General features: G+C 57.1%; 48 protein-coding genes. 16 read left to right on the plus strand and 32 right to left on the minus strand.

Annotated features, from left to right (window positions below; genetic code table 11):
• The first annotated feature begins 805 nt into the window (after window positions 1–805).
• The 4 genes from HC757_RS16240 (at window position 806) to hemN (ending at window position 4170) form a co-directional block, all read left to right on the plus strand.
• Window positions 806–1471: a class I SAM-dependent methyltransferase gene (locus HC757_RS16240; RefSeq protein WP_169565439.1), complete on the plus strand. Its 666-nt coding sequence runs from the start codon at window positions 806–808 to the stop codon at window positions 1469–1471.
• Between the two features lie 64 nt (window positions 1472–1535).
• Window positions 1536–2081 carry a Der GTPase-activating protein YihI gene (yihI, locus tag HC757_RS16245; RefSeq protein ID WP_169565440.1) on the plus strand — a complete coding sequence of 182 codons (546 nt, stop codon included), beginning with the start codon at window positions 1536–1538 and terminating at the stop codon, window positions 2079–2081.
• Between the two features lie 80 nt (window positions 2082–2161).
• Window positions 2162–2629 carry a DUF2489 domain-containing protein gene (locus tag HC757_RS16250; protein ID WP_169565441.1) on the plus strand — a complete coding sequence of 156 codons (468 nt, stop codon included), beginning with the start codon at window positions 2162–2164 and terminating at the stop codon, window positions 2627–2629.
• Between the two features lie 164 nt (window positions 2630–2793).
• On the plus strand, window positions 2794–4170 hold the full coding sequence (hemN, locus tag HC757_RS16255; RefSeq protein WP_280520987.1) for an oxygen-independent coproporphyrinogen III oxidase: 1377 nt from the start codon (window positions 2794–2796) through the stop codon (window positions 4168–4170).
• 63 nt (window positions 4171–4233) lie between these two features.
• Here hemN and add read toward each other — a convergent pair whose 3' ends face one another.
• The gene (gene add / locus HC757_RS16260; RefSeq protein ID WP_169565442.1) at window positions 4234–5229 is read right to left on the minus strand and encodes an adenosine deaminase; all 996 of its coding nucleotides are present in this window, start codon (window positions 5227–5229) and stop codon (window positions 4234–4236) included.
• A 232-nt stretch (window positions 5230–5461) separates the two neighbouring features.
• Here add and HC757_RS16265 point away from each other — a divergent pair, with 232 nt between their 5' ends.
• The gene (locus HC757_RS16265) at window positions 5462–7246 is read left to right on the plus strand and encodes a DUF885 domain-containing protein (protein ID WP_169565443.1); all 1785 of its coding nucleotides are present in this window, start codon (window positions 5462–5464) and stop codon (window positions 7244–7246) included.
• A gap of 48 nt (window positions 7247–7294) precedes the next feature.
• Here HC757_RS16265 and HC757_RS16270 read toward each other — a convergent pair whose 3' ends face one another.
• The 23 genes from HC757_RS16270 to HC757_RS16380 form a co-directional block, all read right to left on the minus strand.
• The gene (locus tag HC757_RS16270; RefSeq protein ID WP_169565444.1) at window positions 7295–7582 is read right to left on the minus strand and encodes a hypothetical protein; all 288 of its coding nucleotides are present in this window, start codon (window positions 7580–7582) and stop codon (window positions 7295–7297) included.
• A gap of 10 nt (window positions 7583–7592) precedes the next feature.
• On the minus strand, window positions 7593–8033 hold the full coding sequence (locus HC757_RS16275; RefSeq protein WP_169565445.1) for a pilus assembly protein PilZ: 441 nt from the start codon (window positions 8031–8033) through the stop codon (window positions 7593–7595).
• Window positions 8034–8041: 8 nt separating this feature from the next.
• Window positions 8042–9043, minus strand: coding sequence for a flagellar motor protein MotB (locus HC757_RS16280; protein WP_169565446.1), 1002 nt, complete (start codon window positions 9041–9043; stop codon window positions 8042–8044).
• Complete coding sequence (gene motA / locus HC757_RS16285) at window positions 9033–9899, minus strand: flagellar motor stator protein MotA (RefSeq protein WP_169565447.1); 867 nt, start codon at window positions 9897–9899, stop codon at window positions 9033–9035. Before motA ends, HC757_RS16280 begins: the two co-directional genes overlap by 11 nt.
• A 25-nt stretch (window positions 9900–9924) precedes the next feature.
• On the minus strand, window positions 9925–10641 hold the full coding sequence (locus HC757_RS16290) for an RNA polymerase sigma factor FliA (protein WP_169565448.1): 717 nt from the start codon (window positions 10639–10641) through the stop codon (window positions 9925–9927).
• Window positions 10642–10651: 10 nt separating this feature from the next.
• Window positions 10652–11110, minus strand: coding sequence for a flagellar basal body-associated FliL family protein (locus HC757_RS16295; RefSeq protein WP_169565449.1), 459 nt, complete (start codon window positions 11108–11110; stop codon window positions 10652–10654).
• A gap of 15 nt (window positions 11111–11125) precedes the next feature.
• On the minus strand, window positions 11126–12319 hold the full coding sequence (locus HC757_RS16300; RefSeq protein ID WP_169565450.1) for a flagellar hook-length control protein FliK: 1194 nt from the start codon (window positions 12317–12319) through the stop codon (window positions 11126–11128).
• Window positions 12309–12635, minus strand: coding sequence for a flagellar protein FliT (gene fliT, locus HC757_RS16305; protein WP_169565451.1), 327 nt, complete (start codon window positions 12633–12635; stop codon window positions 12309–12311). Before fliT ends, HC757_RS16300 begins: the two co-directional genes overlap by 11 nt.
• A complete protein-coding gene (gene fliS, locus HC757_RS16310) occupies window positions 12604–12984 on the minus strand; it encodes a flagellar export chaperone FliS (protein ID WP_169565452.1) in 381 nt (126 codons plus the stop codon). The genes fliT and fliS overlap by 32 nt, the downstream gene beginning before the upstream one ends.
• Window positions 12985–12997: 13 nt before the next feature.
• On the minus strand, window positions 12998–14350 hold the full coding sequence (fliD, locus tag HC757_RS16315; protein WP_169565453.1) for a flagellar filament capping protein FliD: 1353 nt from the start codon (window positions 14348–14350) through the stop codon (window positions 12998–13000).
• 296 nt (window positions 14351–14646) lie between these two features.
• Entirely contained in the window at window positions 14647–15444 is a 798-nt protein-coding gene (locus HC757_RS16320) for a flagellin N-terminal helical domain-containing protein (RefSeq protein ID WP_169565454.1), read from the minus strand.
• Between the two features lie 207 nt (window positions 15445–15651).
• Entirely contained in the window at window positions 15652–16665 is a 1014-nt protein-coding gene (locus HC757_RS16325) for a hypothetical protein (protein ID WP_169565455.1), read from the minus strand.
• Between the two features lie 11 nt (window positions 16666–16676).
• The gene (gene flgL / locus HC757_RS16330; RefSeq protein ID WP_169565456.1) at window positions 16677–17594 is read right to left on the minus strand and encodes a flagellar hook-associated protein FlgL; all 918 of its coding nucleotides are present in this window, start codon (window positions 17592–17594) and stop codon (window positions 16677–16679) included.
• 11 nt (window positions 17595–17605) lie between these two features.
• Entirely contained in the window at window positions 17606–18979 is a 1374-nt protein-coding gene (flgK, locus tag HC757_RS16335; RefSeq protein WP_169565457.1) for a flagellar hook-associated protein FlgK, read from the minus strand.
• Window positions 18976–19380: a rod-binding protein gene (locus tag HC757_RS16340; RefSeq protein ID WP_169565458.1), complete on the minus strand. Its 405-nt coding sequence runs from the start codon at window positions 19378–19380 to the stop codon at window positions 18976–18978. The genes flgK and HC757_RS16340 overlap by 4 nt, the downstream gene beginning before the upstream one ends.
• On the minus strand, window positions 19380–20495 hold the full coding sequence (locus HC757_RS16345; protein WP_169565459.1) for a flagellar basal body P-ring protein FlgI: 1116 nt from the start codon (window positions 20493–20495) through the stop codon (window positions 19380–19382). Before HC757_RS16345 ends, HC757_RS16340 begins: the two co-directional genes overlap by 1 nt.
• A 14-nt stretch (window positions 20496–20509) precedes the next feature.
• Complete coding sequence (gene flgH, locus HC757_RS16350; RefSeq protein WP_169565460.1) at window positions 20510–21175, minus strand: flagellar basal body L-ring protein FlgH; 666 nt, start codon at window positions 21173–21175, stop codon at window positions 20510–20512.
• A 10-nt stretch (window positions 21176–21185) separates the two neighbouring features.
• On the minus strand, window positions 21186–21971 hold the full coding sequence (gene flgG / locus HC757_RS16355) for a flagellar basal-body rod protein FlgG (RefSeq protein WP_169565461.1): 786 nt from the start codon (window positions 21969–21971) through the stop codon (window positions 21186–21188).
• Between the two features lie 11 nt (window positions 21972–21982).
• Window positions 21983–22717 (minus strand): flagellar basal body rod protein FlgF, encoded by a 735-nt coding sequence (locus HC757_RS16360; protein ID WP_169565462.1) that lies wholly within the window; start codon window positions 22715–22717, stop codon window positions 21983–21985.
• 11 nt (window positions 22718–22728) lie between these two features.
• Window positions 22729–23937: a flagellar hook protein FlgE gene (gene flgE / locus HC757_RS16365; RefSeq protein WP_169565463.1), complete on the minus strand. Its 1209-nt coding sequence runs from the start codon at window positions 23935–23937 to the stop codon at window positions 22729–22731.
• A 22-nt stretch (window positions 23938–23959) separates the two neighbouring features.
• Window positions 23960–24616, minus strand: coding sequence for a flagellar hook assembly protein FlgD (locus HC757_RS16370; RefSeq protein ID WP_169565464.1), 657 nt, complete (start codon window positions 24614–24616; stop codon window positions 23960–23962).
• Window positions 24617–25036: a flagellar basal body rod protein FlgC gene (gene flgC, locus HC757_RS16375; protein ID WP_169565465.1), complete on the minus strand. Its 420-nt coding sequence runs from the start codon at window positions 25034–25036 to the stop codon at window positions 24617–24619.
• 8 nt (window positions 25037–25044) lie between these two features.
• Window positions 25045–25395, minus strand: a complete 351-nt coding sequence (locus HC757_RS16380; protein WP_169565466.1) for a flagellar basal body rod protein FlgB — start codon at window positions 25393–25395, stop codon at window positions 25045–25047.
• 95 nt (window positions 25396–25490) lie between these two features.
• Between HC757_RS16380 and flgA the strand changes: the two genes are divergently transcribed.
• The 3 genes from flgA to HC757_RS16395 all read left to right on the plus strand — a co-directional run bounded on the left by flgA (window position 25491) and on the right by HC757_RS16395 (window position 27068).
• Entirely contained in the window at window positions 25491–26228 is a 738-nt protein-coding gene (gene flgA / locus HC757_RS16385) for a flagellar basal body P-ring formation chaperone FlgA (protein ID WP_169565467.1), read from the plus strand.
• 110 nt (window positions 26229–26338) lie between these two features.
• Window positions 26339–26611, plus strand: a complete 273-nt coding sequence (gene flgM / locus HC757_RS16390; protein WP_169565468.1) for a flagellar biosynthesis anti-sigma factor FlgM — start codon at window positions 26339–26341, stop codon at window positions 26609–26611.
• A complete protein-coding gene (locus HC757_RS16395; RefSeq protein WP_169565469.1) occupies window positions 26604–27068 on the plus strand; it encodes a flagellar protein FlgN in 465 nt (154 codons plus the stop codon). Before flgM ends, HC757_RS16395 begins: the two co-directional genes overlap by 8 nt.
• 11 nt (window positions 27069–27079) lie before the next feature.
• On the opposite strand, the gene HC757_RS16400 is transcribed toward HC757_RS16395, so the two are convergent.
• Genes HC757_RS16400 through HC757_RS16435 form a run of 8 tightly spaced genes read right to left on the minus strand, consistent with a single transcriptional unit; the run spans window position 27080 to window position 34711 of the window.
• On the minus strand, window positions 27080–27499 hold the full coding sequence (locus HC757_RS16400) for a flagellar FliJ family protein (RefSeq protein ID WP_169565470.1): 420 nt from the start codon (window positions 27497–27499) through the stop codon (window positions 27080–27082).
• Complete coding sequence (locus HC757_RS16405; protein WP_169565471.1) at window positions 27480–28814, minus strand: FliI/YscN family ATPase; 1335 nt, start codon at window positions 28812–28814, stop codon at window positions 27480–27482. Before HC757_RS16405 ends, HC757_RS16400 begins: the two co-directional genes overlap by 20 nt.
• Entirely contained in the window at window positions 28804–29514 is a 711-nt protein-coding gene (gene fliH, locus HC757_RS16410; protein ID WP_169565472.1) for a flagellar assembly protein FliH, read from the minus strand. Before fliH ends, HC757_RS16405 begins: the two co-directional genes overlap by 11 nt.
• Window positions 29514–30500 carry a flagellar motor switch protein FliG gene (locus HC757_RS16415; RefSeq protein ID WP_211164462.1) on the minus strand — a complete coding sequence of 329 codons (987 nt, stop codon included), beginning with the start codon at window positions 30498–30500 and terminating at the stop codon, window positions 29514–29516. The genes fliH and HC757_RS16415 overlap by 1 nt, the downstream gene beginning before the upstream one ends.
• 19 nt (window positions 30501–30519) lie before the next feature.
• Window positions 30520–32205, minus strand: coding sequence for a flagellar basal-body MS-ring/collar protein FliF (gene fliF / locus HC757_RS16420; RefSeq protein ID WP_169565474.1), 1686 nt, complete (start codon window positions 32203–32205; stop codon window positions 30520–30522).
• 12 nt (window positions 32206–32217) lie between these two features.
• Entirely contained in the window at window positions 32218–32556 is a 339-nt protein-coding gene (gene fliE, locus HC757_RS16425; RefSeq protein ID WP_169565475.1) for a flagellar hook-basal body complex protein FliE, read from the minus strand.
• Window positions 32557–32582: 26 nt separating this feature from the next.
• Window positions 32583–33893, minus strand: a complete 1311-nt coding sequence (locus HC757_RS16430; protein ID WP_169565476.1) for a sigma-54 dependent transcriptional regulator — start codon at window positions 33891–33893, stop codon at window positions 32583–32585.
• Between the two features lie 14 nt (window positions 33894–33907).
• A complete protein-coding gene (locus HC757_RS16435) occupies window positions 33908–34711 on the minus strand; it encodes a MotY family protein (RefSeq protein ID WP_169565477.1) in 804 nt (267 codons plus the stop codon).
• Between the two features lie 725 nt (window positions 34712–35436).
• Between HC757_RS16435 and HC757_RS16440 the strand changes: the two genes are divergently transcribed.
• From HC757_RS16440 to HC757_RS16475, 8 genes are all read left to right on the plus strand, one after another.
• Window positions 35437–36318, plus strand: coding sequence for a FliM/FliN family flagellar motor switch protein (locus tag HC757_RS16440; RefSeq protein WP_169565478.1), 882 nt, complete (start codon window positions 35437–35439; stop codon window positions 36316–36318).
• Complete coding sequence (gene fliN / locus HC757_RS16445) at window positions 36311–36667, plus strand: flagellar motor switch protein FliN (protein WP_169565479.1); 357 nt, start codon at window positions 36311–36313, stop codon at window positions 36665–36667. Before HC757_RS16440 ends, fliN begins: the two co-directional genes overlap by 8 nt.
• Before the next feature lie 2 nt (window positions 36668–36669).
• A complete protein-coding gene (fliP, locus tag HC757_RS16450) occupies window positions 36670–37398 on the plus strand; it encodes a flagellar type III secretion system pore protein FliP (protein WP_169565480.1) in 729 nt (242 codons plus the stop codon).
• A 3-nt stretch (window positions 37399–37401) separates the two neighbouring features.
• Window positions 37402–37671, plus strand: coding sequence for a flagellar biosynthetic protein FliQ (locus HC757_RS16455; protein ID WP_169565481.1), 270 nt, complete (start codon window positions 37402–37404; stop codon window positions 37669–37671).
• Window position 37672: 1 nt separating this feature from the next.
• Window positions 37673–38452 (plus strand): flagellar biosynthetic protein FliR, encoded by a 780-nt coding sequence (gene fliR, locus HC757_RS16460; protein WP_169565482.1) that lies wholly within the window; start codon window positions 37673–37675, stop codon window positions 38450–38452.
• A complete protein-coding gene (gene flhB / locus HC757_RS16465) occupies window positions 38449–39579 on the plus strand; it encodes a flagellar biosynthesis protein FlhB (RefSeq protein ID WP_169565483.1) in 1131 nt (376 codons plus the stop codon). Before fliR ends, flhB begins: the two co-directional genes overlap by 4 nt.
• A gap of 15 nt (window positions 39580–39594) precedes the next feature.
• Window positions 39595–41676 carry a flagellar biosynthesis protein FlhA gene (gene flhA, locus HC757_RS16470; protein WP_169565484.1) on the plus strand — a complete coding sequence of 694 codons (2082 nt, stop codon included), beginning with the start codon at window positions 39595–39597 and terminating at the stop codon, window positions 41674–41676.
• Window positions 41677–41819: 143 nt separating this feature from the next.
• Window positions 41820–42830 (plus strand): alpha/beta fold hydrolase, encoded by a 1011-nt coding sequence (locus HC757_RS16475; protein ID WP_169565485.1) that lies wholly within the window; start codon window positions 41820–41822, stop codon window positions 42828–42830.
• Window positions 42831–43377: the final 547 nt, after the last annotated feature.

The raw sequence follows: 43377 nt of genomic DNA on the forward strand, positions 1-43377 counted from the left end.
GGGATCCACCCTTTTTTACCCCAAAAAAGCTTACGTTTACGTCAACTTACCACATTCTTGCTTGACATAGATCACAGATTTAGGTCTAATAGCGCCGTACCGGGATAAACCCATCTGTATGTATAAAAATAAGCATTCCAACATGCAGTTTTCGGTATGTTTACATTTAAGATATAAGAATAAAGTCAAACAATAACAATAATATACTTAAGACCACTCACCAATAATAACAATGAGTCGTGATTTCAATTTGAAATCCAGGTCAGAACAACTTGTAAGGATTAGGCCGATAACGCCAACTGCTGATTAGCACTGCCTTACATTTCAGGGAAACTCGCTCCATCAGGATGCAATTTGAATGATTCAAATTGTGGCATAGGAAGCTAACGCTTTGGATGCACTGGCCGGACGCTGGTTATCACTGGAGATACTTAGCTCTGACATGGATTGTTCACTAAAGGTCACAGATGACGCCGATATATGATGAGTCGCAAGACCATCTACGGAAGCTGTTGTCAGGATGGCGACGGAATACTAATAAAGTGTCGGGACGACCACGAACTAAAGCGGCGCACGGAAAGCAGCAAAAAAAAGATGGATAATGACCGGGAAAGTCGCATAGCAAGTACGGATACTTGAACTCAGAATAAGGTGCATTAAGCACTGTTTATGAGGCGGCAGTCATACTGCCGCCTTTTTTCTACCCGCTATTCTAAGATAACGCCTGTAAGATCAACACGCTTCCTTATGCTCAGCCGCTTGTGCTGGTATACTCAACTATCCCATAGCAGCTCCGAACCATTCAATGCGTCGATGCCCCCTCTGTCACAGCCAAGATGCCGCTTTCTTCCACCAAGACAAGAAACGTGCCTTCTATGCCTGTGAACATTGCGGATTGATCTTTGCCGATGCAGCTTCCCACTTGCCACCTGCGGCCGAAAAGCACAGATATGGACGCGCCAGGGCAAGCGCCAAGCAGCGGCAACTGGCACAGTTTATCTTACCTTTGCTATCACAACTGGCGCAGCAACAGGCGGGACGGCTCAGGGGTCTGAACTTTGGCAGGGTATTGGATGATGCCAGCCTGAGTAACCTGGAGGCCGCCGGACATACGCTCAAGCAGTACGATCCCTTCTTCGCACCGGATCATGAGGCGCTGCGCCAGCGCTATGACTTCGTCTGCAGCTACCGGGTCTTCGAGCATTTCCAAGATCCCCTCAAGGAATGGTCACTGATCTCACGCCTGCTCAATCCCGGCGGCTGGCTGGCCATAGGTACCCCCTTGCTGACGGACTTAGCCGGCTTCGCCAAGTGGCATTACAAGAACAATCTGACCCATGTCAGCTTCTACCAGAGACGCACCTTCGAATTTCTGGCACAGAAAGGCGATTTTGCGCTATTATTTGCCGCAAAAGACCTCATTTTGATGCAAAAAACATCTGAGTCTGGTATAAATCGCGACCCTATTTAGTACCAGAGAGAGTGACTCACACTCAAGCTTTCTGGCCACACCTTGTAAACCAATTGAGAAAACCATGTCTCGTAGCAAGAAAACGCGCAAGGGCGGCGAGAACAGCCCTAAGTTGCAGCCCAGAACAAAGAAGCAAGACCGTACCAGCGTAACGACCAAGCGCAAGGAGTCAGGCAACAAGTCCGGCAGTCGTCATAACGAGAGTCTGATCCAACAACAGGCTCCCCAGAGCGACCTTGCCAAGAAAAAGGATCCCCGTCATGGCAGCAAGAAAGCCGTGGTCCTGGAATTGCCGGTCAGCAAGGTCGAAGCAGCCAAACCCAAGGCGAAACAGCCTAAGCTGAGCGACGAGCAGAGACTGCTCCAACTCGAAGACGATCCAAGACTGAACAGCTTGCTGGATATGCTCGAAGAAGGCCGGGATCTCAAGGATAGCGACCAAAAGTGGCTGGATCAGCAACTCAACAAGATCGAGGCCCTGATGCATAAGCTGGGGATCACCGATGGGGATGAACCCCAAGCCAAGCCCAAGAGCCTCTCGGATGACGACTTGCTGGAAAAATTTGAATCCGGCGCCGATTTGCTCAAGGCTTACCAAGACAAAGACTAGTTCAGCGTTTGGAGCCGATGCCGGCCATGACAGCGGCATCGGAACCCTGCGTATATACGTCATCCCAGAAGGAGTCTCCTGTGTCCACGGCACTCATCATACTCGGCCTCATAGTCATAGTCGCACTGAGTGGTTACGCCACCTCACTCTTGCTCAGACTCAGACGACAGAGCCACAGCCAGCGGGAGGCGGCCCTCCTCCGCAAGGCCGAAGCCGATGCCAAACGGGCCGGAGTACTGGACGACATCCGCTACATAGCCACCGCCATGGTGGAAGAGCGCTGTGAGATCTCAGAGGGTGTGGTGCGCATCGTCAAACTGTTCGAGGCCATCTCCTTGAGCGAAAGGGTCAGCCCGGATTATCCGACCTTATTCATGCACTTCGACCGCATCAAGGCGCACCCTATAATGGAAGCCCGTCAGGCGCTGCCTAAGCAGGAAAGGATGAAGCTGGATCTGGCCAGAATGAAGTCCGAGGCCGAGCTCGAGGAAGGCATTCTCCATGATGCCCGCAAGCTGATGGATTACCGCCCCAAGGCCATGCACTAGTCCGTCTCGCTCGCCGCTCCCCATCAGCTGCGCCTCCCGGATCGCATTGCGGCCCACTCGGCACCCAAGGTGCGTTTTGCACCCTTTTGCCTGTCTAGATCAAAGTAATTAGTGGCTGCAAGCCCCATACTGACGTCGTTATCACTAGACTCGGGAGAAACGCCTTGCAGCAGCCAACACAAGATCATTGGGATAGTGCCATGATAGAGAAGTATAATTACAGCGGCCCCCGCTATACTTCCTACCCGACGGCGTTGGAATTCGACACGGGTTTCACCGAGCCCGACTTGCTGGCGGCGATCGAAAACAGTGAGACCAACAGACTCTCGCTCTATCTCCATATCCCCTTCTGTGCCAAGCTCTGCTACTACTGTGGTTGCAATAAGATCATCACCCGCCATGCCCATAAGGCGGAACAGTATCTAGCCTACCTGGCGACGGAAATCATCGCGCGCGCGCCCCTGTTCAAAGATTATACCGTGACCCAGATGCATTGGGGCGGCGGCACCCCGACCTTCTTGCAGCCGGAACAGATACTGCAACTGACCACTCTGCTTAAGACCCATTTCAACTTCGCCGAGCAGGGGGAGTTTTCCATCGAAGTGGATCCGAGGGAAATAGCACTCGAGATGCTCGACACCCTCAAGCAGGCCGGCTTTAACCGTATCTCGGTCGGCGTGCAGGATTTCAATAAGGAAGTACAAAAGGCGGTCAACCGCGAGCAGGACGAGCAGTTTATCTTCGATCTGATCGCCAGGGCCAAGGCGTTGGGATTCGTGTCGACCAATGTGGATCTCATCTATGGCCTGCCACTGCAGACCCCGGAGAGCTTCGCCAAGACCATAGCCCGTACCATAGAGCTGTCGCCGGACCGACTGTCGGTATTCAACTATGCGCATCTGCCGTCGCGTTTCGCCGCCCAGCGCAAGATCAAGGAGGATGACTTGCCCTCCGCCAGGGCCAAGCTCGCCATGTTGCAGCAGACGATCGACGCCTTAACCCAGGCCGGCTACCAATATATAGGCATGGATCACTTCGCCAAGCCGGAGGATGAGCTCGCAGTGCTGCAACGCGAAGGCAAGCTGCACCGTAACTTCCAGGGGTACACCACCCAGCCCGAATGTGACCTATTGGGACTCGGAGTCTCCTCCATCAGCCAGATTGGCACTTGTTATGCCCAGAACCAGAAAGACATACAGGCCTATTATCAGTCGATAGATGCCAGCCGCCAGGCATTATGGCAAGGCTGCAGCCTGAGCCGGGATGATGAAATCCGCCGTCAGGTCATCAAGCAGTTGATCTGCCATTTCGAGCTGGACATGGCCAAGGTAGACGACGCCTTAGGGATCGACTTCGAAGACTACTTCGCCGAAGATCTCAAACTGTTGCAGACCTTCCTCGACGATCGACTGGTCAGCATCCAGGACAGGAAGATAAGCATCAATCCCACCGGCCGCCTGTTGATCCGCAACATCTGCATGTGTTTCGATGTTTATTTCCGCCAGAAGGCGCGCCAGCAGCAATTTTCCCGGGTGATTTAATTTCTCGGCAACATAAAAAAACCGGCAATCATGCCGGTTTTTTTTGCAGACAGAATCAGGATATCAGGCCTTGGCGGCGTAGAGCGCCTTGCGTTCGCTGTCCGACAGGAAAGCCATCTCGACACCATTGCGCTGCAACTGTGCCAGCTCGCTGTCGCTGAAGCCCATCTCGGACTTGGCCACCTGATATTCATGGGCTATATCTATGTTGCTCACCCCGGGATCGTCTGTGTTGAGGCCGATCAGCACCCCGGCTTCCATGAAGGTGCGCAGCGGGTGAGTATCGTAGGAGGCCACGGTGGAAGTGTGCAGGTTGCTGGTCGGGCAGGACTCTATGCCAATCCTATGCTTCGCCAGATACTCCATCAACTTGGGATCATGCACGGCATTCACCCCATGACCTATACGGGTCGCCCCCAATTCCTGGATAGCCTGCCACATGCTCTGGGAGCCGGCAGCCTCACCCGCATGGGCCGTGATAGCCAAGCCGGCATCGCGCACCCGCTTGAAGTGATCATTGAATAACTCACCCGGGAAGCCCAGCTCGTCGCCGGCAAGATCCATGGCCACCAGATGATCTCTATGTGCCAGCAGACCATTCAGCTCCTGCATGCAGGCTTGCTGTCCGAAGGAGCGGGACAGTATGCCTATCAGCTTGACCTGGACCTTATGGTCCCGCAAACCGGCACGCACACCGTCGATCACTGCCTCGACCACGCCTTCAATGGGCAGTTTATGATTCATCGCCATGTAATAAGGGCTGAAACGCAGCTCGGTATAATCCAGTCCGGAAAGAGCGGCATCGGCCACGTTTTCGTAGGCGACCCGCTTCACGGCATCGAGATCGGCGAGCACGGCCACCATCCAGTCCAGCTTCTTCAAGAAAGCCACCAGACTCGATTCTTTACCCTGAATTTGTACGAAAGGCGCCAAGCCGGCCAAGCTGTCGGCGGGTAAGGCAATGCCATGTTGGTGTCCCAAATCCCAAATCGTCTCGACCCGGACATTGCCGTCCAGATGACGATGCAGATCCACCAACGGAATGGATGTATCAATCATAATTAACCCCTTGTGAACTACCCTGCCAATGCTGTTGTTATTTGGTCCTGGGTGGAAGGCTAGTTTAACACGCATTCGCCGCCACTTTTTGGCCTATGCCGATATTTATCTGAGGGTCGACGAGCCGGCCGAAATACATTTGGTCACATTTGGCCCGGCCCCCTGGGCTGCCCTCTCGGCTGACGATAGGGCATAATCGGCCAGACTAGAATGAATAATAAAGGAAAATTGCATGTACAAGCCTCTCATGCCCCTGCTGCTGGCCGCTTCCCTGTGCGCCTGCCAAACCCTGCCCCCTGCCGACACCGGCCAGGTCCCCAGCACTCAAACCCAACCACTGATAGCGCCTGGCTTGCAGGCGATCATCGACAGAGACTGGCAAATCCAGTTGCAGACCAGCCCCGACCTGGCCCACGGCCAAGGGGATGAGAGCGCCGCGGCTAAGCTGCCGGACTTGTCTCCCGGGGCCCTGGCCGGCACCCATGCAGCGCAGAAACGCTTGCTCGACGAGCTCAAGCAGTTGGATAAGACAGGCTTCAGCAAGACCGACAAGATCAACGCCAAGATACTCCAGGATCAGCTGCAAAATAGCGTCGACCTGTACCAGTATAAGGATCACTACCTGCCGATCACCGCCGAGAGTGGCTTCCATGCCGAGATTGCCAACATAGCCACAGCGCGCTTCGCCACCATGGCGGATTATCAACACTACCTGGCTAAATTGCGCGCCCTGCCAGACTACTTCGCCCAGCAGACCCATTGGCTGCGCCAGGGGCTGGCCGCCGGCATCACGCCTCCCAAGGTCACCTTGAAAGGTTTCGAAGACAGCATCAGCGCCTTCATGGTGCCTGTAGAGCAGAGCGGTTACTTCAAGCCCTTCACCCTGTATCCGAGTCACTTCAGCGCCACCGAAAAGGCCCGGCTGACGGCGGAAGGACGGCGGCTGGTGCAGACGCTCGTCTTGCCCTCATACCGGCAGTTTTACGACTTCATGACCCAGGAGTACATCCCCAACGCCCGCACCGACATAGCCGCGTCCAGCCTGCCCGAGGGTGAGGCGTTTTACGCGAACCGGGTCCGTTATTACACCACCCTGGATATGACCCCTGAGCAAGTCCATCAACTGGGGTTAGCCGAAGTGCAGCGCATCCGCGCCGAAATGGATAGGGTCATTGCCAAGGTGGGTTTCAAGGGCAGCTTCGTCGAGTTTTTGCATTTCCTGCGTACCGATCCGCAATTTTACCCCACAAGTGCCGAACAGCTGCTCAAGGAAGCCGCCTATATCGCCAAGAAGGCCGACGCCATGCTGCCCAGGTATTTCGGCCACCTGCCACGCATGCCCTATGGCATAGCGCCCGTGCCGGCGGAAATTGCCCCCAAATACACCACGGGGCGCTATTCGGGTTCCAACCGCGACGACGAGCCGGGGTATTACTGGGTCAACACCTATGCCCTGGATAAGCGGCCACTATACGAACTGGAGGCGCTGACACTGCACGAGGCGGTGCCGGGACACCATTTGCAGATCTCCCTCAATCAGGAGCTGGACGCCCTGCCGGATTTTCGCCGCTACGGCTATATCTCGGCCTTCGGCGAAGGTTGGGGCCTGTATTGCGAATATCTGGGGCTGGAGGCTGGCTTCTACCAGGACCCTTACAGCAACTTCGGCCGCCTGACCTATGAGATGTGGCGCGCCGCCCGCCTGGTGGTGGACACAGGCATGCATGCCAAGGGCTGGAGTCGGCAACAGGCGATAGACTTCATGGCCGGCAATACGGCACTGTCGATGCACAATGTCACCACGGAAATTGACCGCTACATCACCTGGCCGGGTCAGGCACTGTCCTACAAGATAGGCGAACTCACCATCAAGCGCCTGCGCCGACAGGCCGAAGCGGCCCTGGGGGAAAAGTTTGACCTGCGTAAGTTCCACGATGCGATTCTCGAGAATGGCTCTGTGCCCATGTCGATCCTCGAAGCCCAGATCTCAGACTTCATAGCGTCGCAGCGCAAGTAGGCAAACTGAAACGGCAAGCAGGAATATCGCCTGCTTGCCCTTGGTGTTTCAGATGAAGAAGAAAAAATAGGTGACCAGCAGGAAGGAGATCAGGGCGCCGGTCATGACAGGGTAGATCATATAGGCATCGTTGGCGCGCCGCGCCCGGATACGGCAGAGGTGAGTTAAAAACACGTTGTAGACCAGCAACATAACAGAAATCAGCGCGCCATAGCGAAAGCTCAGCGACTGCATTTCTATGGCTGTAATGAGCAGCAGCACCCAATCGAGCAATATGAGATACAGGAAAAACTTCTGTAATTTGTCTGCGCCCCTGCGATGGAAAGCAACAGTCATAGCAAACCTCCTAGTCGGCCAGTTGCGGTCTGACACTGTGGATCAAGGCCAACACCTTGGTCGTATCTGCATCCAACCAGCGTGCGCCAAAGAAATTGAGTCTTCCCTGCACCCTGTGAGTTCGGGTTACCTCGCACCAAAATTTACCCTGCTCGAACTCCAGACAGATATGCTGGCCGATCACCAAAGCCACGCTGCTCAGCAGACCGACACCACTGATACTCAGATCTTTCACACTGGCAGTGCCCAGTTGACTGACAAGAAACCAGTTCGTCTTCAATATCTTGACTCTTATACCATCACAGGCGAGCGCCAGCGGCACCCTGGGGTTGAGCCTGAGACTGAATCTCTGATGTTCACGTCTGTTGTCCTGCGGCTCAAGTTCCACCTCGGACACAGCCTGGCCGCCGCTACCCGCTTCAAAATGAACAAATTCTTCATGCTTGCTCATGGTATCATTCATTGCTGCTGATATCTCATTCTGGGTTGATTCGCTGTGGCCCGCTGTTTCGCATCCTGCACCTGCACCCCGGCTTCCAGCACTTCTGCCGGCACCCCGACCATGTCGCGGATCAATTGCTCGGTCGATGACGTCAAGATCAAGACTTCGATGCGACGGTTGGCGGCCGCGGCCGTATCTGCAGCCACATAGGGCACCTGGTCCGCCATGCCCGTCACCTGGATCACCTGCTGGCGTTTAACGCCGCCGTATTCCAGCACACGTCTGGCGAGCAGGGCACGTTTGCTGGACAGCTCCCAGTTGGTAAATAAGCTGCCGGCATAAGGTGCCGAGTCGGTATGACCGGAAATCACCATGCTGTTGTGTATCTTGCCAAGCACGGGCCCGAGGGCCAGCAGCAAGTCCTCGAAGTAGGGTTGCATCTGGGCACTGCCGCGGGTAAACATAAACTGGTCGACGTTGTCATGGATCAATATGCGTATCCCCTGGGGAACCAGGGTCACGGCTATGTTATCGGCCATGCTGGAACTCTGCACCACACGGTTCAGCTCGCGGGCCAGCACGGCCAGCTGCGCCTGAGTGTCGAACTGCCCGGGGATCATGGCATTGGACTCAGGCCCCAAGCCTGCGTTCGCTTCCGCCTCTCCCACTGGCACATTATTGTAGAGCGCCGGACCGGCGCGCTCGGCACCGCCGGCGGCGGCCGAGGGCAGCACGGCTTGCTGAATGGCCATGTTGCCTTCCAGGTCGATCAGGGAAGACGACTGGCTCAAGTCGAAGGGGTTCATGGCCCCTGTGGCATACATATCGCCACGCAAATATTGCACTATCCTGGTGCGCTCTTCCTGATCGGCAATCTGCATGATCCACAACACCATGAAGAGCGCCATCATGGCCAAGGTAAAGTCGGCAAACGCCACCTTCCAGGCCCCACCGTGGGACGTATTGCGCTTCTCCCGCCGGCGCCGCTTGATGATGACAGGCTCATTTCTATGGAGCATCGGCTTTTTGCTCCTCCATCCAACGCTCCAGTTCGATGAACGACGGTCGGTTCTCACTCTGGATCTGCTTGCGGCCGGCGTCTATGGCCATCATGGGCGGCTTGCCCTTGGCAAAGGCCGTGAGCATGGCGGCCACACACCTCAGCTGAGCGGATTTACGCTCGACCAGATGCTCCAACGCCTTGGACATGGGATCGAAGAAACAGTAACAGGCGAAGATACCGACGAAGGTCCCCACCAGTGCCGCAGCCACCTTGACCCCTATCATGGTGATGGGGCCGTCTATGTTGGACATGGTGATGATGATCCCCAGCACGGCGGCCAAGATACCGAATCCCGGCATGGCTTCGCCCACTTTACTGAATGCCTCCGAGGGTCTGAGTCTGTCTTCTTCTATGCGGTGGATCTCCTCTTCGAGCATATGCTCGAGATCATGGGGTGAGATCTTGCCTATGGACTGGATACGTAAGTTATCTATCAGAAACAACAGCACATTCGAATGCTTGAGCACCGCCGGATACATGAGAAACAGCGAACTGTCCTGGGGATTCTCTATGTGCTCATCGAGCACCTTCAGCCCCTGGACCTGGATCTTGGCCATCAACACGCCCATCAGGGCGAATAGCTGAGGGTACAATTCGGGATCTTCCTGTTCCCGGCTGAAGAGTTCCCTCACCTGGGTCAGCATCTCCAGCAGCACCGGCTTGGGGTTGGCTATGACGATAGCACCTATACCCGCGCCAAAAATAATCAAAATCTCGGCCGGTTGCCACATGGATGCCAAGGCGCCACCGGCCCAGACGTAACCCCCGAACACCGACATGAAAATAATTATCAAGCCTATTAGTTTGTTCATTGCGCTCCCGCCACTCCAAAACTTCTCACTGCTGCAGTATGCTTTTCAGCTGTACCACGGCCAATTTATGTAACTGACAAATCCGGGTCTCGGTTAACCCCAAGGTCATGGCAATTTCTTTTAAATTGAGTTCATGCTGGTAATAAAGCGACAGTATCAGCTGCTCTCTTTCATTTAATTGCGACATGGCCTTGATCAGGCTCTTCTTCAACATGAAATGTTCGACGCCGCCGGCCGCCGCCACGGGATCATTTCCCAGGCTCAGCATCTCATCCAGGCTCTTCATGGTTTCGGCCTGGGTCGCGTATAAGCGCTCCCGGTAAGCCTGCTGATCCAATCCCATGGCCTCGGCCACTTCGAGATCCCCAGGTTCGCGTCCCAGCTGACGGCTGAGCTGACGCACTGTATCGTTCAGTTCATGGGCCTGCTGCCTGACGGGTCTGGGACGCCAGTCCTGACGCCGCAACTCATCCAGGATGGCGCCACGTATCCTCTGCCCGGCGAAGGAAAGGAAGCCGTTGTCATACTCGCCAGGATAACGACGCGACGCCTCCAGCAGCGCCATCATGCCTATCTGCTCCATGTCTTCCAGTGCCAACATGGCACCACAATGACTGCGCAGCTGGGAAACGGCCCGTTTCACCAGCGGTAAATATTGGCGGATAAGCTGCTGTTCGGACAGGCGCCGCACCGGCGGCTCATCACATACTTGCTGATAGGCTAACTGACCGGCAGTATTCATCCTCAACCCCTCATTGCATCACCATGCGGGTAAAAAGCACTTCGTCGACATCTGAGGCAAAATCATTGTCAGACAAGACCTTGGCTATCAGCACCAAGGCCTCGGCCTGCAGGCTATCGAGCTGATCCGAATCGTTCAATTGCTCGAAACGCTTGCGGGAAAACATCTTCATCAGCGAATTGCGAATGACGGGGTCCGCCTCATCCAACACGCTTTGCAATGCTGGATTGCGGCTCTTGAGGGTCATCTCCAGCAGGAGATAGTGGGGGTACTTATCTCCCGGGATCGAGATGATGAACTTGTCCAACGGATAGTACTTGGCCACCTTGACCAGCTCTTCCTCGGAGGAAAAGTGACTCTCGACCCAAGCGGGTCCATGCAAGCCCAACCAGAGCACCGCGGCGGTCCATCCCAGGGCCACTCCCACTATCAGTATCCATCTGACCAAAGCCTTTCTCGCTATTGCCATGTCACTACTCCTGCATTAAGCCAGTAAATTCAATTGACGTTCATCATGGAACGCCTGTCGATGCGTCTGTGTCTCTTGGTCCTGTTCATTCACGCCGGCGGTGATGGAACCGCCCGTCTGTTGCCGGCCTTGCTGCTGCGCCTCTCCCTGCCCCGAGCCTATGTCCAGTTGGATTTGACCACCGTGATCCATGGCCAGCTCGGCCCGCAGCCGCTCCAGTCCGGTCGAGAGCGCATCGCGCACAGCAGGGTTCACCGCATGCATCTGCACGTGCAGACGATCACCATCCAGGCGGATATTGAGTTCGACCTTACCCAGCTCGGGCGGATCCAACCTCAATTCGGCATGCTTGATCTGCTGATCTATCTGGAATCTGAGTTGCTCCCGCAGCGGCGTCAGCATCTCCCGGGCCTGCTGGGTCACGGCGGCATTGGGGGAAACAGACACTGGCCCCCACTGGCTGACGCCTGTTTGCAATGCGGCCAATTGTTGCCCATTCGGTTGCTGCCCACTCAGTTGCTGATAGGACTGACTGTCGGCCAAGGGACTCGAAACAGGGTCTAACAGACCAGACGCAAGAGCTGCAGCTGGCGTAAAGCCTTTGACGCCCGCCGCCGGCAGGGATGCCAACAGCGCGGCGGCCGGGGAAGAAGATGCTGCAGGAGGAACTATGCCAAAGCCTGTGCTAGAGCCGACACCAAAGCCGGTGCCAAAGCCCGTGTCAGAGTTCATGGCGCCGGCAATGGCTGCCACCGGCACTCCGGTCGGCATGGCACTCGCAGCAGGGTACGAAGGCGCCGGCTGCGGCCTCTGTTCGGGGAGGAGATTGGCGGCATTCGCTGGTGTCGAAGGCACTTCGGGGGCGCCGCCCCTGACCAGGCCGGTCGTCACAGACATGGGTGCCAAGGCACTCGCAAGCGCCTGGCTCGAGGCCAATGTCGACTGCTGCCTTGTCTCCTGCTGAGCAACTGAGGTAAAGCTCGATGGCATGCCAGCCGCCGTATCCTGGGTGTAGAGGGGGAAGGTCGCCATGCCATAGGTTTGTTCGTCCCGGGCCTCGCCCCCTGAGTCCTGTCCCTGTGGGCGAGCAGGCCTTTCCCCGGAAGCCAGCGCAAACTGTTCCTCGGCGGGTGCGCCGGCGGCGGCTTGTATGCCACTGCCGGTCTGGGCTGCGCCGACCGGACGTGCCGTAATAAGATCAGATATCATCCACTGCCCCACTCATACGGGTTAATTGATAGGCCGCCAGGCCCTCTTGTTGGTCCTTGAAACGCTTCATCTCACGGGTCAGCTCGTCACGAGCCTGCATCAGCTCGGCCAGCACCTGGGCATGCAGGCGGCGCAATTCGGCCCTGGCCTGCTGCTGTGCCGGACTGGCCGGTGCACCGGCCCGATTCAGCGCCTGAATAAGCAGTTCATTGAGTCTCCCCAGGGCCTGCCAGTCTCCGGTATCGGCATGCTTGCGCATTGCCAGACCGAACTTTCGCCACTGCTCAATTGAGATTGGCCCATCCAGCTCTGACATCTGTGATCACCTGAGTTACCGGGAGGAGCGCCTGCACGCTGTTTTCGACGCTGGCACTGACGAGTTGGCGACTGCAATAGTCATAGAGACGATTGAGACTGCTGGCCACCTCACCGCCATTGTCCAGATCCAGCATGGAGTCCAGGCCATGGACTATGTTGAGGCACTTGTTGATGCTGACGCCCTTGGCCTCATAGCGTTGACGTTCCATGTGGCCGGCGGCGCGCTCCAACTCCTCCAGCAATCCCTCGAGCAACATGCGCACCATGTCGTGGGAGTTGGCGGCGGCGACCCTGGCGTCCAGCGACGCCTGTTGGTAAGCATTGAAGGGATCGTGCTCATTTAACATTTAGTGTGATTTCCTATTGAAACAAATCGCTGGCAGCGCTCAACTGGTTGATCGTCGCCTCCATGGCGGTAAATTGCGCCAGGTAGATCTGGTAACGCTGTTCCATCTGATGGTCGTGGCGCGCCATGTTGTCTTCGACCCTGTCTATCTGACTATCCAGGGTCTTCTCTTTCATATCCATGAAGCCATTGAACTCGGTAAAAGGCTTCATCACCTGCTCCAGACGATCGACATAGCTGCCGCCGTCGGTAAACATCGCCTGCACGGCACCGGGATCGTTCTTGAGGGCCTCGGTCAGCTTGGTCTCATCGACCTGTAGCTTGCCGTCGCGACCCATCTCTATGCCGATATCCGACAACCTCATGCCATTGGGAGCCGCGGCAAACACGCTGTCGCGCATCCTGGCCTGTAACATGCGGATCGAGGAGTCGCCCTTGAGCACCCCTATCTGCGATTCTTTCACCGAGGTCGAGATCTTGTCTTTGTCCTCGCCATCTTTGCTTTTTTCGCTGTCCAGCACCGTGGTGCCCATGGAGCGCGTCAGCTGATTGATCTGGGTCAGCATGCCATTGAAGGACTCGACGAAGTCCTTGACCGCCTCGCTGCTGGCGGCGGAATCGTCCTCGACCTTGATGGTGCTGCTCTCGCCCAGCACATGGGTCTTGGTCAGTTCCAGGGTCACGCCATCGACCACGTTTTCCAGGTAGTTACTGGCGCTGCTGATGTCTATGCCATTCAGCGTCAGCTGCGCATCCTGGGCCGCACGGCGCTCTGTCATGCCCCAGTCGACGCCATCGAGCTGCACGGTAAGGCTATTCGCGGCACCTGACTCGTTGGCCGACAACATGAATTCTATCTGGCCGCCGGTGCGCACCAGCGAGGCCTGCACCCCGGGGTTAGCGGCATCTTTATTGATCAAATCCCGCAGCTGGGCGACCGTGATGCTTGCGCCGCCGTTGACCGTGGCCAGGTCTATCTCGATGCGATCGGCAACATCTGCGCCCAGCTGAATGCTCAGCACGCCGGAGGCCGGCAACAGCTCGTCTTCGGTGGCATAGCTCTTGCTCAGCTGCTGCGCCTGTGCCAGCTGGTGTATGCTGAGGTCATAGATACCCTTGGGCGCATCTGTCTTGACAGTCACCAGCGCCTTGTCGTCGCTGATGCTGGCTGTCTTGCTCTTGAACGCCTCGGTGTCGAAGGATGTCAGCTTGGCTGTCAGCTTCTTCATGCTGCTCTCGAGCAGTTTGTAGGCATCCAGCTTGGTGTTATAGGTGTTGAGGCTATTCTTGAACAGCTGATCCTTACCCATGCGGTCGGCCGAAATTAATTGCTGGGCAAACTGCGCCGCATTCATACCAGAAATCATGACAATCCCTCCAGGTTGACAGGCTTACAGCAAGCCTAATGCCAATAATTTATCTACTTGTTTTAATATGGCTTTTTTAAATTCAGTCGATGAAAGCTGCGAAGCGTCTTCCGTTGCCGCAATGCAACTGGAAGCTAGGCTTCCGCCCTGGTTTGCCGGGGCGAGGCGCGAATCACTCGATACACTATGAAAAGGCGACCGGAACCGGGCAGAACTGAAATGAAAAGCACTGGGGTTGCGCCGAAACGAAAAAAATAAAAAAGGGGCCGTAGCCCCTGGTCTTGCAACAAAACGGATTAACGCAGCAGACCCATGACCAGGCCTGTGTTCTGGTTGGCTGAAGACAGGATAGTGGTACCTGCCTGAACCAGCATCTGGTTCTTGGTCATGTTGGCTGACTCGACGGCGAAATCGGCATCCATGATGCGGCCGGCGGCCGTCTTGGTGTTTTCCACCACACTGGTCAGGTTGGCGGCCGTGTGGCCCAAGCGGTTGATGTTGGCACCCAGTTTAGAGCGGGCAGCACCCACGTCATCAATGAAAGCATCTACGGCGGCGATGGCTGTTGCAGCATTGCCCGCCTTCACGTCGCCAGCCACGTTAGTAATGGTACCTACTTGTACGTTCAAGGTCTCGGTAGCGCCAGCACCAATCTGAAAATTTACACCAGTGTTCAACACGTCGAACAGATCGTTACCCGCATAGGTAGTTTCAGTCATGATACGATTAGATTCTTTTATCAGCTCTTGGAATTCGGCATCCAGAGCATCCAAGTCGGCGGCCGAGTTCACGCCGTTGGCGGCCTGGGTCGCCAGTTCTTTCTGACGGTTGGCTATTGTGGTCAGCTCATCCATGGCGCCATCGGCGGTCTGCAACATGGAAGTGGCATCTGAAATGTTACGGCCGGCCGCTTCCATGCCCTTGACGTTGGCATTCAGACGGTTGGCGATCTGCAGGCCGGCGGCATCGTCGGCGGCGCCGTTGATGCGCAAACCGGTAGACAGGCGCTGCATGGCGTCGGTCAACAGGCTGTTGCTCTTGGAAACCGCGTTTTGTGAAACCAGTGAAGCATAGTTAGTGTGAACTGAAAGCATAATTGTTACTCCGGGAAATTAAGTGTTTTTGTTATTACAAATAGATAAGACGACTGCTAAAAAGAAAACTGAAAATAAAAATATCAATTTATGAAAAAAAGTTTTCTTTACTGACCCTGATGCCTCGCCAACGCCGCCCCGGAAACACAAAACCGACCCAGAGGTCGGTTCTTTGTACAGTCACATACATACTGATACAGCAAAAAATCAACCGAGCAGGGCCGTCACCTGGTCCCTGTTGGTATTGCCTTGGGCCATCAAGGAGGTCATCTGGTAGGCGAAGGGCTGAGGTTGCATGAACTTATGCAGCTGCTGCAAATCCAGCTGCGGCTGAGCCGATGCCGTCGAGGCTTGCGCCTTGGCGAGCAGCACAGCATGTGACGCGAGTATTTCCTGGATTTGCGTGGTGACTTTTTGTCGCGTCTTGATGATCTTGGCCAGGCTCTGTTTCAATTCCGCCCCGGGTTGCAGCTGCCACTCGCGTGGATCCTGCCAGCCGTATCTCTCCTCGAGGCGGATATTGCGCAGCTCACCGGCCGGCAACCTCTGGCCTTCGCCCATCATCAGCACCCCTTCCTGCAGTCGGGCCCAGGCGGGTCCCAGGGCCTTGAATATCGCCTCACCGGAAGATGAATCGATACTCAGGCCAAGGCTCGCCAACGCCGGCGCCAAGGTGGCGTTCAGTGCTTGCCTGTCTTTGCCCGCAGGCAACAACAGCTGCAGCGACTGCTTGCCCAGCTGGATGAGGATGTTTTCATCCCTCTGTTTGGGCGAGGTTAAATCGACGGACTTGAAGCAGAACACATGGGGCGCGGCGGCCCTGGAGGGGCTCAATAGATTGAGCTGATGATCCAGCAGGGCCCTGCCCTGATACTCGGGCCGGATCCGGGTCAGCTGCCCGCGCAACTGCTCGGCCTGGGTCAGGCTGTCTTCTTGCGCTGCGCCATGGGTCGCGCTCAAGGCCGTCTGCAACTGCGCCTTTAACTGCCCAAGCAGAGTATCAGCCTGCTGCAGGGCTTGCAGCGCGACCTGAGAGGCGCTGATGCCATGTTGCTCCCGCGCCGTCCTGGCCCAGCGCCCATAGCTGGCCAATCTATGTCTGGAGATCGCCGGCTGGCGCTTCGGCGCCCCCTGGCTCGGCAACACTGGGCCTGCATTGCCCGCCGCCAAGGTTTGGCCCTGGCGCAGCACATTGAGCGAATCGCCTATCCCTTTGATCATCTAGTCCGACCCTAGAGGTTGTTGAAGAGCGTGAGCTGGCTTATCTGCACGAAGGTCTGTTGGGTCACCTTCAGGGAAGTCAGCTTGACGTTGAACTCTGCCGTGGCCTTGGCGTAATCCAGCTCCTGGGTCTCGCCTATCACCTGTTTGTTGAACAACACCATTTCCTCATGGGAGCCCTTGGCCAGCGACAGGCTGTTTTGCTTGCCGCCCATCTCTGTGATGGCGCTGTTGATGCTGTCCAGGGTATCGTTCAGCGCGGCCTGCATATCCACACTGGCCGCCTGAAAAGCGGGATCGCCCGGTGCCAGGCTGGGGTCCTTCAGCACGGCAACATAGTCGAGGGTCTGATTCAGCAGATCCTGACTGGCATTGGAGAAGAGGAAGGCTTCGGCTGTGACGTTGGCCGTCATCCAGGAAGAGGCCGAGGTCTGTACCTCCCGCTGTTTGCTGTCGCCTTGATAGACATAACGGCCGGCAGCATCCGTGCCTACAGTGACCTTATCGACACTGTTGCCGGAAAACAACGAGTTGCCCACATCGTCCTTGGCATTGACCATGTCTACCATGGATTTGAGCAACTCTTCCATCTCCAGGGCATAGGCGGCCCTGTCTTCCTCCGACAGGCTGGAATTATTGGTGGCGACGCTGAGCTCCCGCATCCTCTGTTGCAGGTCCACCATGCCCGACAGGTAGGTTTCGGCCCTATCCATGCTGGTGCTGAGGGAGTCGATATTCTTCACATACTGCTCGACCGAGGCCAGGTCCCGCTGACTGGCCATGACCCGCACAGTGCCTATGGGGTCGTCCGAAGGCCGCAATATGGACATGCCGGTGGAGAGCATCTGGTTCAACCGGGCAACGGCCGCCGTGGTATTTTGCATGCTGTGAACGTTATTTGTGTACAGATTCTGCATGGTGACGCGCATCGTCGGACTCCTTAAAAGCTGCTAAGCATGGTCTGGAACAATAGGTCGGCGGTGGAGATCACCTTGGCGTTGGCCTGGTAAGACTGCTGATAGATGATCAAATTGACCCCTTCTTCGTCGATATTCACCCCGCTGGTGCTGGCCCATTGGGACTGCGCCTCGGTTTGCAGATCCACGCAGGTCTTGGCGTTGACTATCGCCTGACGCGACGCCGAACCCAACTGGCCCACCATGCTGGCGTAGGATTCGGAAAAGCTCGTGCTGGCCCCCAGGCTGGTGAAGTTCAGATCTTTGTTGGCCAAGGCCACCAGCGACTTGAGGTTGGCGTTATCGCCCTGGGTACCATCCAGGCCAAATGCCAGCGCCTCGGGCGGGAATCCGGCGGTCACTGTCAGGCTGCCCGCCGGATTCCCCGGCTGATAGCTGAACAGCGGCTGGGTCGGCGCGGCGCCGGACAGATCCGTACCACCGGCCAGTGCCGTGTTGAACTCGGTCGCCAACTGCACCGCCAGCTCGTCGACATAGCTCTGGGAGTTGGCCAACTGGATATCACGATAATCCAGCAGGGCCCCCATGCTGCCACCCGCGGTGCGCTCCACTGTGAAGTGACTCTTGCCAAACTGGATATCGACCAGGCTGTCCTGGGGATTGGCGGGATCCGGCACCTGTGCCAGGGTCGCAACCGTATTGCCCGACAGCAGCGGTTCGCCCCGTGCCAGGGAGATGTTCACCATCCCCTGGGCATCCTCGACCACCCGGATATCCAGAATCGCGGCCAATTCATCCACTGCGGCATCGCGGCTGTCCTGCAGCGCGGCCGGCACTGTGCCCGTGGCACTGGCGGCCTGAATGTCCTGGTTGAACTTGGCTATGTTCCTCAGCTGAGCGTTCACTTCCTTGGCGGCGGCCCCCAACTGACCGTTGATCTGGCCACGCTGGGCCTCTATGCTCTGATTGAGTGAATTCACCCTCTGGGTCAAGGCCTTGGCTTCGTTCAGCACCCCCTGGCGGGTGGCGATGACATTAGGTTGCTCCATGGCGGCATTGAGGGAAGCAAACAGCTGATCCAACCCCTTGGCAATGTTATTGCCTTCCGAACCGAAGACCTGCTCCGCCTGTCCCAGGTAACTGCTCTGCACCTTGCCGAAACCGACGGCGCTGGTCGTTTGCCACAGCTGGGCCACTTCGTACTGATCCGAGATACGCCGCATGCCATCGACCGACACCCCGGCCCCGCCACCATAGGCGCCGCCACCGACTGAGCTGGTCATCACCTGTTGACGCGAATAGCCGGCAACCATGGCGTTGGCGACATTATTGGAGGTGGCATTGAGGGCCGCCGAACTGGCGAGCAGCCCCGACTTGCCTATGTTAAACATGTTCATTTAGCGTCCTTAGGGAGCGGCGGCACCCTGAGTGCGGGCTGCATCGCTGTCGTTGTCATCTGTTGAGGATCAAAGGCGACAGGATCTGCGCCTGACTTAAGGCTGGCACTCAATTGTCTGGTCATCACCTCGGACAAGCCCATGGTCTGTATCTGGCTCAGACGGCTGGCGAGCTCGGCATCGTGCAGATCCCGGTACAAACCGTCGTTCTTGGACGACAAGGGGCTATCCTCATCGGCCATGGCATCCGAGGCCGAACGCATCTGCTTGAGCACAGTCTGCAGGAACTGAGCTTCGAATTGCTGACTCACCAGCTTGAGCGCCCCCTGCTCACCGTTGGCCTTGATCAGATCGCCGGCGTTGAGTTGATTCAGGTAGCCTTGGTTATTTTCCAGTTTCATCAGATCACCACCAATTCAGCTTCCAAGGCCCCGGCCTCGTCGAGCGCCTCGAGGATCGCCATCAGATCCATGGGTGCAGCACCCAAACTATTCACGGCCTTGACGATTTCTTCTATCGCTATGCCTTCCGGCCAGACAAACATGTGATTGTTTCCTTGCTCTACCGAGACCTGGCTGTCGTTGGTGACCACAGTCTTGCCCTTGTTGTCACCGAAGTAACCGCCGTTGGGCTGACTGACATTCTGCTGCTCGACGATGGTGACTGTCAGGTTGCCATGGCTGACGGCGGCCTTACGCACCACGACGTCGCCGCCCATGACCACAGTGCCTGTGCGGCTGTTGAATACGATTCTGGGGCTGCGGCGCCCCTGGACTATCTGCAATTCTTCGAGCATGGACATGAAGGTCACCCTGTCACGGCTGGACTCGGGTGCATGTATCAACACCTTGGCATGACTCTGGGCGCGGGCCACATCCGGGCCGAAGAGCTCGTTCACCGAGCGTTCTATGTTGCGCGCCGTCTTGAAGCTGGGTTGTTTCAGATTGAGCACTATGTCGTCGTTATCGTTGAAGCTGCTGTGGATAGCGGCCTCGAGCAGGGCGCCGTTGGGAATGGTTCCCACGGTCGGCACATTGACTGTGACCGATGAGCCATTGCGGCCCGTTGCCGAGATGCCGCCGACCACCAGGTTGCCCTGGGCTATGGCGTAGATCTCGCCATCGACGGCCCGCAGCGGCGTCATCAGCAAGGTGCCGCCCTGCAGGCTCTTGGCATCTCCCAAAGAAGACACAGTCACATCCAGGGTCTGTCCCGGACTCGCCATGGGCGTCACAGTGGCATGCACTGCCACCGCGGCGACGTTCTTCAGCTTGGGATCCGTGCTGCCATCTATCTGCACCCCGAACTGCTTCAACATGTTGACCACGGACTGGCTGGTGAACTTGACCTGAGAGCGATCACCGCTGCCATTGAGGCCGACCACCAGACCATAGCCCACCAGCTGGTTATCACGTATCCCCTGGACGTCGACTATATCCATCAGATAACGCGTCTGATCCTGGGCTTGCAACAGGTTGCTCCACAGGAGCGCCAACAATAAACAAAAACGTAGCATGCAAAAATCCTTGGCTAGAGCGGGAACCATGGGCTGTTGAAATAACGCGACGCCCAGCCCATGGCATTGCTGTCGGCTATCGCCCCCTGGCCACCATAGATGATCCGCGCATCGGCAATCCGCTGGGAGGAGATGGTGTTGTCGTTGCCTATGTCATCGATACGGATCAGCCCGAGCAGGCGCAGGTACTCGTCGCCCTGATTCAGTCTGAGCCACTTCTCACCGCGGATCACCAGGGCGCCATTAGGCAACACCTTGGCCACAGTCACGGTAATGGAGCCGGACAACTGGTTTTGCTGGGTGCTGGAGCCAGTGCCATTGAAGCCGCGGCTCATGGAGGCATTGCCCTCGGCGCTGAAGTCTTCGCTGCCGGCCGCCCCACTCAGCCCCAGGGCCAGATCCTGACCCTTGCTGGTCTTGGTGTCGGCTTTCTTGCTCGAGTAGGTCTTCTCATCCAGGGCGACGGTAAGGATATCGCCTTCACGAAAGGCCCGCTTATCCTTGAACAGAGTCAACATATAACCTGGGCGATACAGACTGCCGTCTTTGGCATCGGGCAGGCTGTAGTCGATCTCGGGCGGCGCCCACTCGGCACCACCAGGCTGAGTCTGGGGCTCGGGAAAGGCCGAGATACAACCAGACAAGAGTAATACCCAGACCAGCAGAGATAAGCAACGCATAGGTTCTATCCTATAGTGACTGGTTGAGGAACTTGAGCATGTCATCCGAGGCCGACACCACCTTGGCGTTCATTTCATAGGCTCTCTGGGTCGAAATCATCTCCACCATCTCCTCGACCACATTCACGTTGGCTCCTTCCAGCGCTCCCTGACGCAGCCCACCCAGGGCCTGATCGCCTGGCACCCCTTCCACCGCCACGCCTGAGGCCGCGGTTTCACGGTAGAGGTTATCGCCCCTGGCCTGCAGGCCGGCGGGATTGGTGAAGTTGACCAGGGTGATCTGCCCCAGTTCCTGGGGATCTGCCTGACCCGCCATCTGCGCCGTCACCAAGCCATCTGTGGCGATGGTCACGGACAAGGCATCCTCTGGGATCACTATGTTAGGCACCAAAGGCAGGCCCTGGGAAGTCACCATCAGGCCCTCACTGCTGCGATAGAACTGGCCATCACGGCTATAGGCCTGCTCGCCGTTTGGCTCCTCGACTTGGAAGAAACCTTGGCCTTCGATGGCCAGATCCAGCTGTTGGTTGGTGGTTTGCATGTCGCCCGTGGTGAAAATCTTCTGGGTACCCACCACCCTGGTGCCCGTGCCCAACTGCAGACCGGAAGGCAGCTCGTTGAGCTCATCGACCTGACCGCCCGGCTGACGCTGCACCTGGTAGAAGAGGTCATTGAAGGCCACCCTGTCGCGTTTGAAGCCCGTGGTATTCACGTTCGCCAGGTTGTTGGCAATGGCGGTCATCTTGGTATCTTGGGCCGTCAGGCCTGTCTTACTCACCCATAGAGCTGATTGCATGCTAACTGTCCTTACACGTTACGCAGCAGACGATTGCCGGCATCGGCCAGCTTCTCTGCGCTTTTCATTAATTTCACCTGGATTTCAAACTGGCGGCTCAGATCCATGGAGGCTATGAGCTCGGTCACCGCCTGCACATTGCTGGCCTCGAGAAAGCCGCTGTCGACCCTGACCTCACCATCCTGCGCCAATGCCTGGCCGTCGCGACGATACAACAGACCGTCCTGCCCCTTCTGCATCTGCGCCAGATCCGAATTGACCAGCTTCAATCTGCCGACTTCTGTGATGACGCCGCCTTCCGACGGCAAGACGCTGATGGTGCCGTCTTCGCCTATGAAGAGATCTTTGTACTCGGGCAGCGCCAGCGGCCCATCGACCCCCAGCACGGGGCGGCCATCTATGGTCAACTGCCCCTCGGCATCGGCCACCAGGGCACCGGCGCGGGTATAGGCTTCAGCGCCATCGGCCATGACACTGAACATGCCCTGATCCCTGATGGCCAGATCCAACTTGCGCCCGGTGGGATTCATCACCCCGCTTTGCTGGCTGAAACCACTGCCCTGGGTCTGTGCCAGCACCCGGGTGTTGAAACTGCCGGCAGTGCCAGGCAAGGGCATGGCCTTGACCCGCTCGAGATCCGCCTTGAAGCCCGTGGTCTCGGCATTGGCCAGGTTATTCGCCCTGATGCTCTGGGCCTCCAGGATGCGCACGGCGCCGCTGGCCGCCGTATAGAGCATTTTTTCCATAGTTATGACCCTTAGATGGCGTTCAGCAAGGCTTGCTGCATGGTAGAGTTAACATCCAGCACCTTGGCATTGGATTGATAGTTGCGCTGTGCCGACATCAGGTTAACCATCTCGGCCGTGGTATCCACGTTGGAGCCTTCCAGGTAACCGCCCGTGATGGTGCCCATGGTGCCCGTGGCCGGAGAGCCTGTGATGGCCTGGCCGGCGGTGTTGGTGGCCACCCAGGCATTGTTGCTGACGGGCTCCAGGCCGTTGGGATTGCTGAAGTTGGCCAATACCACCTGGCCCTGCAATTGCTCCTGGCCATTGGTATAAGTACCGAACAGCAGGCCATTCTCATCCAGACGCACACCCTTGAGATCGCCCGAGGTATAACCGTCCTGACTCAGGCTGGAATTATTGTAAGTGGCGGCATATTGGGTGCTCTTGTCATAATTGACATCGAAGTTCAACGCCGAGGCACCGCCCAGGATAGCCGGATCATTGATGTTCAGCGTCAGGCTCTGGCCGCCGGTCAACACCCCGTTGGAATCGAAGTTCAGCTGATGGCCACCTGCAGGGGTGACGTCCACTCCGTCCATCATGTAGTGCACGCTCCAGTCGTTGGGCGCCGTCTTGACATAGTACTGGGTCAGGGCATGCTCGGTGCCCAGGGAGTCGTAGACACTGACGGTGCCCGAGGAATGGTAACTGTCCATCTTGGTCGCATCGAAGGGGGTCACCAGGGGATCTATCACATCCACCCTGGCATCCAGGTTGGATACCAGGCCGACATCCGTGGTGGCCTTGGCGGCCAGGGACGCGGTTTGCACCTGCAGATCCCCCGTGTTGCCCGTCTGCAAGCGGCCGGCGGCACCCACGGCATAGCCCTGCAAGCGATTGCCCACAGGATCGATCACATAACCTTTGGCATCCTGATGGAACATGCCGGCTCTGGCATACATGGCGCCGCCATCCAGGCCCTTGAGCACGAAGAAACCGTCGCCCTGGATCCCCATGTCCAACTGACGCCCCGTATAGGTCAGGCTGCCGCCCTTGGAGAAGTTCTGACTGGTCGACATCACGCTGACGCCACCCGCATGACCGCCGTTATAGATGGCGGCAAACTCACTGCGGCCACCACGGAAACCCACGGTGGACGCATTGGCTATGTTGTTGCTTATGGTGTTCAGATCTTGGGTCGTCGCCTGCAGGCCACTCAAAGCTATGTTATATGACATCTCTATATCCTATGAAATTGGTTTATGAAACTTCAGAAATATTCAGTACAGACACCACACCCAGGCCATGGCCCATCTCGGCCATCATCATTCCCGAGGCACTGGAGAAATGAATCTTTTCTATCTGTGCCTTGATGTAGGTAGGAGCAATCAGGGCCGAGTCTCCCAGGGTGGCGCTGGCCTTGAGCTCATACTTGCCTTCGGTCAGTCCCAACGCCTTGGGGTCGAGTGAAAAGCGGATATCTCCCGCCTGTTGCGCCCCCAATTTCACCGTCTTCACCACTGTGCCCTGCTGGTTGAGGATCTGGATATCCAGATCTTCGACCGCATTTTCCAGGAACACCTTGCCATCGACGGCCTCATCGCTCAGCTGCAGGCCGGAGGCCGGCACCATGGCGCTCTTGCCTACCAGCGAGGCCGACTGGACTATGCCCAGGTTTTCCATCATCACCATCTGGCTCGACTGGTTGTCGCGCATCTTCTCCAGGCTCTCCACCTGGGAAAATTGCGCCAGCTGCGACACATATTCGGCGCTGTTGATGGGCTTGGTCGGATCCTGATTCTTGATCTGGGCGATCATCAGGGTCATGAATTCATTTTTCAGCGAGGCCGCATCGTTGCCCGGCATCTTAAGGGCATCGGCCGGGTTCTGGAGCTGGCCTGTGTTGGTGATTTCCATCTACTTATTCCCCAATTGCAATAGGCCTTGCTGCATGGAGCGGGCGCGGTTCATCACTTCGACACTGGTTTCGAAGGAGCGGCTGGCCGCCATCATGTCGGCCATCTCCTCGACCGTGTTGACGTTGGAATAGGCCACGTAGCCCTGGGCATTGGCATAGGGATGGTTCGGCTCATAGCGCATATCCAGCGGCGCATCCGCCTGGACTATGCCGGCAACTTCGACACTGGCTCCCATGGCCTTGCCCTGCTGCAATTGGTTATAGACGGTGGCAAAGACGGGTTTCAGCGCCCGGTAGGCCTGCTCCGGGGTCTCGGCGGCGGCGCCTGCATTGGCCAGGTTACTGGCAACCGTATTCAGGCGTATGGTCTGGGCATTCATCCCGGCACCGGCTATCTGGTAGATCTCTCCAAATGACATAGGGGCTCCTAGCGTCCTTCGATGGCGGATTTGAGGCCGGCAATTTTCATATTCAGGAAGGTCAGGCTGGTCTGATAATCCATGGCATTCTGCGAATACCTGGCCTGCTCCTTACCCAACTCGACCGTGTTATCGTCGGCGGAATTCTGATAGGGCACACGGTAGCCTATGTCGTAATGGCCCTTGCCGACCATGCCGGCATCTATCCGCGCCATGACGGTGCTGAAGTCCAGATCTCTGGCCTTGTAGCCCGGGGTCTCGGCATTCACCAGATTGCCCGCCAGCACCTTGCTTCTCTCCACTCTGAAGTCCAGGGTCTGGGGGTGGATCCCCAGCGCCGCATCGAGGTTGATAGCCATCTCAACTCCTAGTAATGTATGCCCATTGATGTCGATAACCATGAGCATCCAATTAATATGCCAATAAATTTTTACAAACAAAAACATAGCGTTAAATGAAATTCGCTTCGGGTAACGGAACCTTTGCTTCCTACTTGCTGCTGGCGGCCCTGGTTTTACTTCCGCTTGATGCCAGCGCCGCAAGCCAACGCTCCGCGGCGGAACAGCTGACGGCGGAAATAACCGGGTCACTCACGGCCGAACTGAGCCGCTGGCAGAGCCAACAGGAGATTGCCAGGCTCAGTCATAAGATCTCGATTCAACTGCCCTCGGGCACAGACACCCTGGCGCCATGCAAACAGGCCTTGGTAGTGGAAGCCGGCCAGGGGCTGCCCTTCGGCCGCCTGCAGCGTAAACTCAGCTGTACCTCCCCGGATTGGTCCCTGTATGTCAGGGCCAAGGTCAGCGTCAGCGCCTATCTGCCGGTCGTCACCCATACCTTGCTCAGGGATGAGACAGTGACCGCGGCCGATATCGAGTGGAAGATGTTGCCATTGCGGCCGGTAGATCAGGATCTGCTCACCCGGGAAGCTTATATTCTGGGACGCCAGGTAGTGCGCAGGCTGCGCAAGAACAAACCCATACGCGCCGTCTATCTCAGCGCTCCTCAGCTGGTCAACCTGGGGGATCAGGTGATGATCGAGGCCGGCAGCCAGGGCTTTCATGCCAGGATGACGGGGGTAGCCCTGGATTCGGGCAAGGAGGGTGAACCCATCAGGGTCAAGAACGTCAGTTCGGGCAAGATCATCACTGCCTATCCCTTCGCCAAGGGCAGGGTGAAGACGCAGTTTTGAGTCACAAAGGGTTTGGAAGAAAAATACACAGCGAAAGCCAAAAAAAATTTCAGTCCCGGCTCCATAGCGTCGCCTATAGGAGGTATTGAGCAGTTTATTGAGTGAATATCATGGAAATACACAAGATCGGCAGTACCTTGAGTACTGAAATGACGACGGGCAAGAACAAGACGAGTGTGCCGCAGCAGGAGATAAGTCATCTGCCGCCCCAGCAAGTCATCAGCCAGGACTGGCAATTGCTGGAGCAATCACAGCGGGACTTGGGCCAGCTGGCGGATGTCGACAGCGCCAAGGTCGATGCCCTGCGCCAGGCACTGAAGGATGGCAGTTTCGACCTGGATTTAAGTGCCATAGCCGACAAGATGATCAGCCAGCATGGATAAGAGTCAGGTTAACAAACGCGAGCTGGTGCAGGGACTGATCCGCGATATTCGTCAGGATCTCGAAGGCTACAGCCAGCTGAAGAGCATGCTCAAGTATCAAAGAGAGCTGATGCAGCGCACAGACAATCAGGGACTCACGGCCCACAATGCCAGGCAAACTGCCCTGTGCAACAAGCTGGCCCTGAGAGCCAAACAGCGCAGCGATAGTCTGACAGCCTTGGGCTTCAAGGGGGATAACAGCGGCATGAAACGGCTGATTTCAGCCCTGCCGGATCACCTGAGGTCCCAGATAAAACTGCAATGGGATAATCTGCAGCTATCGGTGAAAGACTGTCAGCAAGCCAACGAGGTCAACGGCCGTTTGCTGGTCATGCAGCAGGAAACCCTCAATCATCTGCTCTACCCGGACAGCCAGCATCAGCAGATAGATTATGGCGCGTCACATCCTAATCGTTGACGACAGGCGCATCACACCTTAGTCCTGGCGTAGAAGCCCGCCATATCGTCCACCGCCGCCTGTTCCCGGCGCGCCAAACGCTCGAGCTCGGCCGCCAGGGTTTGGCCCTGCAACCATTTCAACCCCTGTTGCCGTCCCAATTGCTTGCGCCAGAGCCCCTCCATGCGCAGCTGCTCCTGTTGTAACAATGCCTGTTGTTGGTTCAGTTTGGCCTTCATGGGTTCCAGCGTCTGGGCCATCTGGCTGGCGTTTTGCCACAGCATGGCATTGCCACCAAATGACTGGCCTGTGTAATCGACGATAAGCTGGCTGAGGGCCTGGTGCTGCTGGCGGTTTTGTTGCAGACGCCGGGTGAACTCGTCACGCTGCCGCCCAAGTTGAGCCAGCTTCTTCTCTTCCTGCTGACATAGCCTAGACAGCTGTCGGCGCATAGCCCATCACTTCCATCAATTGTTGCAGCTGTTGCAGACTCTGTTCCCTGGTGATCTTATCCTGGGTGCCCTGACGCAAAAATTTGGCCATCTCGGGATAGGCCTGCACCGCCAAGTCCATCTCAGGGTCCTGCCCCGCCTGGTAACCGCCCAGGGGCAAGAGCTCCCTGACTTCGTTATAACGGCTCAGCAGATGCCTCAGTATCTGGCTCTGCTCCAACTGGCCGGCATCGGCTATCTGGGTCGCCAGCCGGCTCACAGAGGCATTGACGTCTATGGCGGGAAAATGCCCCCGCTCCGCCAGGCTGCGGCTCAGCACTATGTGGCCGTCCAGTATGGCCCTGGCCGAATCTGCGACGGGATCCTGTTGATCATCCCCCTCGGTCAATACGGTATAGAAGGCGGTCAGGGTGCCCAGAGGATGCCGGCCATTGCCGGCCATCTCCACCAGTCTTGGCAACTGGGCGAAGGCGGAGGGCGGATAGCCCTTGGTCGCCGGCGGCTCACCCAGGCTCAGGGCTATCTCACGTTGCGCCTGGGCGAAACGGGTCAGGGAGTCCACCAGCAGCAAGACCTGCTTGCCCTGATCCCTGAAGCCGCAGGCGATAGCATGACATAGACGCATGGCCCGCAGGCGCATCAAGGGTGTGGTGTCGGCGGGGGCTGCGATCACCACGGCCCGGCGCCGGCCTTCCTCACCCAGGGTCTCTTCGATAAATTCCCTGACCTCGCGGCCCCGCTCGCCTATCAGCCCCACCACCACCACATCTGCCTCGGTGAAGCGGGTCATCATGCCGAGCAAGACGCTCTTGCCGACCCCAGAACCGGCAAACAGCCCCAACCTCTGACCGCGGCCTATGGGCAGCAGGCCGTTGATCGCCCTGATGCCGACATCGAGCGCCTGTTTGATGGGTTGCCGCAGCAGGGGGTTATAACTGGTATCTGCCTGGGGCACGCTGGACACCCGGGTCAGCTCGCCCAAGTTATCCAATGGCTGCCCCAGACCATCGAGCACACGCCCGAGCAGACCATCGCCCAGGGTCAGTGTCTGTTGCTCAAGAATAGGCAAGACCCTGGCCCCTGGCATCAGTCCCTGGGTGGGCTCTATTGGCATGAGGCAGAGTACGTCTTTATGGAAGCCAACGACTTCGGCCTCGATGAGCCGGCCATTTCGTCCCTCTATCTGGCAACGGTCCCCCATGCCCAGCTGGCAGCCAACGGCCTCCAGCAGCAGGCCGTTGACCCGGGTCAGGCGGCCATAGACCCGGGCCACAGGGACCTTGGGCCAGTCGAACTGCGGCGCCTCAGGATTCAAGTTCCGCCTCGTTCAGCTTGGCTGCCACCTGCTGCATGCAGGCATCGAGCCGGGTTTCGACCGAAGCATCGGCATCGGACTTGTCGCTGACGATGCGGCAACTGCCGGCAGAAATGGCGGCATCGGCCACCAGGTTCCAGCCGCGTATCTTATCTTCCGCCAACTCCTTGAGCTTGAGCACTGCGGTCGGCTCCAGGTGGATCTTGATGTCCGCCTGATCGTCGGGCAAGGCGCTCAGGGTCTCTTCGACCAACTTGAGGATCTGCTGCGGCTGCAGGGTCAGCTCGCAACGTATGACCTGCTGCGACACCCGCCGCACCAGATCCAGGATCAGCGTCTGTTGTTCCTGTACCTGCCGACTATGTCCTTCTTCGAGCAACTCTTTGAGGGCCCCCAGCGGTACTATCATCTCGTTGAGCTGTGCATCTATGCTGCTCCTGCCCGCCTGCTGGCCTTCGAGTTTCCCTTGATGGAAGCCGGCGGCATGCCCGGCGGCCCTGCCCTCCTGGGCACCTGCCTCATAGCCGGCGCTCCGCCCCTCTTGCACTCCTTCGTCATATCCCTGATCGAAGGCCTGCTGGTAATCTTGCCAGCCGCTCTCGGCAGTCGAGCCGGGGGCGGCCTCGCTCTGCAGTGGTGGAAAACGGTAGCGACGGGCCAATTTGCCATCCAGACGCCAACGGGACGCTTTAGTATCCATCAGCTCACCACCTGCTCTTCAAACAGTTGCAACTCTATCTCACCTTCCTGCATCAACTGTTTCGCCAATTCCATTATGTCCTTGCGGGCCGTGTTGGCCCGGCTGACGGGCACGCTGCCCAAGGCATCGACCTGGGTCTCCACGGCCGAAGACATGCGTTTGGGCAAGGCATTGAGCAAGATGGCTTTCAGCTCGTAATCTATGCCCTTGAGTGCCAGCGCCAAGGTGTCCGACGGCACCTGACCAAACAGGCTCTGCAAGGTTTCAGACTTCTGGCGTCCGAGAATGATGAAATCGAACATATTGTCTGTCACGTCGCTGGCCAGCTGCTTGTCGTGCAGCTTGAGCATCTCCATCAGTTGTTCCCTATCGCCTTCGAAGCGATTGAGTATGTCCGCCACCTGCTTGACGCCTGCCACCTGGGTGTGGCTCTTTTCCATCGCCATCAGCATGCAGCGCTCCACCAGTTGACGCAATTCGTCGACCACATGGCGATCCAATTCCCCCAACTGGGCGATGCGCACCAGGACTTCATCCTGGCTGACGGCGGGAAGCATCTTGAGGATCCGCGCCGCGCTCTCCGGCGGCAGGAGACCGAGCAGGACGGCCTGCAACTGGCTGTGCTCATGGGTGATTTCTCTGGCCAATAGCTGAGGTTCGACCCATTCGAGACGCTTCACCAGGGTCTTGATCTCATCGCCATAGATATTGTCTATCAGGCTCTTGGAAATTCTGTCGCCCAGGGCAATATCCAGGGTTTTCTGCAGGTAGGAACGCGATGCCCTGGCGATACCCGACTGTTCCTGATATCGCAGGAAGAACCGGCTCAGCACGGCTTCGGCTTCCTGCTGGGTGATACTGGACAGGCGCGCCATCTTATGGCTCAGGTGCTGCACATCGTTGCGGTCCAGATGTGCCATCACCATGGCGGCGCCTTCTTCTCCCATGCTGAGCAGCAACATGGCGGCCTGGGCATAATTATCCATCTTGATCTCCGGGTCCTTGTTATTCACCGTCTCTGTCACCTATCCAATGGGCTATCACTTCGGCGACACGCGCCGGCTCTTTATTGGCCAACAGGCTCAAATGTTCCATCTTGACCGTCAGGGGGGAACCGGGTTCGGGCAAGCCCTGACTGCCGAGCCAGTCGGCATTGGGCAGCTGACGTTCGCTGTCCTGAGCCGGCTCTGCCGCGGCTGCGGCTGCGACGGCGGCATTTTCCACCGCCAGGGCCGCCGCAACATCGACACCGGCCGCATCCGCATGCTTTTGCGCCGTGCGGGTCAGGTGGGATACCAGGGGACGCAGCACGAAGAGGATCAATCCCAGCCCCAACAGGCCGCCTATGAGGTAGCGCAGGTAGGCCTGGTAATCTTCCGCCTGCCACCAGGGCATGGGACTGAACTCGGCCACAGTGACGGGGGCGAAATCGAAGGCGTTGATGCTGAAGCTGTCTCCCCTGGCCGCCGAGAAGCCGATCGCATCCTTCACCATGTTGCCCAGCTTAGTCAGCTGCGCCTCTTCGCCTGTCAGGCCGACGGCCGCTGTGCCGTTGACCAGCACAGACACGGACAGATTCTCCAGTTGCATCTGCTGATAGCGAATATGACGCACCGAGCGGCCGACGTCGTATTGACGGCTCTCTTCCTGACGCAAGTTACGGCCCTTCTCGTCCTGGCTCTTGTCGTTGGTTTGCGGCGGTTGATTACTCAGGGCGCCGGGAATGCCTATGGCCGAGCCATTGTCGTTATCATCCAGGCTGGTGCGCTCCTGGGTCATCACGCCCTCGGGATCCAAGGATTCCTTGGTTTCTTCGATCTGGTTGAAGTTGACCTTGGCCGTCACCCGCACCTGAAAATTGTCCTGCCCCAGAATGGGCTCCAACATGGCGGCGGCATTGGTCATCAGGCTATGTTCCAGCTCGCGGGTGTATTGCAGCTGACGATCCCTGGCCTGGGTGATGTCCTGGTTTTCCGAAATGGCGGCGCTGAGGAAATTCCCGTTCTGATCCACCACCTTGACGTTGGTTGGCGCCATGCCGGTCACACTGCCGGCAACCAGGTTGGCTATGGCCTCGACCTGGGATTCGGTCAGGCTCGAACCTGAATAGAGTTGCAGCATCACAGAGGCGGTCGGCAATTCGGGTTGTTGACGAATGAACAGGGTGCGCTTGGGGATAGCCAGATGCACCCGGGCGGCACGCACGGCTTTCAGGGTCATTATGGTGCGTGACAGTTCCCCTTCCAGGCTATGGCGATACTTGGCCTGTTCCATGAACTGGCTGGTGCCCAGCCCAGTGTTATCCAGCTCATCCATGCCCGAGGGGACCTTGGCCTTGACGCCCCGCGCCGCCAACAACATCCTCGCCTTACCCAGTTGATCTTCGACCACCAACACCAGTCCAGTGTTGGCCTCCAACTGATAGTTGATCCCTTCGCTTTCCAACACTTCTATGACCTGGGAAGTCTCGACATTTTCCTGGCTGCCGTACAAGGGGCGGTATCCCTGGCTCGCGGTCCAGAGCATGAGCACTATCACGCTCGCCACCACGGTTGCCAGCAGGGCCAGCACCATCACCTGGCGATCGCCGCGATTGAAGCGGCGCCATGTTTGCGCCGCACCGGACAGCAGCCCTGGGCCCGAGACAGTGCCGTCGAGTTCCTGACCTGATTGAATAAGAGTAGTAGACATTCAAACGCCTCCTTAAACGGGCATTTTCATTACATCGTCAAAGGCTTGCACCAGGCGATTACGAATTTGGATCATGGTCGAAAATGACAGACTGGCCTTCTGCGATGCCACCATGGCACCGACGAGATCGTCGCTCTTGCCGCTGTCGACGGCCCGCATCAGCATGGAGGAGTGGTTCTGATCTTGATTGATTTCGGCAATCTTATGCTTGATCAGCTCGGTAAAAGATCCCACCGCCATGCCGTTGTCGGCCGGATTGGTCGCTATGCTGATCGCCCCCTTGGCTATCTCGCGATGAATACTCAGGGTATCCATCAGGGCATTCGGACTGACGCTCGTCCCATTAACCATATCTATTCCTATTGTTTATCTATGCTTCAAGCCGCATGACCGGCACGCTGTAATAATTGATCTACGTCTATGCCGGCATCACGCATCTGCGCCAACTTGTATCTCAGCGCCCTGGTGGTCATCCCCAACGCGTCGGCGCTGTGGCTGCGATTACCGCTGCAACGTTTGAGTATGTCGACGATATATTGAAACTCAGCCTGACGCTTGGAGGCCTTGAGGCCCGAGGGGGCAGAGTCTGTCTCGGTCGCGACTGTATCCTTGTCGGCAGTCAGGCCCAGCTCGGCGGCCTGAATCGCCTGACCCCGGCGCAGCACCAGCGCCCGCTGGATGCAGTTTTCCAATTCCCTGACATTGCCTGGCCACTCGTGTGCCACCAGCAGTTGGCGAGCATGGTCGCTGAAATAGCTGGCATTGCCGGCATCCTGAGTGTCGTATAAGCGCAGGAAATGCTCCGCCAGCGGCAGTATGTCGGCCTTTCTCTCCCGCAAGGGGGAGATCTTCAGCGGCAGCACGTCCAGGCGATAGAAGAGATCTTCCCTGAAGCTGCCCTCGTCGACGGCTTGGCGCAGGTCCTTGTTGGTCGAGGCGATCACCCGGATATCCAGCGCTATGCTCTGGTGTCCACCCAGACGCTCCACCTCACGTTCCTGCAACACCCTGAGTAATTTGGCTTGCAGCAACAGCGGCATCTCCCCTATCTCATCCAGCAGCAGGGTGCCCCCATTGGCCTGTTCAAACTTGCCCGGCTTATCGCCTATGGCGCCGGTGAAGGCGCCTTTGACATGACCGAAGAGCACGGATTCCAGCATGCTTTCCGGGATGGCCGCGCAATTGATGGCGACGAAGGCCTTATCCGCACGGGAGGAGTGACGATGAATATAATGCGCCAGCGGCTCCTTGCCTGTGCCGCTCTCGCCGGATAACAACACGCTCGCCTCCGTGGCGGCGGCGCGGTGTGCCAGCATCAGGAGTTGCCGGCTGACGGCGGCGGCGACAACCAAACTGGTGTCGGGTTGCTCCAACCTATGCAGCCTGTGGATCAAGGCCAGCAACTGCTCGGCGGCCACGGGGATCAACAGATAGTCCTGCACCCCGGCCCGCATGGCGGCGGCGGCCAATTCACTCTGCTCAGGCGCCAACAGGGCCACCTGATTCTGTCCCGGATGCCGGGCCAGCCGCTCGGCGACATCGCTCGACCGGCAGTCAGACAGGGCGACCAGAGTCAACCAGGGCAACTCCAGGGACTCATCCCAAAACCTCATGCCTGACTGCAGCAGCTCATCTGCAACCCTGGCGGGTAAGTCCAAACCTACGACCCTGATGCTGAGATGACTCATTCCGCTTCGCCCCATCACTGCACTTCCTTAACCAAACGGACGCTCACCCTGCGGTTGGCCAGACGTCCTGACTCGGTGGCGTTGCTGGCCTTGGGATACCTGGCGCCATGGCTGCGCACCTGGATCTTGTCCCGGCTCACACCCAGCTCGATCAGGCGCGCCGCTATCTCATCGCTTCTCTGCTTGCTCAGCATGAGGTTAATCAGGTGATCGCCGCTGCTGTCGGTATGACCATCGACCAGCACCTGGCTCACCCCCTTATCGGCCAGCACATAGGCGCCTACGGCACGAATGTCCTTTAAGGCCTGCTCATCCAGCTCATCCGAGCCCTGGGGGAAACGAAACTCTCGTTGACGCACATAGGAGTAAGGCTGGGGCAGTAAGTTTCGCCGACACTGACGCAGGGCATTGGCCGCGGCCTGAGTCGCCAGCGGACTGGAATCAATTTGATATAGGGGGGTTTCGGCTTGGAAGACGATTAACTGCCAGGCGTTGCCGCGCTCCAAGGCTTCGAGAAACTGTTCCGCATGCTGCGACTCGGTGGCGATATAGGCCTGCGCCGACATGGAGGTCACCAGGCCGCTGCGGGAGTCATGCCAAGCGGGAGCGACTGTCCTGGCCGTGATCCTTTTGTCATCCAGTGGCAACCAATCTGCAACCAGCCGGAATGCCAGGGGCTGACCCGGCAGGGCCAGTAATTGCAGCTGGCCAAAACCCGCGACCCTATGGCTGACTTTACAACCGAAGGCATCACCACTAAAAAGCCATTCGGCAGCATCCAGGGGCGTTTTATAATGACTAACCTCTTGAGCCGCCATCGAAGTGTTGAGTTGAAGGACACAATAAAATAAAAACACAAAACGAACAACTACAGGCATAAACTTATAACCTCTGGCATTATTATTATGTAGAGAAAAGCCTTGGGCTTATCTTATTGCCAATATAGTGCAGATAGTGTTACCACAGAGTGACTTCCCTTCCGAAACAGGGAAAACCCCAAGCTACATAAAAAACTCCATTAAAAACAGTATAGATGACGGTATAGCATAAAAAACACCGGGCAACACGAGTGTTAGCCAATGGTTAACTTTAATGATACGCCAGATATTTTGTCAACAAAACAATATTTTAAAAATAGATGCATTTGCAAGTGTTTAAATCGTTGTAACATTTAGGCTTGACTGCTATGTTTGTCGGCCTTATTTCAGCAGGCACTCAAAAGGCTTGTCAAAATAAAAAATGACAGTCAAAAAAATAACTATCGTCATAAAAATGGCAAACGTTATTGCTCGACAAATATTTGACACTAGGGGCTGATCATAAAATAACCAAAAAAACTCGCATGTGTAAATTACAGTGGAAAATAAACATTAAAAATAGAATTATCTATTCCAAATCCAAATACATTCATGTGTTTTTTATATTTACAGCAAGGTGTAAAGGTCATTGAATAACTAACGACTATGACTTTAGTATTCATGTTTTTAAAACTAATACTGATTTTTTAAGCATGGCAGATCTTGCCTTTGATGCGGAGTAAAACATGAAGACTACGGCAACGGCCAGGCTCCTCAAGGCAAACACAGGCCCGAGAGTCCGGCCCATCATGCTGGTACAGGAGAAGCTTGCCAGAACGCGTTTATTGCAACAGCTGACTCAAAGCAGGCGTGCGCTGCTGGACGCGATCAACGCCATTCTGGCCCCATTGGTGCGTGGCGGTCATGGGGCGGCCTGTGCCATGACCCTGACGGAACCCGCGGGTCCACAGCTGCCTGAGCCACATCACGCCTGGTTTGCCCTCAGATACCAGCAGAAGACGCTCGGCTGGTGGCGAATCGATCGCTGCAGCCTGGATCAGCTGGCCAGCAGCTATTACGGCAGCCTGTCCACCCCGCTGCATTCGCCACTGAGGCAACCCAGTCAATCCGAGTTCAGGTTAGCCAAGAAGCTCTTCACCGCGGCCGTGGCCGAACTGCCAACGACTGTGATAGATGTCCAGCAGCTGGAAATTACACTGGTGGCCAGCGCCATGACACTGGATGCGCCCGCCGTGTGGTCGATCGATTTCGGCGCCGATAACCTGGCGCCACCCATGTTGTTCTGCATGACGGAGCACCTGCTGGCACTCATGGCCGAGCAACCCAAGCAAGCCCAAGCCAGTGGTGACTTGCCCATCAGATTGAACCAGTGGCTGAAGCACTTGCCTCTCACCCTGCAGCTGACACTCGGGCATCATGGCATGCCGGTGCAATCCCTCAAGCGACTCGCAATCGACGATATCATCCCTATCAATCTGCACCCAAAAATGTTGCTGACCGTAGGGAAACGGCCCTTGTTTTACGCAACGGTACACAGTCATGAAGGACAGATGGTGGCCAAATTGACCCAAGACATATCCCAACAGGAGGACACTAACCTTGGCTGAACAACACACATTAACGGATGATGAGTTTCTGCTGGACGATGACATTTTCGCCGAAGATGATTTCTCCGCCCCAAAGAAAACCAACAAACCATTGAAAGATATCTCTTTCTTTCAACAACTGCCGGTCCAGGTCAGCCTGGAACTCGCCAGCGCCGAGATGTCTCTGGGTGAACTCACCCGCATGGGAGAGGGGGACGTCATAGCCCTGGATCGTATGGTGGGTGAACCCCTGGATATCAGAGTCAACGGTGCACTCCTGGGCAAAGGTGAAGTGGTGGAAGTCGGCGGCCGTTACGGTGTGCGCCTGTTGGAAGTTGAAGACCTGGGTCTGGGTGGGGCGAGCGACTGACTATGCTGCGAGCGCTGATACTGTGCCTCTGTTTGTTGGCTCCTCAGGTTTATGCATCCGACGGATTCACATTGTTCACGCTCGACAACGGTCAGGAGAGTCAGGCCGTCAACATCAAGTTGGAAATCCTGGCCCTGATGACGGCGTTAAGCTTCCTGCCGGCCTTGCTCATGATGTTGACCAGCTTTACCCGGGTCATCATAGTGCTGGCCATACTGAGGCAAGCCCTGGGGTTACAGCAGAGCCCACCGAACAAGGTTCTGGTTGGCATAGCCCTGGTGCTGACCATTTTCATCATGCGCCCGGTCGGCGACAGCATATACAAGGACGCCTACCAGCCCTATGACCAGGGGCAGATAGAATTGACCCAGGCGGTAGCCATCGCCAAGGTCCCCTTGAGCCGCTTCATGTTGGCCCAAACCAGGGAAACAGATCTGGAGCAGATGCTGAAAATTGCCGGGGAACCCACAGATCTCAAGGCCGAGGATGTGCCTTTCTTCGTGTTGATGCCGGCCTTCGTGCTGAGTGAACTCAAGACCGCCTTCCAGATAGGCTTCCTGCTGTTCTTGCCTTTCCTGGTGATAGATCTTGTGGTCGCCAGCGTGTTGATGTCCATGGGGATGATGATGCTGTCGCCGCTGATCATTTCGCTGCCCTTCAAACTGATGATCTTCGTGTTGGTCGATGGCTGGTCCATGACTGTCAGCACCCTGACCGCCAGCTTCGGGTAGCCCATGGACATCAATGAACTGACATCCATGTTCGCCGACGCCATGTACCTGGTGATAGCCATGGTGGCCGTGCTGGTGACCCCAGGCTTGCTCCTGGGGCTGCTGATCGCCGTGTTTCAGGCGGCGACCCAGGTCAACGAGCAGACCCTCAGCTTTCTGCCCAAGCTGATCATCACCCTGCTGATGGTGCTGTTCGCCGGCCATTGGCTGATCCAGCAACTGGCCGATCTGTTCGACCGGCTGTTCATGAACATTCCGCACATCATAGGCTGACATGCTCTCCCTCACCTCGACCCAACTCAGCGCTATGATAGGCAGCTTCTGGTGGCCCTTCTGCCGCCTCATGGGCGCCTTCCTGGTGATGCCCTTATTGGGCAACGCCTTCGTGCCTGTGACTGTGAGGATCTTGTTCGCCCTATGTCTGGCGGCGTTGCTGGCCCCCATGCTGCCCCAGGTTCCCCAAGTCGATGCCCTGTCATTGACCGCCTTGCTGCTGGCCATAGAACAACTGCTCATCGGCTTCATGCTGGCACTGTTTCTGAGCCTGATGCTGCATGTGCTGACCCTGCTGGGCACCATAATGTCGATGCAGATGGGCTTGGCGATGGCGATAATGAATGACCCTGCCAACGGCAACTCCAACCCCATCCTGAGCGGCTGGTTCCTGTTGTTCGGCACCCTGATCTTCCTGGCGCTCGACGGCCATCTGGTGGCCTTGGGCGTGCTGGTCGACAGCTTTCGTCTCTGGCCCATAGGCACAGGGTTGTTCGAGCTGCCGCTGCTGGGACTGATAGCCAGGGTGGGATGGCTGTTTTCCGCCGCCCTCATGCTGGCCATCCCGGCGGTGCTCGCCATGCTGCTGGTCAACATCACCTTCGGTGTCTTGAGCCGCGCCGCACCTTCGCTGAACATCTTTGCCCTCGGCTTTCCCATGACCATGTTGATGGGACTCCTGTGTGTGCTCCTGTCCCTCAGCGGTATCCCCAGCCGTTACAGCGACATCTGCCTGGATGCCCTGACGGCCATGCATCAGTTCATCGGCGGTCATCCATGAGTCAGACGGATAAGCAGGATAAAACCGAACAGGCGACGCCGCACAAGCTGCGCAAGGCGAGGGAACAGGGGCAGGTCCCAAGATCCAAGGATCTGGCCGCTTCGGCACTGATCATCGGCTGCTCTGTGATGCTGACCTCCAGTGCCGACTGGTTTGCCACCCGGGTGAGCAAGCTGCTCGAATACAACTTCAGCCTGACCAAGACAGAATTGAATCAGGCCGATGTCATGACCCGTCATCTGGGCGCGAGCTTGCTGCACATGCTGGACTTGCTCGCTCCCCTGTTTATCATGGTGGCCTTGCTCGCCGCCATCGCCGGCGCTCTCCCGGGCGGCCCGGTATTCAGCTTCGGCAATGCCGGCTTCAAATACAGCCGCATAGATCCCGTTTCCGGCATAGGCAGGATATTCTCGAGTCGCTCACTGGTCGAGCTGCTCAAGTCCGTGCTTAAAATCCTGCTGTTGGTCGGCATCATGCTCACCTTCCTCAACAGCCATCTGCAAGATCTCTTGGGTTACAGTCAGTTGCCTATCAATGAGGCGGTCGCCAAGGGCATGACGTTGCTGTCCGAGGGCATGTTATATCTGGGGACGGGCTTGCTGCTGATCACTTTCATCGACGTGCCCTATCAATATTGGCATCACCATCAAGAATTGCGCATGTCACGCCAGGAAATCAAGGACGAGCATAAGCAACAGGATGGCAAACCGGAGATCAAGGCCAAGATACGCCAATTACAGCAGCGCATGGCGCGCTCACGGGCCGATACCTGCATCCCCAAGGCGGACGTGTTGATGGTCAATCCGACCCATTACGCTGTGGCATTGAAATACGATCCCGCTCTGGCGGATGCCCCCTATGTATTGACCAAAGGCACCGAAGAGTTGGCGCTCTACATGCGCCGGCTGGCCAAACAGCATAATGTGGAGATCATCGAAATTCCGGCATTGACCAGGGCCATTTACCATTCGACCCAGGTAGATCAGCAGATCCCCGGCGCCCTGTTTACCGCCATCGCCCATGTGCTCAGTTATGTGATGCAGATAAAAGCGTCACGCCAGGGTCAGCAACAGCGGCCCGAACCTTTGCCCCACTTCTTCATTCCTCCTCACTTGCGACACGATTAAAGGATTGCTTAACCTATGAACTGGCTATCACGCACCTTTTCAGGAAATTACAGCGCCATCGGCATCCCTGTGATGCTGCTCGCCATTCTGGCCATGGTGATCCTGCCGCTGCCGGCATGGTTACTGGACGTGCTATTCACCTTCAACATAGTCCTCTCTGTGCTGGTGTTGCTCGTCAGTGTCTCCATCAGGCGCCCGCTGGAATTCTCGGTTTTCCCTACCTTGCTCCTGCTGGCGACCCTGATGCGCCTGACGCTGAACGTCGCCTCCACCCGGGTGGTGTTGATCGAAGGCCATGAGGGCGGCGACGCTGCCGGGCGGGTGATCCAGGCCTTCGGCGAGGTAGTGATCGGCGGTAACTATGTGGTAGGTGCCGTCATCTTCCTCATCCTGATGATCATCAACTTCGTGGTCATCACCAAGGGCGGCGAACGCATCTCCGAGGTCTCGGCGCGTTTCACCTTGGATGCCTTACCCGGCAAGCAGATGGCCATAGATGCGGATCTCAATGCCGGCACCCTGACCCATGAACAGGCCAGAGTCAGACGCCAGGATGTCGCCAGGGAAGCAGACTTCTACGGTTCCATGGACGGGGCGTCCAAGTTTGTGCGCGGTGATGCCATCGCCGGCCTGCTGATCCTGGCGATCAATATAATAGGCGGGATCAGCATAGGCATCTTCATGCATGACTTGAGTGCCGCCGAGGCCTTCAAGACTTACGCCCTGCTGACCATAGGTGATGGTCTGGTGGCACAGATACCTTCGCTGTTGCTGGCCACGGCCGCCGCCATCATAGTGACCCGGGTATCCGACGCCGAAGAAATGCCCGCCCAGCTGACCCGTCAGTTACTGGCCAATCCCAAGACCCTGGGCACAGCGGCCATAGTCATGGGGATCCTCGGCATCACCCCCGGCATGCCGGCGCTGGTATTCCTGTCATTCGCCCTGCTGCTCGGCTTCGCCGCCTGGCGGCAGAGCCGCAACTTGCCCCAATTGAGTGACGATAGTGCCGATGAGGTGCTGGAACACAATCTCACCGAACCCTCAGCGCCGAGCTGGGACGCCCTGCCTTTCACCGACATAATCGAAGTGCGCCTGGGTTATCGACTGGTGCATCTGGTCGAAAAAACCAAGGGCGCCGAGTTGCAGAAACGCCTGACCGGCATACGCCGCACCCTCTCCGAACAGGCGGGCTTCCTGTTATCCGAGGTCAGGGTGCGCGACAATCTGGCGCTGGCACCCAATGCCTACCAAATCAATTTCATGGGCACCCAGGTCGCCTACGCGGAACTGGAGCCAGAGCACTTGCTGGCCATCAAGAGTGGTCCTGTCTATGGCGAGATAGACGGCATACTCACCAAGGAGCCAGCCTACCAGATGGATGCGGTTTGGGTCGCGCCCGAGCTCAAGGCCAAGGCGCTCAACCTGGGTTACTCTGTGGTCGACAACGCCACTGTGATAGCGACCCATGTCAGCAAGCAGCTGAGGGAGTCCCTGTCGGAGCTGTTGCAACACGACGATATAATGCAGCTGACCGACAGGCTCAGCAAACAGGCGCCCAAGTTGGCGGAGTCCTTGACCACGGCCCTGACGCCTATCCAGTTGCTGAAGGTGTTCCGCTTGCTGCTCAAGGAACAAGTCCCACTCAAGGATATCCGTACCATAGCCACCACTTTGCTGGAGTGCAGTGAACAGAGCAAAGATCCTGTGCTGTTGGCGGCCGATGTGCGCTGCGCCCTGCGCAACAGCATATTGCAACAGATTGCCGGCAACAGCGCCAAGCTCAAGGTGCTGACGCTCACCCCTGAGCTGGAACAGACACTGATGACGGCACTGAACCAGTCACAACAACAGGGCAAGGTGGCACTGGACAGCTTCCCGGTCGAACCCAACCTATTGGCACAGTTGCAGCAGCGCATGCCACAGCTGCTGAGCGAGACCAAGGACAAGGGCCACAGCCCCATCCTGCTGGTGTCGCCGCAGCTCAGGCCCCTGCTGGCGCGTTATGCCCTGGCCTTCGCCCGGGGACTGCATGTATTGTCCTACAACGAAGTGCCTGAGACCAAGGAACTGATGATCGCAGGTCAATTGGGCTAAACCCTGTCTTTGCCGTCCGGCTCGCACCTGGAGCCGGACGGACGCATCGCAAGCCGGGTGATCGCCGGCCCATCTCTGGTACACTGTCAGGCATATGACCAACGGTCGCCGACACAGGCGCTTTCCTGAATGACCTTACTAACATGAATCAAATGACTGAAGTCACTCAAAGCTATACCCCCAGTTTCGGCTCGGAGCAGACCCTGGGCTCGCCGGAGCTGGCAGCCTTCTGGCAGGGCATAGACAACGGCTTTCTCAAGCTGGACGACAAGCTGCATTTGGCTTACATGTCGATATCCCACCCCCAGAGCAAGGGAACCCTGGTTGTCAGCAACGGCAGGGTCGAGTCCTATGTAAAGTATCAGGAACTGATATTCGACTGTTATCGGCAGGGTTACAGCATCTATGCCCTGGATCACCGAGGCCAGGGGCTATCGAGCCGGCTCACGAGCAATCCCCATAAGGGGCATGTGGAACACTTCGATGACTATGTGAATGATTTGGCCTTGTTCATCGACCTGGTGGTATTGCCGGCACAAACACCCGGCACAGCGCTCTTCCTGATAGGTCACTCCATGGGCAGTGCCATAGCCACCTTGTACCTCGAGCGCCATCCAGGCGTATTCGAGGCGGCCGTGCTTTGTGCTCCCATGTATGGCATCCAGTTGCCCATGGGCAAAGGCTTCATACGCTGGTTAGCCAACAAGCTGGATAGGGTCAGGCAGAACGGCGAGCCCAGCTATGTACCCAGGGGCAAGGACTATGTTGCCGTGCCCTTTGCCGAGAACGAACTGACTCACAGCGAGATCCGTTACCAGGCCTATCGCTGGCTGTATCAGACACAACCTGAGCTGCAGCTGGGCGCGCCGACCAACCATTGGTTAGTCCAGGCGATAGATGCGGGCGACAGATGCATAAGAGCGGCCAGGCAGAGTACAACCCCGATATTGATACTCCAGGCGAGTGAAGACACAGTGGTGGACAATGCGGCGCAAAATCTGGCTATAGGCCCGAACTGCCAACTGTTGACCATAGAAGGTGCCAGGCATGAGATATTCATAGAGTCGGATAAGATCAGGGACCTCGCCTTAGAGGCCTTATTCGACTTCCTGAAATGTCACGCACCTGTGAATACCCGGGCCGTTGACGCCTAGCCCTATACTCGTTCTCCCCATATTCCCAGAGTTGGAAACGCCAATGCCTCATCTTTCGATGAGGCATTCGTCTTGCTGTTGGCGGGTGAAATATCGCGCAGCGATGAGCTCATGAACGCGTAGCGTTAGCGAAGCTGGGGCGGATAAATCCTTGCAAAAGAAACCGCGACGCACATACGAAAAAAGCCTCTACATTGCTGTAGAGGCTTTCGTCTTGATGTTGGCGGGTGAAATATCGCGCAGCGATGAGCTTATGAACGAGAGGCATGGATGCCGAACTGGGCTGTTAAGCATGGAGGCTGTTGGACGCCGATGTTGAAAGAGTGAACTCGCGCCCCCGGTGTGACAGGGTGAATATGACGAAGTCATGCGCTCATGAACGAGAGATAGGAGGTCGAACTGGCTCAGTGCAGGGATGCACACTGTAGTGGTCAACCTTTTTTGGCCACGGTTTTATACGCAAGCCAGAACCTTCTCTCTGACTCACTTGGTGTCAGACCGCCATTATATTGATGCGGCCTGACCTGGCTGTAATATCCAACGATAT

Origin of the sequence: Shewanella salipaludis, from assembly GCF_012911865.1 — a bacterium.
In the GTDB taxonomy this organism is placed as follows: domain Bacteria; phylum Pseudomonadota; class Gammaproteobacteria; order Enterobacterales; family Shewanellaceae; genus Shewanella; species Shewanella salipaludis.

Bases quoted from the DNA above. Each gene is read 5' to 3' on its own strand.
- HC757_RS16240 (WP_169565439.1), top strand. From the start codon at position 806: ATGCGTCGATGCCCCCTCTGTCACAGCCAAGATGCCGCTTTCTTCCAC.
- yihI (WP_169565440.1), top strand. From the start codon at position 1,536: ATGTCTCGTAGCAAGAAAACGCGCAAGGGCGGCGAGAACAGCCCTAAG.
- add (WP_169565442.1), bottom strand. From the start codon at position 5,229: ATGATTGATACATCCATTCCGTTGGTGGATCTGCATCGTCATCTGGAC.
- HC757_RS16265 (WP_169565443.1), top strand. From the start codon at position 5,462: ATGTACAAGCCTCTCATGCCCCTGCTGCTGGCCGCTTCCCTGTGCGCC.
- HC757_RS16270 (WP_169565444.1), bottom strand. From the start codon at position 7,582: ATGACTGTTGCTTTCCATCGCAGGGGCGCAGACAAATTACAGAAGTTT.
- HC757_RS16275 (WP_169565445.1), bottom strand. From the start codon at position 8,033: ATGAGCAAGCATGAAGAATTTGTTCATTTTGAAGCGGGTAGCGGCGGC.
- HC757_RS16280 (WP_169565446.1), bottom strand. From the start codon at position 9,043: ATGCTCCATAGAAATGAGCCTGTCATCATCAAGCGGCGCCGGCGGGAG.
- motA (WP_169565447.1), bottom strand. From the start codon at position 9,899: ATGAACAAACTAATAGGCTTGATAATTATTTTCATGTCGGTGTTCGGG.
- HC757_RS16290 (WP_169565448.1), bottom strand. From the start codon at position 10,641: ATGAATACTGCCGGTCAGTTAGCCTATCAGCAAGTATGTGATGAGCCG.
- HC757_RS16295 (WP_169565449.1), bottom strand. From the start codon at position 11,110: ATGGCAATAGCGAGAAAGGCTTTGGTCAGATGGATACTGATAGTGGGA.
- HC757_RS16300 (WP_169565450.1), bottom strand. From the start codon at position 12,319: ATGATATCTGATCTTATTACGGCACGTCCGGTCGGCGCAGCCCAGACC.
- fliT (WP_169565451.1), bottom strand. From the start codon at position 12,635: ATGTCAGAGCTGGATGGGCCAATCTCAATTGAGCAGTGGCGAAAGTTC.
- fliS (WP_169565452.1), bottom strand. From the start codon at position 12,984: ATGTTAAATGAGCACGATCCCTTCAATGCTTACCAACAGGCGTCGCTG.
- fliD (WP_169565453.1), bottom strand. From the start codon at position 14,350: ATGATTTCTGGTATGAATGCGGCGCAGTTTGCCCAGCAATTAATTTCG.
- HC757_RS16320 (WP_169565454.1), bottom strand. From the start codon at position 15,444: ATGCTTTCAGTTCACACTAACTATGCTTCACTGGTTTCACAAAACGCG.
- HC757_RS16325 (WP_169565455.1), bottom strand. From the start codon at position 16,665: ATGATCAAAGGGATAGGCGATTCGCTCAATGTGCTGCGCCAGGGCCAA.
- flgL (WP_169565456.1), bottom strand. From the start codon at position 17,594: ATGCGCGTCACCATGCAGAATCTGTACACAAATAACGTTCACAGCATG.
- flgK (WP_169565457.1), bottom strand. From the start codon at position 18,979: ATGAACATGTTTAACATAGGCAAGTCGGGGCTGCTCGCCAGTTCGGCG.
- HC757_RS16340 (WP_169565458.1), bottom strand. From the start codon at position 19,380: ATGAAACTGGAAAATAACCAAGGCTACCTGAATCAACTCAACGCCGGC.
- HC757_RS16345 (WP_169565459.1), bottom strand. From the start codon at position 20,495: ATGCTACGTTTTTGTTTATTGTTGGCGCTCCTGTGGAGCAACCTGTTG.
- flgH (WP_169565460.1), bottom strand. From the start codon at position 21,175: ATGCGTTGCTTATCTCTGCTGGTCTGGGTATTACTCTTGTCTGGTTGT.
- flgG (WP_169565461.1), bottom strand. From the start codon at position 21,971: ATGCAATCAGCTCTATGGGTGAGTAAGACAGGCCTGACGGCCCAAGAT.
- HC757_RS16360 (WP_169565462.1), bottom strand. From the start codon at position 22,717: ATGGAAAAAATGCTCTATACGGCGGCCAGCGGCGCCGTGCGCATCCTG.
- flgE (WP_169565463.1), bottom strand. From the start codon at position 23,937: ATGTCATATAACATAGCTTTGAGTGGCCTGCAGGCGACGACCCAAGAT.
- HC757_RS16370 (WP_169565464.1), bottom strand. From the start codon at position 24,616: ATGGAAATCACCAACACAGGCCAGCTCCAGAACCCGGCCGATGCCCTT.
- flgC (WP_169565465.1), bottom strand. From the start codon at position 25,036: ATGTCATTTGGAGAGATCTACCAGATAGCCGGTGCCGGGATGAATGCC.
- HC757_RS16380 (WP_169565466.1), bottom strand. From the start codon at position 25,395: ATGGCTATCAACCTCGATGCGGCGCTGGGGATCCACCCCCAGACCCTG.
- flgA (WP_169565467.1), top strand. From the start codon at position 25,491: ATGAAATTCGCTTCGGGTAACGGAACCTTTGCTTCCTACTTGCTGCTG.
- flgM (WP_169565468.1), top strand. From the start codon at position 26,339: ATGGAAATACACAAGATCGGCAGTACCTTGAGTACTGAAATGACGACG.
- HC757_RS16395 (WP_169565469.1), top strand. From the start codon at position 26,604: ATGGATAAGAGTCAGGTTAACAAACGCGAGCTGGTGCAGGGACTGATC.
- HC757_RS16400 (WP_169565470.1), bottom strand. From the start codon at position 27,499: ATGCGCCGACAGCTGTCTAGGCTATGTCAGCAGGAAGAGAAGAAGCTG.
- fliH (WP_169565472.1), bottom strand. From the start codon at position 29,514: ATGGATACTAAAGCGTCCCGTTGGCGTCTGGATGGCAAATTGGCCCGT.
- HC757_RS16415 (WP_211164462.1), bottom strand. From the start codon at position 30,500: ATGGATAATTATGCCCAGGCCGCCATGTTGCTGCTCAGCATGGGAGAA.
- fliF (WP_169565474.1), bottom strand. From the start codon at position 32,205: ATGTCTACTACTCTTATTCAATCAGGTCAGGAACTCGACGGCACTGTC.
- fliE (WP_169565475.1), bottom strand. From the start codon at position 32,556: ATGGTTAATGGGACGAGCGTCAGTCCGAATGCCCTGATGGATACCCTG.
- HC757_RS16430 (WP_169565476.1), bottom strand. From the start codon at position 33,893: ATGAGTCATCTCAGCATCAGGGTCGTAGGTTTGGACTTACCCGCCAGG.
- HC757_RS16435 (WP_169565477.1), bottom strand. From the start codon at position 34,711: ATGGCGGCTCAAGAGGTTAGTCATTATAAAACGCCCCTGGATGCTGCC.
- HC757_RS16440 (WP_169565478.1), top strand. From the start codon at position 35,437: ATGAAGACTACGGCAACGGCCAGGCTCCTCAAGGCAAACACAGGCCCG.
- fliP (WP_169565480.1), top strand. From the start codon at position 36,670: ATGCTGCGAGCGCTGATACTGTGCCTCTGTTTGTTGGCTCCTCAGGTT.
- HC757_RS16455 (WP_169565481.1), top strand. From the start codon at position 37,402: ATGGACATCAATGAACTGACATCCATGTTCGCCGACGCCATGTACCTG.
- fliR (WP_169565482.1), top strand. From the start codon at position 37,673: ATGCTCTCCCTCACCTCGACCCAACTCAGCGCTATGATAGGCAGCTTC.
- flhB (WP_169565483.1), top strand. From the start codon at position 38,449: ATGAGTCAGACGGATAAGCAGGATAAAACCGAACAGGCGACGCCGCAC.
- flhA (WP_169565484.1), top strand. From the start codon at position 39,595: ATGAACTGGCTATCACGCACCTTTTCAGGAAATTACAGCGCCATCGGC.
- HC757_RS16475 (WP_169565485.1), top strand. From the start codon at position 41,820: ATGAATCAAATGACTGAAGTCACTCAAAGCTATACCCCCAGTTTCGGC.